This window comes from Streptosporangium oxazolinicum, from assembly GCF_039537505.1.
Classification (GTDB): Bacteria; Actinomycetota; Actinomycetes; order Streptosporangiales; family Streptosporangiaceae; genus Streptosporangium; species Streptosporangium oxazolinicum.
In genome coordinates, this window is the sequence record NZ_BAABAQ010000001.1 from 339,805 (window position 1) to 395,317 (window position 55,513).

The 55,513-nt window shown below is 70.0% G+C and carries 53 protein-coding genes (2 of these 53 running past the window's edge); 28 read left to right on the forward strand and 25 right to left on the reverse strand.

Features of this window, described 5'->3' with window-relative positions:
* Both ABD817_RS01610 and ABD817_RS01615 read right to left on the reverse strand, forming a co-directional pair.
* A protein-coding gene (locus ABD817_RS01610; protein ID WP_344914212.1) for a SigE family RNA polymerase sigma factor crosses the window boundary here: on the reverse strand, nt 1-356 show its 5' portion. 139 nt of this gene lie to the left of the window's left edge; 356 of the gene's 495 nt are visible here — the first part of the coding sequence; it begins with the start codon at nt 354-356; the stop codon falls past the left edge of the window.
* 592 nt (nt 357-948) lie between these two features.
* The gene (locus tag ABD817_RS01615) at nt 949-1,239 is read right to left on the reverse strand and encodes a helix-turn-helix domain-containing protein (protein WP_344914215.1); all 291 of its coding nucleotides are present in this window, start codon (nt 1,237-1,239) and stop codon (nt 949-951) included.
* Between the two features lie 85 nt (nt 1,240-1,324).
* Here ABD817_RS01615 and map point away from each other — a divergent pair, with 85 nt between their 5' ends.
* Both map and ABD817_RS01625 read left to right on the forward strand, forming a co-directional pair.
* Nucleotides 1,325-2,107: a type I methionyl aminopeptidase gene (gene map / locus ABD817_RS01620; protein WP_344914218.1), complete on the forward strand. Its 783-nt coding sequence runs from the start codon at nt 1,325-1,327 to the stop codon at nt 2,105-2,107.
* 183 nt (nt 2,108-2,290) lie between these two features.
* Complete coding sequence (locus ABD817_RS01625) at nt 2,291-2,794, forward strand: nucleotidyltransferase domain-containing protein (RefSeq protein WP_344914221.1); 504 nt, start codon at nt 2,291-2,293, stop codon at nt 2,792-2,794.
* A 114-nt stretch (nt 2,795-2,908) separates the two neighbouring features.
* On the opposite strand, the gene ABD817_RS01630 is transcribed toward ABD817_RS01625, so the two are convergent.
* Nucleotides 2,909-3,550: a dihydrofolate reductase family protein gene (locus ABD817_RS01630; RefSeq protein WP_344914223.1), complete on the reverse strand. Its 642-nt coding sequence runs from the start codon at nt 3,548-3,550 to the stop codon at nt 2,909-2,911.
* Nucleotides 3,551-3,940: 390 nt separating this feature from the next.
* Nucleotides 3,941-4,597 carry a hypothetical protein gene (locus tag ABD817_RS01635; protein WP_344914225.1) on the reverse strand — a complete coding sequence of 219 codons (657 nt, stop codon included), beginning with the start codon at nt 4,595-4,597 and terminating at the stop codon, nt 3,941-3,943.
* A gap of 497 nt (nt 4,598-5,094) precedes the next feature.
* Between ABD817_RS01635 and ABD817_RS01640 the strand changes: the two genes are divergently transcribed.
* Nucleotides 5,095-6,417 carry a hypothetical protein gene (locus ABD817_RS01640; RefSeq protein ID WP_344914227.1) on the forward strand — a complete coding sequence of 441 codons (1,323 nt, stop codon included), beginning with the start codon at nt 5,095-5,097 and terminating at the stop codon, nt 6,415-6,417.
* Between the two features lie 292 nt (nt 6,418-6,709).
* On the opposite strand, the gene ABD817_RS01645 is transcribed toward ABD817_RS01640, so the two are convergent.
* From ABD817_RS01645 to ABD817_RS01655, 3 genes are all read right to left on the reverse strand, one after another.
* The gene (locus ABD817_RS01645; RefSeq protein ID WP_344914229.1) at nt 6,710-7,321 is read right to left on the reverse strand and encodes a phospholipase; all 612 of its coding nucleotides are present in this window, start codon (nt 7,319-7,321) and stop codon (nt 6,710-6,712) included.
* Between the two features lie 548 nt (nt 7,322-7,869).
* Nucleotides 7,870-8,250, reverse strand: a complete 381-nt coding sequence (locus tag ABD817_RS01650; RefSeq protein WP_344914231.1) for a barstar family protein — start codon at nt 8,248-8,250, stop codon at nt 7,870-7,872.
* Nucleotides 8,251-8,258: 8 nt separating this feature from the next.
* Complete coding sequence (locus ABD817_RS01655) at nt 8,259-8,672, reverse strand: ribonuclease domain-containing protein (protein WP_344914233.1); 414 nt, start codon at nt 8,670-8,672, stop codon at nt 8,259-8,261.
* Nucleotides 8,673-9,153: 481 nt separating this feature from the next.
* Between ABD817_RS01655 and ABD817_RS01660 the strand changes: the two genes are divergently transcribed.
* A complete protein-coding gene (locus ABD817_RS01660; protein WP_344914235.1) occupies nt 9,154-10,656 on the forward strand; it encodes a CehA/McbA family metallohydrolase domain-containing protein in 1,503 nt (500 codons plus the stop codon).
* Between the two features lie 377 nt (nt 10,657-11,033).
* Here ABD817_RS01660 and ABD817_RS01665 read toward each other — a convergent pair whose 3' ends face one another.
* A complete protein-coding gene (locus ABD817_RS01665; protein WP_344914237.1) occupies nt 11,034-11,822 on the reverse strand; it encodes an SDR family NAD(P)-dependent oxidoreductase in 789 nt (262 codons plus the stop codon).
* 119 nt (nt 11,823-11,941) lie between these two features.
* On the opposite strand from ABD817_RS01665, the gene ABD817_RS01670 reads away from it, so the two are divergent.
* Nucleotides 11,942-12,490: a TetR/AcrR family transcriptional regulator gene (locus ABD817_RS01670; protein WP_344915572.1), complete on the forward strand. Its 549-nt coding sequence runs from the start codon at nt 11,942-11,944 to the stop codon at nt 12,488-12,490.
* Between the two features lie 125 nt (nt 12,491-12,615).
* Entirely contained in the window at nt 12,616-13,407 is a 792-nt protein-coding gene (locus ABD817_RS01675) for a VOC family protein (protein ID WP_344914239.1), read from the forward strand.
* A gap of 250 nt (nt 13,408-13,657) precedes the next feature.
* On the opposite strand, the gene ABD817_RS01680 is transcribed toward ABD817_RS01675, so the two are convergent.
* The 3 genes from ABD817_RS01680 to ABD817_RS01690 all read right to left on the reverse strand — a co-directional run bounded on the left by ABD817_RS01680 (nt 13,658) and on the right by ABD817_RS01690 (nt 16,290).
* Nucleotides 13,658-14,890, reverse strand: a complete 1,233-nt coding sequence (locus tag ABD817_RS01680) for a Dyp-type peroxidase (RefSeq protein WP_344914241.1) — start codon at nt 14,888-14,890, stop codon at nt 13,658-13,660.
* A 21-nt stretch (nt 14,891-14,911) separates the two neighbouring features.
* On the reverse strand, nt 14,912-15,538 hold the full coding sequence (locus ABD817_RS01685) for a copper chaperone PCu(A)C (protein WP_344914243.1): 627 nt from the start codon (nt 15,536-15,538) through the stop codon (nt 14,912-14,914).
* Nucleotides 15,539-15,732: 194 nt separating this feature from the next.
* Nucleotides 15,733-16,290, reverse strand: a complete 558-nt coding sequence (locus ABD817_RS01690) for an MFS transporter (protein WP_344914245.1) — start codon at nt 16,288-16,290, stop codon at nt 15,733-15,735.
* 359 nt (nt 16,291-16,649) lie between these two features.
* Between ABD817_RS01690 and ABD817_RS01695 the strand changes: the two genes are divergently transcribed.
* The 3 genes from ABD817_RS01695 to ABD817_RS01705 all read left to right on the forward strand — a co-directional run bounded on the left by ABD817_RS01695 (nt 16,650) and on the right by ABD817_RS01705 (nt 19,154).
* Nucleotides 16,650-17,342: a DUF998 domain-containing protein gene (locus tag ABD817_RS01695; protein ID WP_344914247.1), complete on the forward strand. Its 693-nt coding sequence runs from the start codon at nt 16,650-16,652 to the stop codon at nt 17,340-17,342.
* A gap of 50 nt (nt 17,343-17,392) precedes the next feature.
* The gene (locus tag ABD817_RS01700) at nt 17,393-17,767 is read left to right on the forward strand and encodes a YciI family protein (protein ID WP_344914248.1); all 375 of its coding nucleotides are present in this window, start codon (nt 17,393-17,395) and stop codon (nt 17,765-17,767) included.
* Nucleotides 17,768-17,894: 127 nt separating this feature from the next.
* Nucleotides 17,895-19,154 (forward strand): RNA polymerase sigma factor, encoded by a 1,260-nt coding sequence (locus tag ABD817_RS01705; RefSeq protein ID WP_344914250.1) that lies wholly within the window; start codon nt 17,895-17,897, stop codon nt 19,152-19,154.
* Nucleotides 19,155-19,228: 74 nt separating this feature from the next.
* Here the strand turns inward: ABD817_RS01705 and ABD817_RS01710 are convergent, their stop codons facing one another.
* Nucleotides 19,229-19,738 (reverse strand): winged helix-turn-helix transcriptional regulator, encoded by a 510-nt coding sequence (locus tag ABD817_RS01710; protein ID WP_344914252.1) that lies wholly within the window; start codon nt 19,736-19,738, stop codon nt 19,229-19,231.
* A 94-nt stretch (nt 19,739-19,832) separates the two neighbouring features.
* Here ABD817_RS01710 and ABD817_RS01715 point away from each other — a divergent pair, with 94 nt between their 5' ends.
* Nucleotides 19,833-20,372 (forward strand): pyridoxamine 5'-phosphate oxidase family protein, encoded by a 540-nt coding sequence (locus ABD817_RS01715; protein ID WP_344914254.1) that lies wholly within the window; start codon nt 19,833-19,835, stop codon nt 20,370-20,372.
* Between the two features lie 16 nt (nt 20,373-20,388).
* Here ABD817_RS01715 and ABD817_RS01720 read toward each other — a convergent pair whose 3' ends face one another.
* Nucleotides 20,389-21,621, reverse strand: a complete 1,233-nt coding sequence (locus ABD817_RS01720; RefSeq protein ID WP_344914255.1) for an FAD-dependent monooxygenase — start codon at nt 21,619-21,621, stop codon at nt 20,389-20,391.
* Between the two features lie 177 nt (nt 21,622-21,798).
* Here ABD817_RS01720 and ABD817_RS01725 point away from each other — a divergent pair, with 177 nt between their 5' ends.
* The 4 genes from ABD817_RS01725 (at nt 21,799) to ABD817_RS01740 (ending at nt 25,200) form a co-directional block, all read left to right on the forward strand.
* Entirely contained in the window at nt 21,799-22,350 is a 552-nt protein-coding gene (locus ABD817_RS01725; protein ID WP_344914257.1) for a TetR/AcrR family transcriptional regulator, read from the forward strand.
* 1,007 nt (nt 22,351-23,357) lie between these two features.
* The gene (locus tag ABD817_RS01730; RefSeq protein WP_344914259.1) at nt 23,358-23,669 is read left to right on the forward strand and encodes an STAS domain-containing protein; all 312 of its coding nucleotides are present in this window, start codon (nt 23,358-23,360) and stop codon (nt 23,667-23,669) included.
* A 151-nt stretch (nt 23,670-23,820) separates the two neighbouring features.
* Nucleotides 23,821-24,516, forward strand: coding sequence for a hypothetical protein (locus tag ABD817_RS01735; protein ID WP_344914261.1), 696 nt, complete (start codon nt 23,821-23,823; stop codon nt 24,514-24,516).
* Between the two features lie 51 nt (nt 24,517-24,567).
* Entirely contained in the window at nt 24,568-25,200 is a 633-nt protein-coding gene (locus ABD817_RS01740) for a thymidylate synthase family protein (protein WP_344914263.1), read from the forward strand.
* Between the two features lie 115 nt (nt 25,201-25,315).
* On the opposite strand, the gene ABD817_RS01745 is transcribed toward ABD817_RS01740, so the two are convergent.
* Both ABD817_RS01745 and ABD817_RS01750 read right to left on the reverse strand, forming a co-directional pair.
* Entirely contained in the window at nt 25,316-25,582 is a 267-nt protein-coding gene (locus ABD817_RS01745) for a hypothetical protein (RefSeq protein WP_344914265.1), read from the reverse strand.
* Complete coding sequence (locus tag ABD817_RS01750) at nt 25,575-25,928, reverse strand: ATP-binding protein (RefSeq protein WP_344914267.1); 354 nt, start codon at nt 25,926-25,928, stop codon at nt 25,575-25,577. The genes ABD817_RS01745 and ABD817_RS01750 overlap by 8 nt, the downstream gene beginning before the upstream one ends.
* A 218-nt stretch (nt 25,929-26,146) precedes the next feature.
* On the opposite strand from ABD817_RS01750, the gene ABD817_RS01755 reads away from it, so the two are divergent.
* Together ABD817_RS01755 and ABD817_RS01760 are read left to right on the forward strand one after the other, a co-directional pair.
* The gene (locus ABD817_RS01755; protein WP_344914269.1) at nt 26,147-26,956 is read left to right on the forward strand and encodes a helix-turn-helix domain-containing protein; all 810 of its coding nucleotides are present in this window, start codon (nt 26,147-26,149) and stop codon (nt 26,954-26,956) included.
* Between the two features lie 14 nt (nt 26,957-26,970).
* The gene (locus tag ABD817_RS01760) at nt 26,971-27,165 is read left to right on the forward strand and encodes a DUF397 domain-containing protein (RefSeq protein ID WP_344914271.1); all 195 of its coding nucleotides are present in this window, start codon (nt 26,971-26,973) and stop codon (nt 27,163-27,165) included.
* Nucleotides 27,166-27,435: 270 nt separating this feature from the next.
* Here ABD817_RS01760 and ABD817_RS01765 read toward each other — a convergent pair whose 3' ends face one another.
* Both ABD817_RS01765 and ABD817_RS01770 read right to left on the reverse strand, forming a co-directional pair.
* Nucleotides 27,436-29,670, reverse strand: coding sequence for a heavy metal translocating P-type ATPase (locus ABD817_RS01765; RefSeq protein ID WP_344915575.1), 2,235 nt, complete (start codon nt 29,668-29,670; stop codon nt 27,436-27,438).
* A 181-nt stretch (nt 29,671-29,851) separates the two neighbouring features.
* A complete protein-coding gene (locus tag ABD817_RS01770) occupies nt 29,852-30,862 on the reverse strand; it encodes a hypothetical protein (protein ID WP_344914273.1) in 1,011 nt (336 codons plus the stop codon).
* 260 nt (nt 30,863-31,122) lie between these two features.
* Between ABD817_RS01770 and ABD817_RS01775 the strand changes: the two genes are divergently transcribed.
* Nucleotides 31,123-31,641, forward strand: a complete 519-nt coding sequence (locus ABD817_RS01775) for a SigE family RNA polymerase sigma factor (protein WP_344914274.1) — start codon at nt 31,123-31,125, stop codon at nt 31,639-31,641.
* Entirely contained in the window at nt 31,628-32,413 is a 786-nt protein-coding gene (locus tag ABD817_RS01780; protein WP_344914276.1) for a hypothetical protein, read from the forward strand. Before ABD817_RS01775 ends, ABD817_RS01780 begins: the two co-directional genes overlap by 14 nt.
* Nucleotides 32,414-32,535: 122 nt before the next feature.
* On the opposite strand, the gene ABD817_RS01785 is transcribed toward ABD817_RS01780, so the two are convergent.
* Complete coding sequence (locus ABD817_RS01785; protein ID WP_344914278.1) at nt 32,536-35,235, reverse strand: GcvT family protein; 2,700 nt, start codon at nt 35,233-35,235, stop codon at nt 32,536-32,538.
* Nucleotides 35,236-35,310: 75 nt separating this feature from the next.
* Here ABD817_RS01785 and ABD817_RS01790 point away from each other — a divergent pair, with 75 nt between their 5' ends.
* On the forward strand, nt 35,311-36,264 hold the full coding sequence (locus tag ABD817_RS01790) for a choline/ethanolamine kinase family protein (protein ID WP_344914280.1): 954 nt from the start codon (nt 35,311-35,313) through the stop codon (nt 36,262-36,264).
* The gene (locus tag ABD817_RS01795; RefSeq protein WP_344914282.1) at nt 36,261-37,829 is read left to right on the forward strand and encodes an amino acid permease; all 1,569 of its coding nucleotides are present in this window, start codon (nt 36,261-36,263) and stop codon (nt 37,827-37,829) included. Before ABD817_RS01790 ends, ABD817_RS01795 begins: the two co-directional genes overlap by 4 nt.
* Nucleotides 37,830-37,857: 28 nt before the next feature.
* Here the strand turns inward: ABD817_RS01795 and lipB are convergent, their stop codons facing one another.
* Both lipB and ABD817_RS01805 read right to left on the reverse strand, forming a co-directional pair.
* Complete coding sequence (gene lipB / locus ABD817_RS01800; protein ID WP_344914284.1) at nt 37,858-38,496, reverse strand: lipoyl(octanoyl) transferase LipB; 639 nt, start codon at nt 38,494-38,496, stop codon at nt 37,858-37,860.
* 15 nt (nt 38,497-38,511) lie between these two features.
* Nucleotides 38,512-38,697 (reverse strand): PspC domain-containing protein, encoded by a 186-nt coding sequence (locus ABD817_RS01805; RefSeq protein WP_344914286.1) that lies wholly within the window; start codon nt 38,695-38,697, stop codon nt 38,512-38,514.
* A gap of 215 nt (nt 38,698-38,912) precedes the next feature.
* Between ABD817_RS01805 and ABD817_RS01810 the strand changes: the two genes are divergently transcribed.
* Both ABD817_RS01810 and ABD817_RS01815 read left to right on the forward strand, forming a co-directional pair.
* The gene (locus ABD817_RS01810) at nt 38,913-40,475 is read left to right on the forward strand and encodes a M28 family metallopeptidase (RefSeq protein ID WP_344914288.1); all 1,563 of its coding nucleotides are present in this window, start codon (nt 38,913-38,915) and stop codon (nt 40,473-40,475) included.
* 96 nt (nt 40,476-40,571) lie between these two features.
* Nucleotides 40,572-42,077 carry a M28 family peptidase gene (locus ABD817_RS01815; protein WP_344914290.1) on the forward strand — a complete coding sequence of 502 codons (1,506 nt, stop codon included), beginning with the start codon at nt 40,572-40,574 and terminating at the stop codon, nt 42,075-42,077.
* A gap of 202 nt (nt 42,078-42,279) precedes the next feature.
* Here ABD817_RS01815 and ABD817_RS01820 read toward each other — a convergent pair whose 3' ends face one another.
* Complete coding sequence (locus ABD817_RS01820; protein WP_344914292.1) at nt 42,280-42,912, reverse strand: mycothiol-dependent nitroreductase Rv2466c family protein; 633 nt, start codon at nt 42,910-42,912, stop codon at nt 42,280-42,282.
* Nucleotides 42,913-43,065: 153 nt separating this feature from the next.
* Between ABD817_RS01820 and ABD817_RS01825 the strand changes: the two genes are divergently transcribed.
* Together ABD817_RS01825 and ABD817_RS01830 are read left to right on the forward strand one after the other, a co-directional pair.
* Nucleotides 43,066-43,695 carry a TetR family transcriptional regulator gene (locus tag ABD817_RS01825; RefSeq protein ID WP_344914294.1) on the forward strand — a complete coding sequence of 210 codons (630 nt, stop codon included), beginning with the start codon at nt 43,066-43,068 and terminating at the stop codon, nt 43,693-43,695.
* Complete coding sequence (locus ABD817_RS01830; RefSeq protein ID WP_344914296.1) at nt 43,695-44,648, forward strand: glycoside hydrolase family 113 protein; 954 nt, start codon at nt 43,695-43,697, stop codon at nt 44,646-44,648. Before ABD817_RS01825 ends, ABD817_RS01830 begins: the two co-directional genes overlap by 1 nt.
* Before the next feature lie 3 nt (nt 44,649-44,651).
* Here the strand turns inward: ABD817_RS01830 and ABD817_RS01835 are convergent, their stop codons facing one another.
* On the reverse strand, nt 44,652-44,855 hold the full coding sequence (locus tag ABD817_RS01835) for a sigma factor (protein ID WP_344914298.1): 204 nt from the start codon (nt 44,853-44,855) through the stop codon (nt 44,652-44,654).
* A 186-nt stretch (nt 44,856-45,041) separates the two neighbouring features.
* On the opposite strand from ABD817_RS01835, the gene ABD817_RS01840 reads away from it, so the two are divergent.
* Nucleotides 45,042-45,869: an undecaprenyl-diphosphate phosphatase gene (locus ABD817_RS01840; RefSeq protein WP_344914300.1), complete on the forward strand. Its 828-nt coding sequence runs from the start codon at nt 45,042-45,044 to the stop codon at nt 45,867-45,869.
* 179 nt (nt 45,870-46,048) lie between these two features.
* Here ABD817_RS01840 and ABD817_RS01845 read toward each other — a convergent pair whose 3' ends face one another.
* Nucleotides 46,049-47,284 carry an extracellular catalytic domain type 1 short-chain-length polyhydroxyalkanoate depolymerase gene (locus tag ABD817_RS01845; RefSeq protein WP_344914302.1) on the reverse strand — a complete coding sequence of 412 codons (1,236 nt, stop codon included), beginning with the start codon at nt 47,282-47,284 and terminating at the stop codon, nt 46,049-46,051.
* A 665-nt stretch (nt 47,285-47,949) separates the two neighbouring features.
* Here ABD817_RS01845 and ABD817_RS01850 point away from each other — a divergent pair.
* The 3 genes from ABD817_RS01850 (at nt 47,950) to ABD817_RS01860 (ending at nt 52,971) form a co-directional block, all read left to right on the forward strand.
* On the forward strand, nt 47,950-48,387 hold the full coding sequence (locus tag ABD817_RS01850) for an inositol monophosphatase family protein (protein WP_344914304.1): 438 nt from the start codon (nt 47,950-47,952) through the stop codon (nt 48,385-48,387).
* Nucleotides 48,388-48,619: 232 nt separating this feature from the next.
* Nucleotides 48,620-51,418 carry an ATP-dependent RNA helicase gene (locus tag ABD817_RS01855; protein WP_344914306.1) on the forward strand — a complete coding sequence of 933 codons (2,799 nt, stop codon included), beginning with the start codon at nt 48,620-48,622 and terminating at the stop codon, nt 51,416-51,418.
* Between the two features lie 170 nt (nt 51,419-51,588).
* The gene (locus ABD817_RS01860; RefSeq protein ID WP_344914309.1) at nt 51,589-52,971 is read left to right on the forward strand and encodes an amidase; all 1,383 of its coding nucleotides are present in this window, start codon (nt 51,589-51,591) and stop codon (nt 52,969-52,971) included.
* Nucleotides 52,972-53,119: 148 nt separating this feature from the next.
* On the opposite strand, the gene ABD817_RS01865 is transcribed toward ABD817_RS01860, so the two are convergent.
* Nucleotides 53,120-54,088: an aldehyde dehydrogenase family protein gene (locus tag ABD817_RS01865; protein ID WP_344914311.1), complete on the reverse strand. Its 969-nt coding sequence runs from the start codon at nt 54,086-54,088 to the stop codon at nt 53,120-53,122.
* Between the two features lie 182 nt (nt 54,089-54,270).
* Nucleotides 54,271-55,513: the 3' portion of an aldehyde dehydrogenase family protein gene (locus ABD817_RS01870; RefSeq protein WP_344914313.1), read on the reverse strand. Its footprint extends 185 nt past the window's final position; 1,243 of the gene's 1,428 nt are visible here — the last part of the coding sequence; its start codon lies beyond the right edge, outside the window; it ends in the stop codon at nt 54,271-54,273.

Genomic DNA, 55,513 nt, shown 5'->3' on the forward strand with positions numbered 1-55,513 from the left:
TAGTGCAGAACGATCACCGCGCGTTGGCGTGGGGAAAGTGTGCCGATCGCGCTCCACAGCACGGCCTGATCGTCTACCTCGGCGGCCGTGTCGCGTGGATCGACCGTCTCGGGGATACTCGCGGCCGGCACCTCCCCGCGCCAGTGCCTTCGCCACCATGAGGCATGGGTGTTCACGATGATCCGATAGACGTACGGGTCGGGGTTGCCCTCGATCCGCCGCCAGGCAAGCCATGCCTTCGACAGTGCGGTCTGCACTAAATCCTCGGCTGTGCCCCAATCCTGGGTGAGGAGATATGCCATCCGGCACAGCCGTAGGCGCCGGTGCGCCACGTACTCGGCGAACCCGTCGTCCATCCGTCATCTCCGTTTCGTTGTCTCCGGCGATGATTACCGTCTGGGAGGCGCATTCGGATGACAGGTGTCCTACACCAAGATGGCTCATCGGGCGGAAAGGGTAGACGAGAAGCGCGAACCCGGACACCGGCTGTGGAGACGGAGGCGAAAACCGTCTTGCCCCTCTGTCTCAGGCTGTCGAACCTCCGGGACGGGACGAGGAAGACGAACACCTCATCGTCGTGCGCGCGAAGCTCGGAGACCACCGGCGCGTGCAGTGCGACCGTACGCGCGCCGGTGACGAACCTCGGCCGCGTTCCGCGTCGGCGCTGTCGACGCGAAACTCTGGTGTCCGGGAGAAGGAAGATCACTTCTTACCCGTACGCCCCGGGAAGGTCACATACCTTCTTCGTCTGACCGGCGCGCTTCTTGCCCGCGCTCAAGCCGTTGCCGATGTCGGTTTAGGTGATCGGGCTGTTCCCGCATCTCGACGCCACAGCCAAATCGCGCCGACCGGGGACATCGGCTGAGAGCCGTACCCAGGACATCGGCTAAAAGCCGTGCCACGCGTCCTCTCTCGCCGGCGCTTCCACCGCGGCTGTGAGACTGAGACCTACGAGGCCAGCCGCTCATGGGAGCCGGTTGGTTCGACACCGCGTTCGGCCTGGTTGATCTCGGCCCACACCGTATCGAGGGAGATGCCGAGGACACCGGCGATCGCCGCGACGGTCGAGAAGGCGGGGGTCGCCACGCGGCCCGACTCGATCTTCCGGAGGGTCTCCGGTGAGACGCACGCGTCGAGCGCGATCGAGAGCATCGAGCGCTCTCCCCTGGCGTGACGCAACAGGGCGCCGAGGCGCTGTCCGCGCTCGACCTCCGCGGGTGTGAGCGGCAACCTGACCATGGCGCCGATTCTATACCGGAGCTCCGATTCTAATACCGGGATAATATGGCCGGGATAGTTATTGGATGCATGAGAAGAGCGCCGCATGATCGAGATCCTGAACCCCGCCCAACTGACCCGAGCGAAGGACACCGGCGCCCTGGTCGCCGACATCCTGCGGACGCTGAAGAGTCGTAGCACGGTCGGTACGAACCTCCTGGACATCGACCGGTGGGCCCAGGCCATGATCGTCGAGGCCGGAGCACTGTCCTGCTACGTCGACTACGAACCGTCGTTCGGACGCGGGCCGTTCGGCCACTACATCTGCACGGCCGTCAACGACGCCGTACTCCACGGGCTGCCACACGACTACACGCTCGCCGACGGCGACCTGCTGACACTCGACCTCGCCGTCTCCAAGGGCGGAGTCGCCGCGGACTCCGCCATCAGCTTCATCGTGGGCGACTCCAGGCCCTCGGAGAGCGTCGCGATGATCAGCGCGACCGAACGCGCGTTGAGCGCGGGGATAGCCGCCGCCGGACCCGGGGCTCGCATCGGCGACATCTCCCACGCCATCGGCTCGGTCCTCAGCGAGGCGGGGTACCCGATCAACACCGAGTTCGGAGGTCACGGCATCGGATCGACGATGCACCAGGACCCGCACGTCTCGAACACCGGACGGCCCGGCCGTGGATACACACTGCGCCCCGGGCTGCTGCTCGCACTGGAGCCGTGGGTGATGGCCGACACCGCCGAACTCGTCACCGACGCCGACGGGTGGACGCTCCGAAGCGCGACAGGCTGCCGGACGGCACACAGCGAACACACGATCGCCATCACCGACGACGGAGCCGAAATCCTCACCCTGCCGACGCGGACCCGACCGTGAGGTCGAAGCCCACGCCGAGGTTCCCCCTACGCGATCCGCGCCTCCCACGAGACCGGACAGGATCTCGCGGCCCTGACCTGGAGCCCCCGCTCTTCGACGGCCATGCGAAGGGAAAGGTAGGACTCCAGGTGGCCTCCCGGAAAGACGACCGGGAAGAGGTGGAGATTTGGCGAAGGGGTATCGGTGCTGCCGATCGGAGAGATGCTGCGGGTGCTGGACGTGCTGGACGCCGCCGGGTGTGAAGTCTGGGTGGCCGGCGGCTGGGGAATCGACGTCCTGGTGGGGCGGGTCACCAGGGAGCACCACGACCTCGACCTGCTCCACCGTGCGGAGCGGGAACCAGAGGTGATCACTACGCTGGAGTCGCTCGGGTACGCCAAGCGGCCCGGTGCGGTGCCGGGGCGGCCCGCCAGGTTCGTCATGGCCGACGGCCGAGGGCACGAGCTCGACCTGCACCCCCTGCACTTCGCGGAGGACGGCTCGGCCATGCAGCACCTGGACGACCGCGGAGGTGCGTTCTCCTACCCGGCCGCGTCCTTCGTCACGGGCACGATCGAGGGCGTGCGGGTGCGCTGCCTGTCCGCCGACCGCCAGATCGCCTTCCACCAGGGCTACGAGCCCAGGGAGCGCGACCTGCGGGACATGGCGCACCTGCGCGAGGCGTTCGGTGTCACCACGCACTTCTAGTCGCAGAACGCGCGCCCTCGCGTCGCACTTCTAGTCGCAGAACGCGCGCCCCCGCATCCCTCCGATGCGGTGCGGGTACGAGTGTGGCGTGGTCGCCGCCAATGCGGTCACCGTTCAGCTCGAACCGACGCCGCGGTCCTCGCGCCGCATGTCCCCGCCGCCGGGAATGCCCGCGCCGAGGCCGTAACGCAGGAGCACCGCGCCCTTGGACGAGGTGACAGGCGGTTCGAGGAGCTCCAGGTTGGCAGGCACCGCGCCGCCGTCGAACACCTTCTTGCCGACGCCGAGTACGATGGGGAAGAGCCACAGGTCGAGCCGGTCGAAGAGGCGCTCGCGCAGGAGGGTCTGCACCAGGTTCAGGCTTCCGATCACGTGGACGTGCTCGTGCTTGTCACGCAGCTCGCGCACGGCGCCCACCAGGTCGGGTCCCAGCCGCGTCGAGCCCGCCCAGTCCAGGTCCGGGTTGCCTCGCGAGGCGACGTACTTCGGGATGCTGTTGAACAGCGTGGCGATCCCGCCGTCGACGCTGTCGACCTGGTTCGGCCAGAACGCGGCGAAGATGTCGTAGGTCCTGCGGCCCAGGAGCAGGGCGTCCATGCCCTCCATCCCGGCACCGACCTGCCGGCCGACCGTCTCGTCGAACAAAGGCGCCTGCCATCCCCCGAACGGAAAACCCTCAGGGTCCTCCTCCGGATCACCCGGCGCCTGGCCAACCAGGTCGAGCGTCGCGAACAGGTCGATATGGATCATGCCCATGATGTCCTCCTCGTGTTCCGGCTTGTGTTCCGGCACGGACTCAGAGCGGCGTACGACACGAGCTCGTCGAACGATCACCGAGGATCTGACCGGGCGATCGACACGCACCTGACGCATGAGCTCGTCGGCTGTCCTGTGCCAACCCATTGAGACCGAGCATGCGGCTACCCGGGGTCGAGCCCCGTACCCACGCGTCGCTGGGCGCATCCGTGTACGTGCCGAAACATCTCACCCATCAGGACGAGTCTGCCATAACACGGTATGCGCGCCGTGAGAAGTGTGGTTTCCGGATTCCCCTGACGACAACGAAGCGGTAACGACCACGAACGTCACCACACGCACTCCACCGTCGGCGGGGTCAGCTGTTGGCGAGTTGCCGCGACGGCCAGATCACCGCTCGGCGGATGACCGCCCTACCGCGTTCCGCGCGTCGACGGTCGCGAGCACCGAATCGACCAGCGCCGCGACGGACCGTCCGTCACCCGCGTCGATACGATCCAGGCCCAACCTGTCGATGACATCGATCATGAGGGTCTGGTAGCGCTTCGTGCGGGCCAGGAACTTGTCCACCAGGTGCCGTTCTTCGTCCCCCGCCGCCTCGTAGTGACCGGCCGCGTGCACCCGGGCGCGTATCACCGCCTCGTCCGCCGTAAGCCACACAGCGGCCGTACGCGGGACCCCCAACCTCGCGACGCGGACGGGCAGAAGCGCCGATCCCTCCAGGACCAGGCCCGTCCTGACACCGCCCTCGGCCGCGCGGGTTGTGATCAGCTCCTCGACGCGGGGCCACAGCCGTTCGTAGTGGCCGAGAACGGACGTGATCAGCTCGTCAACCGTGAGTGACCCGTAATGCTTGACGACGTGCGCCGGCACCTCCCGCTCCGGGACTCTCCAGGGCCGCCCGGGATGCCGTGCAAGCCCGTCCGTCGACAACCACTCGAACCCGAGCTTCTCCGCCACTGCTTGGGCGACGGTCGACTTCCCGACGTTCGACGTCCCGCCGATCAGTACCACCCGCACATTCCGCACGCCGATGACCCTTTGCATATTCGGTCTCCTGGACGAATCCAAAACCAGGTGCGGGGATATGGCACTCCTGGCCGGTCTTTCGCTGTTCAGTATGCGCTCTGGCCTTGATCCCGGTGATTTCCCGGGTGACGGTTCGGGACACGACGGATCGGTTCGCCGTCGGTGTGGATGGCGGTGTGGATGTCGTCGCCGGTCACGCCGAGAATCCTGCGGACGCGTCGTACCCGGCTCTCTGCCGCACGCCGTCCGGGTGGGCGGCGTGGGCGCCGCTCCGGCGCGCCCGGCCGTCGGCGGCTCACCCTTCTCGATGCACAGCGTCACCCCGAATTTAGTATTCAGAACTTCTCCGTATGACATCGCTTGATAATGCATATTATTTCTCGATGATTACAGTGATGTCGGTTATTCTTGTGGCGCTTTTACTCAGCTGTGTTGGGTTCGCGGCGCGATCAGCCCCCAACGGCCGCCACGCACCCGTACGCCGACGTCACCTGGCCTGGGGAGCGGCTCTGTCGATGGCCGGCACCGCGGTGATGGCGCTCACCGCGTGGTCCACGCACGAAGACCAGCACTATGACGACTTCGGATCGGCCATGACCACCCTGGCGGCCACGATGGGTGGTGCACTGCTCCTCTACGGCCTGAGCCCGTTCGTCCCGTGGTCGCTGGGAATCCTCGGGCGATACGCCGTGCGACTGCCGCCGCCGATCCGGCTCGCGGCTCGTGACGTGACCGGCCATCGTGTCTGGACGGCCCCCGCGATCGCGATGACGATGAGCGCGACAGCCCTCGCGATCACAGTAACGATCATCGCGGTCGCCACGACGGCACAGAGCAGGGCGGAATACTACCCACAGGTCCGGCCTGGCGCCCTTCTGGTGCACGGCTTCTGGGCGGAGGGGGCGGCGACCGTACGCGCGGCCATCCAGCATGAGGTGCCCGGCGTACCCATCACGCAGAGCGAGCGTCAGCCCGAGGGTGAAGGATACTTCGGACTGGATGTCGACAACGTGCGCCTGCCGGACCTGGAGAGCGTCGCTCCGGCCGGTCTCATCGGTGACCACGCGCTGCTCCGCTATCTCACGGGAGACCTGACGACGCCCTACGACGAGGGCAGGGCCGTAGTGGTCACGGCCAAGGAGGGCGACGTCAGTACGGTGACGATCCACTACGACCACGACTACTCCAGGAACGACGAATCGCTGTTGACCAAGACCATTCCCGCGGTCGCCGTCAAGCCCACCGACCCTCTCGTGGAGGAGATCTTCCTCCCGGCGAAGGTCGTGCGAGATCTCGGCTACCGCCTGGAGCCGGAGAAACTGATCATCGACCCCTCCGTCCATCGAACCTCGGCGATCGAGCAGGAGCGGCTCGCCGTCCGGCTGGGTGACAGTGCGATCACGTACGTCGAGCGGGGATTCCAGATTCCGACCGAATGGATGATCTTCGTCGCGGTGGCGGTCTCCGTCGCCCTCGGCGGCGCGTTGGCCGTGACCGGCCGGGCCGTCTGCCCCCGGTCGAGACGCGTACTGCTACGGGTCGGCGGCGGCTCGACCGCGACCCTGCGACTGTTCGCCGCGTCCCGTGCGGGACTCGGCGCGGCCTGCGGCACGACCATGGGCGCGGCCGCCGGGTGTGTCCTCGGCCTGCTCCTGGTGTGGCCGATGACGGCCTCGATCGAATGGGAACCGATGCCACGGGTGGCCTTCGACACCCCGTGGTCATCGATAGCCGCCCTGGTCATCGGCCTGCCCATTCTCGCCGCGGCTGTCGCCGGTCTCGCCCCGCCCGGCATGACCGTCCGGTCGGCGCCGCCGGACAGACCACGGGCGCGGTAGGACACGCACGCCTACCGCACCGACGGAAACCTCCCAAGCCGGCAGCGCGGGTCCGATTCCGGCACCCTCTTCACGGCCAAAGATCACTCGGCGAGCGCGTTCTCACCTGTGCCACTCGAGAAGAACCGGCCATGTTCAGAGTTGTGATCCGTGTCAAGTTCGACGGGCTGAGCGCCACCGTCCTCGCGGCGGGCGGCGCCGCGGTCATCGCGGTGTGGCGGGCCGGTGCGAAACCGGCCCGCCACGAGTCAGCGAGGAGGAGCAATCCCGCACCTGCGGGGAGCGGGATGGGTCACTCCGCGGCCGGGACGGCCTGCTCAGCGGTCGGAGCGGCCTGTTCGGTGGTCGGGACGGCCTGCTCCGCCGTCGGGGCGGCCTGCTCCGTGGTCGGAGTGGTCTGCTCCGCCGTCAGGGCGGCCTGGCGGATCCGCTCGATCTGCGCCTGGGTGACGTTGAGGGTGCCGAATTCCTTGACCGCCTGGTAGTAGGTCCAGGCGAGGCCGTTACAGGTACCCCTGGGGATGGTGGAATATCCCGCGCAGACCTGCTTCATGTCGAAGTAGAACGCGTCGTCGATACGCGGCTTGTTCGCCGGGAACTGGCTTACCGCCTTGTAGTTGCGGTAGCCGAAGTCGTGACGGCGGCACGGCATTCTGAAGTCGAAACCGAGTGGCTGGTCGGGGCTGGTCGAACACAGGTCGGTCGACCAGTCGAAGTTGTAGTCCGCCCAGCTCCCCTGGTTCTGCCAGGCGGAAACCCAGCTGGCGGCGCTGGCTGCTGTAGGCTGGCTGAAACTGGAAAGTGCAGCGAGTTTTTGCTGAAGTGTCACCGCGTAGGCGGGCAGGGTTAATCCGAGTAATGCGACGAGGGAGAGGGCGACCGTTGCGAGGGTACGCTTCACCATGGACTCTGCCTTTGGCTGGGGGGTGTCTCTCACGGCAGGAATCTGCCACGGCCTAACAATGAAACGAAATAACCTGGAACACCGGAACAGATCTTCGTGAAGATCGGTGTGGATATTCGTTAACGAAAGCTCTTTACAACATTTACGGCGTCAGGTAATGGCGAGTCTCGATAGGTCGGGTCATGGGTGGGTGTGGGCGCTCCACTCGCGGTGCCTCCGGATGGTCGGCTCGGCGCCAGGATGGGGCTGTCGCGATCGCCGACGTCTCGCGGGCGCCGATCGGCGTGACGCCGGGCCACACACCGACCAGCCGGACCCACACGGACCGATCGGGCCCATGCCGATCAATCAGACCCACGTCGGCCAATTGGGCCCACGACGACCAGCCGGGCCCACGCCGATCAGCCGGTCAACACGCGACGCCAGTACCGGGTCCCGTTGGAACCGTGGACGGCCGGAGTCTCCGTGTGGTCCACGGCCGTCGGCGTGCCATGGGGCCGGAGCGAGGGCGCCTCCCGGCGACTCCCCGCGTACATGGTCTACATGGTCTATTGGGTCAGAGCGGTGGCGACCCGTCGGCGGAGTGGGGTCTCGTGGCCGGGGTCGGTGCGCAGCGTCACGGTCAGCCCGGTGCCGGCGGCGTCGGCCAGGACGGAGAGCAGGGTGGCGAGCTGTTCGAGGGGCTCGGCACCGAGTAGTTCCTCGGCGTGCTCCACGACCAGGGTGACGTTCCCGATGCGGGTCGCGTCGCGCAGGGAGTCGGCGAGCGCGTCCCAGTTGCGGCCGAAGTAATCGGGGAACCGCAGGACCCGCGCCACCTCCTCGAAGAAGGCGGCGCGGGTCCGACACGCGCGTCCGTCGACGACCGCGGGCGCCGGGCCGGTGGACACCGTCAGCCATGGCGGCAGCGGACGTACGGCGGATGTCATGGAAAGTCCTAGAGCCTGTAGAAGTCGGTGTAGTGGTTCGGCGAGAACCAGGTCACGCCGGTGCTGCGGTTGACGACGATCCGGTAGGCGTCACGGGCGGCACCCCGCGCCCGGGGGTAGACGTCGTACTCGTAGTAGGTGGCACCGCTGGGGAGCTGGCCCTCCCGGTTGTAGAAGCGTCCGCCTGTGTAGTTGTACTTACCACCCGACCAGGTGTACCAGCCGCTGCTGGTGGGGTAGCCCTTGGAGGCCCAGGTCGCGTCGGCCGAGCGCGCGTCGGCGCACCGGGAGATGGTGCAGGAGTTGAAGACCGACGCGCCGGCGGGGGTGATGCCGACCACGCCGGTCAGGGACACGATGGCGGCGAGGATGACGGCGAGCTGTGCCAGCCGGAAGGGCCGGGGGCGCTGGGAGGTGTGCACAAGGTCTCCTTGCGAGTCGCGAAGGGGTGCGGGGGTGACGAACACCCGTCAGGATCACTGCCCGGCGGCTGTCAGGTAAAGGCAAAGATCGCCAAAGGTACGGTGAACTCTTGGCGGATCCGGCGACGGAGACCTTCGGCGGGATCGGAGAGGGCGCTCGTCATCCGGTCAGGCGGCGGGCGTGAGCCGCTCGGTGCTGTGCGGCGAGGCCCTCCCCCCGCACGGGCGAAGCCGCACAGGCGGAGCGCCGTACAGGCAGAGCGCCATACGAACGGAGCGCCTTACGGGCAGAGTCGTACAGGTCGTCGTAGACACCCCTCCGGGACGCGGTCGGCGCGCTGGCGGGTGCCGCACAGAGGCGATTTCTAACCTCCTGAGCTCGTTGTTCTTGGTTGCCCCGTTCCCCGTTCACATTGCGTTCAGCGCGGCCTTCGAGACTCCCAGGTTGGGACCAAGCTGCAGATGACCGAAAGGTTTTATTGTGAAGGACCAGAACATCGAAGACCCCGAGGGCTCGGCGATCTCGCGGCGCCGGTTGGTCAAGTACGCCGGCCTCGGGGCGACGCTGGTCGCCGCGAGCCCGCTGGCGACCGGCAACGCGGCCTGGGCGGAGGGTGACCCCGAGCGCTGGAGCGAGAACCGCGGTGACTCCCGCAACCGGGTGTGGCGCGCCGGTGACCACCACGTGCACTCGGAGTACAGCGGCGAGTTCGACACCTCGACGAACCCGCCGAAGTTCAGCAAGGGCGCCGACGCCGTGTACCCGATCGTCACCAACGCGATCATGGCGAAGTACTTCGGTCTCAGCTGGGCGATGTGCACCGACCACGGCGGGCCGACGCACTCGAAGGTGAACCTTGAGCAGGCGTACCCCGACCTTCTGCGCTCGCGCGTGCTCGTGCCCGAGGTCCTCCAGTTCTGGGGGATGGAGTTCGACGCCCCGGCGCTGGACCACCACACGCTGATGATCCCCCACCACGCCGACGAGGCGCGGCAGCTGTTCGAGCTGGAGAGCCGCTTCGCCAAGCACGACGCGTTCCCCGCCGACCCCGGTCGCGACACCGAGGCCAAGATGGTGGAGTTCCTCAAGACCGCGAAGGGCATGCGGCAGAAGCCGCTGGTGATCGCCCACCACGCCGCGCGGTCGGCGACCGGTCTCGGCGTCTACGGGCAGGACACCCCCCGGGAGTTCCGCAACGGCAACAACGCCGCGCCGGAGATCTACGTCGGCTTCGAGGGCGCTCCCGGCCACCAGGCGGGCCCGCTCAACGGTGGCGCACGCGGTGGGTACGGCAACCACCCGACCTACGGCGGCTTCGACCAGATGACGGCGCGCGTCGGCGGCCTCTGGGACTCGCTGCTCGGCGAGGGCCGGCGCTGGTGGATCACGGCGACCTCGGACTCGCACGTGCACTGGACGCGCGGCGGCTCCGACTTCTGGCCGGGCGAGTACAGCAAGACCCACGTGCTGGCCAGGCAGGACTACGCCGACATCATGGACGGCCTCCGCAACGGGCGGATCTGGGTCGGCACCGGCGACCTGATCACCAGCCTCGACGTCACGGCGAGCACCCAGGGCCGCTCGGCCACCACGGGTGAGACGCTCACCGTGAGCCGCCGCAACCGCACCGATGTCGACATCGAGATCAGGTTCCGGCCGCTGGAGGGCAAGAACGCCAACGGCGACCACCCGGAGGTCCGGCGCGTCGACCTGATCACCGGCCAGGTCACCGGCCCGAGCAGCAACCTCGACGCCGACACCAACCCCACCACGAAGGTCGTGGCCCGGTTCGGCCCGCGCGACTGGCGCAGGTCGGGACGCGAGTACGTCATCCGCCACACCCTGCGCAACGTGGAAGGCGACTTCTACGCCCGCGTACGTGGCACGAGCACCGACGAGGCCGAGCCGCTCGCCGACGGCAAGGAGAGCCCGTGGGAAGACCTGTGGTTCTACTCGAACCCGGTCTTCGTCCAGTACCGCTAGTTCCCCGACGGCGGCCTCCCCGGTGCGTCATCGCATGTGACCGGATCGAGTCCGGTGGATCCGCCCCTCGCCCCTCCCGCGGAGCAGACCTGACGGGAGGGACGGGGGTCCCGCGCCGTCACCGCCCCCTCGGATCTCGCGAGGCCCGGAAGACAGGGATCACCCGCTCCCGGTGATACACCGGGGCTTGCGCGTGAGACAGCCGGCCGCACCGTCGATCAACCGTCCGGCCCGTCCCGGGCCAACCGCAGCCGACAGCTCCGGACAGAAGCATCGAGATCCGTGCGGTCCTCGCCGGTACGGCTTCTGAGCGGGTTGGGTCAGGCGTCGATGCGGTACGGCCGGTTGTGGCTTGCGAGTCGGCCGTCGCCGGACGGTCAGATTGTCTTGATCGCGCCGCCGTCGATCAGGTGGTCGGACCCGGCGACACTGCCCGCGAGTGGCGAGGACAGGTAGGCGACCAGCGCGGCCACCTCGGCGGGTTCGACGAACCGGCCGGTCGTCATGCCCATCTGCTCGGGCAGCAGCCGGAGCAGATCCTCGTGCGGCACCCCTATCGACCTGGCGAGCTCCGCCCCGTACCCCGCCGGGTCCTCCCACAGCGAGGTTCGCACCGGTCCCGGTGAGATCGTGTTGACCCGCACGCCCCGAGGGCCGAACTCCTCGTTCAACGCCTTCCCGAACGCCGTCAGCGCCGCCTTCGCGGTCGTGTAGGTGACCGGTCCCGCGCTTGGCTGCCGGGCGCCGTTGGAGGAGATGTTCACGATCGCGCCACCTCGCTCGACCAGGCTGGGAAGCGCGGCCCGGGTGACGCGCACCGCGCTGAGGAAGTTCAGGTCGTAGGCCGCCAGCCACTGCTCGTCGCCGAAGCCGAGGAATCCGCCGGTCTGTCCCTCTCCCCCGTCGCCACCGCCGACGTTGTTGACCAGTACGTCGACGCCGCCCAGCTCGGCGAGCGCCCGCCCGACCAGCGCGGCGGTCCCCTGGGCGGTGGCCAGGTCGGCGGTCACGACGAGCGCGCCCGTCTCCTTCAGCTCGGCGGTGAGCGTGCGGGCTCCGGCGACCACCCGCACCTTCTCCTCCGTCAGCGCCCGTACGACCGCCAGGCCGATTCCCCTGCTGGCCCCGGTCACCACCGCGGTCTTGCCGTCCAGTCCCAGATTCATGGCCGAACCCTCCCGTTCAGTCGCAACACTTGCGATGCATTGACGCTATAAGTTGCAACACTCATGTTGCAAGTCCTTCTCGAAAAGGGACACTGGTGTAACCTTCAACGGTGAACAAGATGCGCTCGGACACGGAACGGACCGTGCGGACGATCCTGGAGGCGGCCGAACGCGTCCTCAGCCGGAACCCGGCCGCCAGCATGGAACAGGTCGCCGAGGCCGCCGGGGTCGCCCGCACGACCGTGCACCGCCGCTTCGCCTCACGCGAAGCGCTCGTCGACGCCATGACCGCCTGGGCCACGCGCCGGTTCGCCGAGGCCGTCGAGTCGGCCTACACGACCACCGCCCCGCCCCTGGTCACGCTCCACCAAGTGACGGCGAACGTACTCCGCGTCAAGATCGACTGGGGGTACGCGATGAGCCGGACCGCATCGGCCACCCCCGAGGTCGCGCGCGTACACGCCGAGGTCCGGGACCGGTGTGACGAGATGTTCCGCAGGGCGCGCGACGCGGGCCTGCTCCGCGCGGACGCCGACCTCGGCTGGGCCCGCCGTGTCTACTACGCCCTCATCCACGAGGCGGCGACGGAACAGGACGGAGAACAGGACGCCGACATCCTGGCCACCCGCCTCGTCGACACCCTGCTGCACGGCTTCGGCAAGCGATAGCCGCCCGTACGCGGTCCTGACGAATTCCGCGAATCGGGCGCGTTGTTCGGTAGCGTCCGGGTGGTCGTCTCAGTCCGCGCGTGAGCCGCCGGGCGAGCGCGGCACACGGAGGAAGGGAATCGGCCATGCCGGGAAGAACCTCGTACGAGCCGGGGACGTTCTGCTGGGCGGACCTCAACGCGCCCGATCCGGACGCCGCCACGGCCTTCTACACCGGCCTGTTCGGCTGGCACGCGCACATCGACCCCGATCCGCTGGTCGCGGGCCACATCACGCTGACCCTGGACGGTGACCTGAGCCGTCCGGTGGCCGCGCTGATGCCGATGATCGCCGGAGCGCCGCCCGGGACACCGGCCTTCTGGACGAGCTACGTCAGCGTCGCCGACGTCGACACCGTCGCCGAGATCGCGCGGGGCGCGGGCGGCCGGGTGTTCATGGGACCGGCGGACACCGGGGAACTCGGCCGCTTCGCGCTGCTGTTCGACCCGCAGGGCGCGATCGTCGGGCTCTGGCAGGCCAGGGACTTCCACGGCGCCGGTGTCGTCGGCGAGCCGGGCGCGTACTGCTGGAGCGAGCTGGCCGTACGCGACGTCGAGGGCGCCGGGGCGTTCTACGGAACGATGCTCGGCTGGGAGGGTGACACCCACACGTCCGGCCCCGCCACCTACACCGAGTGGCGCACACCGGGCGGCACGCCCGTCGGCTGGATGACCCAGCTGGACGAGCGATGGGCCGCCGAGATCCCGCCCCGCTGGACGGTCACCTTCACGGTGTCCGACTGCGACGCCACCGCCGCGCGTGCCACCGAGCTGGGCGGCACGGTGACGGCGGCGCCCCGTGACATCCCGGCCGGGCGGGTCGCCCTGCTGAACGACCCCCAGGGCGGGCGCTTCTCGGTCATCCACCCGAACCGCTGACCGGATACCGGCCGAACGGCTGGCCCGATCCCGGCCGTTCGTCGGGGACCGGGTCCGGTGGTCGAGGACCAAGGCCCGGTGGTGGAGGACCGGAGCCCGCCGATCGAGAATCGGCCCCTGGCGGCCCGGGACCTGACCTCACGATCGATCGAGGGGCGGGCCCGCCGGGCTCGAGGAGGTCGGCGATCCTCGGGAAGGCTGCCGTACGCCCGTGGCGAGCATGGTCGTCACGGGCGTACGGCGGCTCCTGTCAGGTGAGGAGGCCGTCCCCGATCCAGCCGTTGGGTGAGCAGCCCGGCGGGATGGCGAAGACGGCCGAACCGATCGGGGTCGTCCACTCGTTCAGCAGGTCGGCCTCGGCCAGCCTGCGCTGGATCGGGACGAACTGCCGGGAGACGTCGGCCTGGTAGGAGGCGAACAGTATCCCGGAGTCGGCGTGCCCCTCCGGGGTGAGCCCCTCGTCGTAGTTGTAGACCCTGCGCAGGATTCGCAGGTTCGGGTCGGTGACATGGGCCCGGCGGATGTGGGCCTGTTCGGAGATGACGGGGAAGCCGATCGCGTTGAGCTTCTCGAAATCGGCACCGTCATGCTCGTCGCGTCCGGTGAGCGGGGCGCCGTTGTCCAGGCGCCGGCCCACGGTGAACTCCTTGGCGACCCGGTCGACGGCGTCCCAGGTCTCCATCTCCGCCCGGATGCGCCGTAGCACCAGCGTGGTGCCACCGCGCAACCACTCCGGGCCGTCGCTCACCCACACGGCCCGGTCGAAGTCAGGGGAACCGGGTGCGGGGTTGACGGTCCCGTCGAGCTGGCCCATGACGTTGCGCTGGGTCAGCCCGGCGGGGTGGGTGCCCGCGCCGCGCCGGAAGCCCCGCTGGGTCCAGCGGACCCTCGCGAAGGAGCGGGCGTCCTTGACGACCATGCGAAGGGCGTGGGCCAGGGTGAGGGCGTCGTCGGCGCAGATCTGCAGCAGCAGGTCCCCGCCGCTCCACTCCTTCCTGAGCCTGTCGATCCCGAAGGCGGGCAGCGGCGCCGCCGCCTCCGGACGGCGGCCGGTCAGCCCGGCCGCCGTGAAGAAGCCGGGACCGAAGCCGAAGGTCACGGTCAGCCGGGCGGGCAGGACGGCCAGTTCCGGCTCGGTGTCGGCCAGGGCGGGCCTGCCCTGGGTCAACCGTCTGGCGTCGTCGGTGAGCAGCCGCATCATCCGGACCAGCGCCTCGCGGTCGGTGTCCGGCAGCAGGTCCAGGCCGACGAACACCCCGTACGTCTGGGGCGCCGTCGCGATACCCGCTTGATGGATGCCATCAAAGGGCTCCGTTGCGGACCCGCCGGAACCACTGGGTCCTCCGGCTGGAGCGGTCCGGGAATCCGCCCGGGGGGCGACTGAGGGGACAGCCTGGTCGGGGGCGCACGCGACGAGGGCTCCGGCCGCGGTGGCGGCGCCTCCGGCGAGCAGTCCCCTGCGGCTGAGTCGGGGTTCCCGCATGGGTTCTTCTCCGTTTCCCGCTCAGCCGTCGCTCTCGCCCGGGTCGCCGTGGCCGTCTCCCGTGTCCATACCGGGCTGGTAGTCCTCCTTGCCTCCGGCGAAGTCCTTGCCGACCGCGGTGAACTCCACGGTCTTGCCGTCCTTGAGGGTGAGGGTGAAGGGGATCTGCGCGCCGGGCTTCACCGCTTCGGTGACGCCCATCAGCATGATGTGGTCACCGCCGGGCTGGAGCCGGTGGGTGCCCCCCGCGGGAATCACGATCCCGCCCTCCTTGGGCCGCATGATCATTTTTCCCTTGGAGTCGACGACCTCGTGCAACTCGACCTTGGGTGACAGCGGCGAGGCGCCGGAGACGACCGTCACCTCGGCGCCGGTGTTGTTGACCAGGATGCCGAAGGCGGCGCTCATCCCCTTCTTCGCGGTCTTCACCCACGGATCGGTGATCGTCAATGCCGAGGCGACGGCGGCGGTGGAGGGGGTCGCGGCGGGTGCGGCGGTACTCGGGGCGGCGGCCGGTGCCGTGGTGCCCTGGGAGCCACATCCGCCCAGGACCACCACGGCCGCGATCAGGATTCCGGCCCGGGTGTTTCCGGTACGGAGGATTCCGGCGCGGGTGTTTCCGGCATGGGTGATAGGACGAGCAGACACGTTGAAGCCTTTCTTCTGGCCGGACCGGCAGGGCCGCGGACGAACGCCGCCTCGATATCGCCATGCCGGACACGCGGCCGGGATTGTCACGCTGTTTTTGTCCGCCGAGCAGCCGGAAGGCCACATCGGCGCGGGCTCGCGCGTACGTACGCGCGGGCGCGGAAACAGGTCGGACCCCCGGGTGACCTGGGCGGTCAGCCGGAGGTGACGGTGACGATCCGGGGAGGGCCGCGCCTGCTGACGACGTGGCGCAGCACGGCGGAGCGAAGGGCTCCAGGCTCGATCGCGCCCGCGGTGAGGAAGGACGTGTACGCCGGGATCACGACCACGACGAGCACGCGACACAGCCGGACACCGAGCCGTCGCAGCAGCGCCCACAGCACCGCCTCGCCGCGCGCCAGCCACAGCGCGGTCAGCCCGACGGCCCAGCCGTGCGCCGCCAGCATGCCCAGACCGGGCAGCAGCCCCGAGTGGACATGCCCGATCATCTCGGCGGGGGAGGCGGCGTGCGCGAGGGAGAACAGCACGTGCGACCCGGCCTGCACGCTCGCCAGCAGCGGCAGGATCACCACCAGCGTCCGTTCGCGCCCCGACACGGCGAGGGCCGCGACGAAGGCGAGGACCAGGGCGACGGTCGCGGTCGGCACGGAGACCGAGCCTCCCGCGAGGACGTGTGCCATCACGCTCAGCCCCAGGCAGACCGCGGCGAAGGCGGCCGCGCGGGCGAGGCGGAAGGGCAACGTCGCGGGCATGATGGGAAAATCATCCCACGCCACCCCGGCGATGCGAAGTTCGAGGTCCGCGGGGCGATTCGCGCCCTCACCGCCACCGCGCGCCGGGGTCGTCCCACCCGCCGCGGCTCGCGACCGGCTCGGCCCGCCCCGGCTCGGACCTCAGTTCGAAGCGGTTCAGAGCGGTTCAGAGCGGCTCGGAGTGGCGGGAAGCCCCGGAAGCAGCGAGGCGGTCCCGGTCCCGGTCCCGGAAAAATCTTGAAAGAAATCCCGCCGCCGTGTCGAATCGGCCCGTTCCCGTTCGAAGCCTGTTCAGAGGGCCGGGAGGAACACGGAAACACGGAACACGGAAACCGGCCGGGACACGTGAGGAGAGGGCCATGGCCCAGCAGATGACGAGAACCGCGAACACGGCGACCCGCGATCCTCGGGCGCGCGTCACCAGGTCGCTCCTGGGCTACGGCGTCGTCGCCGGGCCGGTGTACGTCGCGGTGTCCCTCGCTCAGGCGCTGACCCGGGAGGGCTTCGACCTCAGCCGCCACGCGTGGAGCATGCTCGCCAACGGCGGCCCCGGCTGGATCCAGATCGCCAACCTCGTCGTCGCCGGGCTGGCGAGCGTCGCCTGCGCGGTCGGTCTGCGCCGGTCCCTGGCCCCGGGGAACGGCGCGACCTGGGCTCCCCGGCTCGTCGGCGCGTACGGGGTGAGCCTGGTCGGTGCGGGGATCTTCCGGGCGGACCCGGGGATGGGCTTCCCCGCCGGGACGCCCGAGGGGCCGGGACCGGTCAGCTGGCACGGGGTGCTCCACTTCGCCTGCGGCGCCGTCGGCTTCCTGTGCGTGATCGTCGCCTGTTTCGTCGTCGGCCGCCGGTTCGCCGGGGAAGGCCGTACGGGATGGGCCGTCTTCTCACGGCTCACCGGCGCGCTGTTCCTGGTGACCTTCGCCGCCATGGCGAGCGGCGGGGGCGCCGTCTGGGCCAACCTGGCCTTCGTCGCCGGAATCGTGATCATCTGGGCCTGGCTCTCGGCCCTGTCGCTCCACCTCTATCGGCGCACCGCGCCCTGGCGCGCCTGACCCGGCCCGCGACCAGACCGTTCAAAAAAACAAGATCAAGGAGAGATCCGATGCGATACATGGTCACCCTCAAGGTCATAAACCAGCCCGCCACCCCGCCTCCCGCCGAGCTGATGGACGCGATCACCAAGCTCGGCGAGGAGGCCACCGGGGCGGGCGCGCTGCTCGACAACGGCGGGCTGGCCCCGAGCGCCCAGGGCGCGCGGATCACGCTCACCGGGGGCAGGCTGAGCGTCACGGACGGCCCGTTCGCCGAGGCGAAGGAGCTGATCAGCTATGCCGTCTACCAGGTCCGGTCCAAGGAGGAGGTCATGGAGTGGACCTCCCGCTTCATGAAGCTCCACCGCGACCACTGGGAGGGGTGGGAGGGCGAGGCCGACATCCACCGCGTCTTCGGCCCCGAGGACTTCGCCGCACCCGAGTGAAACCGAGTGAAACCGCCGCCGTCGCCCCGGCCGAACCCCCGCGAGGACACCGGCCGGGGCCCCGCGTTGTCCTGGCGGAGGACACCGCGTCGTCCTGGCGGGGGACGAGGTGGTTGGATCGGGGGGCATGACGGTTGGGGATCCTCGCCGGGTCGTCGAGGCGGTCTGGCGGATCGAGTCCGCGAGGGTGATCGCGGGGCTCGCCCGGATGGTGCACGACGTCGGCCTGGCCGAGGAGCTGGCGCAGGACTCCCTGGTCATCGCGCTGGAGCAGTGGCCCAGGACCGGCGTACCGGACAACCCGGGCGCCTGGCTCATGCTCACCGCCAAGCATCGGGCGATCGACCTGCTGCGCCGCAGGAACCGGTACGAACGAAAGCTCGAAGAGGTCGGCCGGGACATGGAGATCCGCCGGGAGGCGGTCGAGGCCGAACTGGACGACACCCTCGACGATCACATCGGCGACGACGTGCTACGCCTCCTCTTCACGGCCTGCCACCCCGTACTGTCCACGGAAGGGCGCCTGGCGCTCACCCTCCGGCTGCTCGGCGGCCTGACGACGGAGGAGATCGCGCGCGCCTTCCTGGTGCCCGAGCCGACCGTCGGGCAGCGGATCTTCCGGGCCAAGCGCACCCTCACCGAGAAACGGGTCCGGATCGAGATGCCCACCCCGGCCGAGCTGGGTGAGCGGCTCTCGTCGGTCCTGGAGGTCGTCTACCTCGTCTTCAACGAGGGCTACTCCGCGACCGCCGGTGACGACTGGATGCGCCCCTCCCTCTGCGAGGAGGCGCTGCGCCTGGGCCGGATCCTGGCGGGTCTCATGCCGGGGGAGTCCGAGGTGCACGGCCTCGTCGCCCTGATGGAGATCCAGGCGTCCCGCACACGCGCCAGGACGGGACCCGGCGGCGAGCCCGTCCTGCTCCTCGACCAGGACCGGGGTCTGTGGGATCGGCTGCTCGTCCGTCGCGGGCTGGAGTCGCTCGCCCGCGCCGAGGCGCTCGGCACGCTGGGCCCGTACGGCCTGCAGGCCGCGATCGCCGCCTGCCACGCCCGCGCGCCGTCCGCCGGCGACACGGACTGGGAGCGGATTGCCGCCCTCTACCGGGTGCTCGCCCACGTCGCCCCCTCGCCCGTGGTGGAGCTGAACCGCGCGGTCGCGGTGGGCATGGCGTACGGCCCGGAGCGTGGCCTGGAGATCGTGGACGGGCTGGTGACGGAGCGCGCGCTCAGGAACTATCCGCTGCTGGCCGCCGTACGGGGTGATCTGCTCGTGAAGCTGGGCCGCCTCGACGAGGCGCGCGAGGAGTTCGAACGGGCCGCCGGGCTCACCCGCAACGAACGCGAGCGGACCCTCTTCCTCGCCCGCGCGACCACGGCGGGCGGCTGACGGACGTGGGCGACCGCCGCCCTCACCGGTCATCGCCGCCCCGCCGACCGGCGCGCGTTTCAGGGCACGGCGTTTCAGGGCGCGGCGTGCTCGTACCGGTCCGTGCGGGCCTGGCCGGGTGAGGTGGCCGGGGCCTCGGCCCCGGGGCCGGGCAGCACGTCGACGTCGGTGGCGCGCATCGGCCGGTCGCACACCGCGCAGCGCAGTTCGACGTGGCTGATCTCGCCGCAGGCGTGGTGGCGGTAGAGCACCGGCGGACCGGCCTCGCCCGCGGTCCACCGGTCGCCCCAGCGCACCATCACCAGGAGCAGGTCACACAGCTCCAGGCCCTTGGCGGTGAGTGTGTACTCGTGGCGGGGCGGGCGGCTCGAATACTCCTGCCGCTCCAGTACGCCGTTCTCGACCAGCCACTTGAGCCGCTCGGTGAGCACCTTGCGGGAGATGTCCAGGTTCTGCTGGATCTGGTCGAAGCGGCTGATCCCGACGTAGACGTTCCGCAGGATCAGTGGCGACCACGGCTCGCCGATGACATCCAGCGTGCGGGCGATCGAGCAGGCCATGTCGCCGAATCGGGTTCGCTGCATGAGGGCAGTCTAGCGAGAGGGTTCCCTTAGGGAACGGTCGCCTGCTAGCGTCTCCCCGTCAGTTCCTTGAAGGAACCAACAGGAGATGAGCCCCATGACGAGAGGTCCCGCGATGACCGAGACGACGCCCGTCGCCGAACTCCTGTTCAGCAAGGACGACGCGACACCGATCAGCACGGACGAGGCGACGCTCAAAGAGTGGGACGAGGCGCGGGCGTGCCTGGAGTCCACGCCGAAAGCCTGGATCTCGACGGTGTGGCCCGACGGCCGTGCGCACAGCATGCCCGTGTTGCTGGTGTGGGCCGAAGGCACCCCCTGGATCACCACCCGCCCGGGGTCCCGGAAGGCCAAGAACCTCGCCGCCAACCCCCACTGCGTCATCACCGTCGGCGGCGAGAGCCTCGACCTCGTGGTGGAGGGCAACGCCACCCGGGCGCGGGACGAGGACGAGCTCCGGCGGGTGGCCGCCGCCTTCAAGGCGAAGTACCGGTGGGAGCTCGCGGTGCGCGGCGGCTCCGTCTACGAGGACAAACTTCCCGGCTCACCCGAGTACGGCTTCTACCAGGTCACCCCCACGCGCGCCTTCGGCTACGGCCTGGACGGCCTGACGGCGACGCGCTGGCGGTTCGGGTGACCGGGGCCGACCGGCGTCACGCCCGTTCGCGCCCGACCGGCTCCCCGCCGGAGTAGTCCTTGAGCTCGATCGCGTCGTGCGGGCGCGCGTCCGTGCGCCTGAGCCCGGCCAGGGCGCGGATCACGCCGCAGGGAAGGCGCGCGAGCAGCCGGGTACCCCACAGGGTGGCCCACAGCTGGAACCGGCTGTCCGGCACGAGGGTCTTCGCCATACTTCGGCCCAGCCTCCAGCTGTGTCTCACGTACTCGCCCAGTTCGCTCTCGTACGCGCGGAAGGCCCGCTCGTGGTCGCCACCGGCCGCCGCCAGCTCTCCGGCGAGGATGTAGGCGCCGACCACCGCGAGGCTGGTGCCACCCCCGACCGCCGCGCCCGGCGAGTAACCCGCGTCGCCGACCAGGCTGATCCGGCCGCGCGACCAGGAGTCCATCCGGATCTGGGTGATCGAGTCGAAGTAGAAGGCGGAGCTCGCGTCCATCTCGTCGAGCAGCCTCGGCACCTCCCAGCCCGCCCCGGAGAACGCCTCCCGCAGCAGCCGCTTCTGGCGCGGGACGTCGCGGTGGTGGTAGTCCAGCTCCTCGCCGCGGAACAGGAGGATCGCCCGCGCCTCGTCCAGGTGCGCCGCGCTGTAGAACGCGGCCATCCTGCCCACGTCGCCGTACGCGAGCATCTCGGCGTCGAGGTCGCGGTAGTCGGGCAGGGAGAAGACCCCGAGGTAGGCGCCGACGAACTCGGCGAACCTCGGCTCCTCCCCGAAGGCCAGGCCGCGCACGTTGGAGTGGACGCCGTCGGCACCGATCACCAGGTCGAACCTGCGGGGCGCGCCCGTCTCGAAGGTGACGTCGATCCCTCCGGCGTCCTCCCGGAGGGACACGATCGAGTCGCCGAACACGTACTCCACACGATCGCGGGCCGCCCTGTGGAAGATCTCGCTCAGGTCGTCGCGCATCACCTCGACATGCCGATCGGAGAACGCGACGGCCAGGCGGTCGACGTCCACGCGCACGGGCCGCCCGCTCCCCGCGCCGACGAGGGTGAGGAGCCGGGTGCCCGTCCTCCTCTCCTCGATCGCGGGGAGCAGGCCCATCCGCTCCACGATCTTCACGGCCGGTCTGAACAGATCGACCGCGTGCCCGCCCGTCTTGCGCAGCGCCGGCGCCCGCTCGACCACGGTGACCTCGAAGCCGTGGTGGTCCAGCCAGTACGCCAGGACCGGCCCGGCGACGCTGGCCCCGGAGACGAGGATTCGCATGACTCTCCCTCCCTCTCAACCGTTTTACTTAACGGAAGGTAAGTCCTTTTGAACGCTACACACAAGTACTTACCTATCGTTAAGTCAGTCACCTTCGCCGTGCCGGTACCCTTGATCCGAAGCACGAGAACGCCCGCGCGTGCGGGAGTCCGGCGCGAGGACAGGAGAGAACAACAGGTGGCGAGGCCGTCCGACACCAAGGCACGCATCCAGGCGGTCGCGAGGGAACTGTTCGCCGAGAGGGGCGTGCAGCAGACGAGCCTGCGCGACATCGCCGACCGGCTCGGGATCACCAAACCCGCGCTCTACTACCACTTCACCTCGCGGGAGGACCTGCTCCGCAGCATCGTCCAGCCACTGATCGACGACGTCGACGCCTTCCTGGCCGACACCGAGGCGAACGCCCCGCAGAGCCCTCGCGATCTCCTCCAGGGCTACTTCGACATCACCTTCCGGCATCGGGAGGTGACGGTGATGGTGGTACGCGACCTGTCCACCCTGGCCCACCTCGACCTGGGGCCCCGCATGGGCCACTGGCGACGGCGGCTCATCACCCTGCTGCTCGGCCCGGATCCGGACCTGGCCGCCCGCGCTCGCGCGGTCGTGGCCATCGGCGGGCTCTCGGACTGCACCGTGGAGTTCGCCGACGTACCGGCCACGACGCTCGGCCCTCCGGCGGTGGCCGCCGCGCTGGCGGCGCTCGGCGCCGACCTGCCTGCGGCAGGGTGAGCCGCGCGGCAGGCGAACCCGCCGACGTGAGGGGGTGGCCTCTCCATCAGACGAACCTCGGCGAGGAGATCGGGGCCGCGACCGACATCCGAACGCGGCACGCGCCCGCGTCCCACACCGAGGACACCGGGAGCGGTGGAGGTCCCGGAGGGGCGGCACACTCCCGTACGGAACCTCACGTCTTCTCACGTCTCCGCCCGCGGCGGCGATCCGGGGCACGTGGGGCGGCCGGTTCGCACCCCGCCACCCGCCAGATGGGACGAAAACTCGCAAGTACACTGTAATTCCCCCGCCGAGGCGACCAGAGCTCCATAACTGGTAAGACGGGGGGAACGCCCGCCCTGTGAACTGCGGGTCTAAGGAGTCTTTCCATGCCACCCGAAGGTGTGAACACGCTCTCGATATCGGCCGACGTGCGCGGAAGCGCCATCGTGGTCCGGGTTGTCGGCGAGCTCGACTACGACTGCGCACCGATCTTCCGGAGGGAGCTCTCCCGGGCCTGGGACATGGGCACCGGCGCCCCGTCCGCCGAGCTTCCAGCGCCTTCCTCGCCCGGCTCTCCCCCCGGACTTCCGGCGCCCCCCTCGCTCGACTCGCCCCCCGAGTTCCCGGCGCCCCCCTCGCTCGGCCCATCACTCGATTTCCCGGTGTCCCCTGCGCTCGACTCGCCACCCGCGCTTCCGGGACTTTCCGCACCGCTACTCTCCGGCCCGTCACCGCTTCTCCCGGAGACGCCGTTTCTCTCGGACGTCTCGATGATCTCGGGAAACCCGTTGACCTCGGACATCCTGCCGACCTCGAGAAGCCCGCTCCCCCCGGGGCCGCCGTCGCCGCTGTCCCCCGAGCCCCCTTCGCCGTTCTTTCCCGGCAGCCCGCCTCCCCCCGCCCCGGGAAGTCCGCCGCCGCTCTTCCCCGATGGCCCCTCCCCTCTCTCCCCGGATAGACCGCCACCGGACAGGCCTACATCGGACGGAGCAGCATCGGACGGGCAGGCACCGATCTCCACGATGACTTCTCCGTCGCCCCGGACCCCCTCCCCCCCTGACGCGTCCCCGGCCGAGGCCGCACCCTGGCTCATCCTCGACCTGGAGGGGCTCACCTTCTGCGACTCCACCGGGCTCGCGGAGTTGCTGTGGATCCTGCGCAGGAGCCAGGAGACGCGAACCCGCCTGGTGGTGGCCGGAGCGAGCCGGACGTTGCGCCACATGATGGCCACCACCGGGCTCCTGGCCTACTTCGCGATGGCCGCCTCCGTGGAGGCCGCCCTTGTGGGGGAAACCCCCGCGGAGAAGAAGTTCAGGACGGTGGAAGGGCACTGACGCGCGGATGGACGACGGCCCCGCGAGACAGACTTCCGTAGAAGTCTGAGACGTATGTCGTTAAAACGCACTCATTCACCTGACAAGTGGGTCAATATCTTCTTACGGGAAAATCCACTATCCGGCGAAAGTGGGGGTCCCGATGCGGAGGATGTCGCCGCGGACGGCCGCGGAAGCACTACCCGAGAACCTTGACGGGCTGCCGGTCAAACCCGGGGAATTCCTCGCCCTCGTGTCCGTGGACTTCACCGGGACGTACCAGGTCTACCTGGCGGCCAAGGACGAGCGCATCAAGATGACCCGGCTGTCCATGAGCCTGCTCGCCGCCCCGTTCGCCGCCGCGGTCGCGCTGGCCAGCGCGAAGGTGGTCAGCCCGCAGATGCTGACCACCTGGCACAGCGTGCCCTGGCACCTGTTCGCGATGGTCGCCGCGTTCGGGCTGCTCAGCGTGCTGCCCTTCCTCCGGCTGATCGAGGCGGTCAACGCGCACATGAGGACCGCGCGGGCGCTCAACAATTTCCGCCTGCTCTACGCGGTCCATCTCAAGGACCAGTTCGCGGCCCTCGGCTGGACTCCCAACCTGCCGGTGGATCCCCGCTATCCGGAGACGTACGCGCCGATGGCCTGGCCGGGGATCAACGTGATGATGCTGGCCCTGGTCAACAGTTCCTACATCGCGGTCGGCGTGCTCGGGATGATCGGGGCGGCACCGGCCGTGGCCCTGCTCCTGGTGGTCATCGGCCTGCTCGCACTGGTCCACTATTTCGTCTACTACGTCCGCGCCAATGTCTCCCGGCAACGCCGGCTCCCACACAATCCCTTCCATTTCCCCAACGTGGAGACCTGAATGTCCGACCTCCTCAGATTCGCGTCTTGTGGGGAGACGTGGATCTGGCTGATGCGACACGTGACACACAACGGCGGGCCCGCCCTGGACGACCGCGGCCCGATCATCGAGGCACCGGCGGTGCTGTTCGAGGTCACCGGCCTGGCCTGGGACGATCCGGTCCTGAAATGCTACGGCGACGCCGGGAAGATCCCGCTGTACTCCAGCAAGTTCAGCGAGCGGTCGATCGTCCCGCCGTTCAAGTACAGCTACGGAGGGCGGCTCCGTCAGTTTCTCGGCGTCGACCAGCTCGGCTGGGTCGCCGACGTGCTGCGCGCTAAGCCGTACACCAAGAGCGGCTGGATCTCGCTGACCGCTCCCGGTGAGCCTCCCGACGCGGTGCCCTGCCTGACCAGCCTCGCCTTCAGGCTCCGTGCCGGGCGGCTGGTCATGACCGCCGCCTTCCGATCGCAGAACGTGTTCACGTCCTATCTGAACTACGTACCGCTGCGCGGCATCCAGAGCGAGGTGGCGGACGACCTCATGGTGGGCTGCGGATCGATGAGGATCTTCGTCGACGTACCGCACATCTACACCGCGGACGAGGCGACGGTCGGAGAGATCCTCCAGCTGTCGGAGCGCGACGGGCCCGGCGAGGGAGAGGCGGTACCGGGCCCCGATCATCGGATCTGCCCCATCCCCTGACCGTCCCCGGCGAGCCTCCCGACGCGGTGCCCTGCCTGACCAGCCTCGCCTTCAGGCTCCGCGCCGGGCGGCTGGTCATGACCGCCGCCTTCCGATCGCAGAACGTGTTCTGCTCTTACTGGGACTGAAGGATTCGGCGCATGTCCGCCATGAACCCCGCCGCGAGTTCTTCGGCTCGCTCCTGGGCGGACTCTCGGGCTTTGAAGCCCCGCTCTACCCCGAGCAGGCCCCGAGGGCCGGGGAGGAGGAACGTCAGCTCCCACTCCCGCATGGTCGCAACGGTCGAGCCGGGGGCGACGGTGGCAACGCGCCGACCGGCGAGGAAGCCGAACCGCATGTCACCGGCGATCTGGGACCTGTCCCAGGTAAGCAAGCTAGTCACCCTTCCCCCTCTCGATCATGGCCCAGACGGCCCGCCCGCCGGTATAGAGCTTGCGTACCCCCCACATGACCGAGAGTCGGTCTACCAGGAAGAGTCCGCGACCGGAGTCGGCGTCCTCGGAGGGCTGGCGAGGCATCGGGACCGTAGGAGCACCGGCGTCTATCACCTCGACCCGGACCATCGGCCCGGCGTCCGAGATCATGAGGATTACGGTTCCGTTGGGGTGCCCGCTGGCGGTGTGTCGGACGGCGTTCGTTACAAGTTCGCTGATGATCAGCACGCAATCGTCAACCGGGACGCCTTCGGACTCCAGAACGGCCGCCGCGCACTGACGGGCGATCGTCACACTCCGGTCCTGGCCTCGCAGGGTGATCGTTCCTAGCAGCTCCACGGTTTGGCCTGCCTGTTCTCGGAAGATGTAACAGACTGTACTCACCACATAATGCATCCGAGAGTATGTGAACGCAATCTATTGCGAATGTTTCCTTCGGCGCCCGCCGCGCTACGCTTGCTGTCATGACTCCGCGGAGACCGGCCCCAACGATCCGACTTCGTCGGCTCGCCATGGAGGTAGAGCAGCTCAGGAAGCGTAAGGGGCTATCAAGGGACCAGGTCGAGCAGGCGACCGGGATCAACAAGGCGACCTTGTACCGCATCGAAACGGCCCAAGCCCGCCCGCAGATGCGAACGTTCGTCGCACTGCTTGACGCGTACGACGTCACCGGGGAGCATCGAGAGGGCTTGATCAACACCCTGAAGGCCACAAGGGTGACCGGGGAGGAGGGCTGGCTACAGGTCCAAGAGAACTTGCCAGGACAGTACGCCACGTATATCGGGTTCGAATCCGAAGCAATTCGGATCTGCGATTACGAATCCTCTTTTGTTCCCGGCCTGCTTCAAACGGAAGCGTACGCGCGAACCGTCATATCCGCCGGACGGCTGGAGCTGTCAGCGTCGGAGGTGGAAGATCGCGTATCGGCTCGCATGGCTCGCCAACGATCAAGACCAAGTCATCAGCTAGTCAGTGCAGTGATCGACGAAGCGGTTCTGTGTCGCCGCGTTGGTCCTCCAGAGATCATGCAGGAGCAGCTTCAGCGCTTGCTAGACGAGAGTGAAAAGCCAAGCGTCAGCTTACAAGTGATCCCTTTTGATGTCGGCGTGCATCCGGGGATGCAAGGGGCGTTTGCAATCCTTCAGTTCGATCCTACCGTCTCGGATATTGTCTACATCGAAGCCATCACCGCCGATCTTTTCCTTGACGGAGAATCGGAAGTGAGGCGTTACAATGAAATATTTGATCGGCTTCAAGGTCTCGCGGTCAGCCCAGAGGCGACTCGCGACAGGCTAGCTCAAGCCCTCACGGACCTGAAGTAACGGAAGGAATCGGGATGTACGATCTTGATCGCGCCGAGTGGCGCACGAGTAGCCTGAGCGGCCAAAACGGTCAGTGCGTCGAGGTTGCAACCAACCTGCCAGGTGTGGTTGCGGTCAGGGACAGCAAGGACCGTGCCGGAGGTACTCTGATGTTCGCTCCCGAAGTGTGGGCCGACTTTACCGGCGCCATCCGCAACGGGGACATCTAGCAGGATCCAAGAAGCCCGCCACCCTTTAGGGGGTGGCGGGTTTTCTTGTTGAGGCCGCAGGCTCCACCAGCACCCAAGCGACGGTCCGGGTATCGGTGATATTTCCAGTCAGGCCGTTGACGCTAGAGACGTGAAAAGAAATTCAAATTCCTTGTTGGTATTCGCCGCGAGACTTGCCCGCGAGGGACTTCTGGCCAACGCCCATACCGAAGGGCCCGGCGCCCCCGCTGGTCCACCCGGCCACCCCGGGCACGGCCGTGATCCCGGACCTCACCTGAAACGGCGCAACCGCAGGCTGTTGCTGACCACGAACACCGAGGAGAGCGCCATCGCGCCCCCGGCGATCATCGGGGTGAGCAGCCCGAACGCGGCCAGCGGGATGGCGGCGACGTTGTAGGCGAAGGCCCAGAACAGGTTGCCCCTGATGACGCTCAACGTACGGCGGGACAGCCTGATCGCGTCGGCGGCGACCCGCAGGTCACCCCGGACCAGGGTGAGGTCGGAGGCCTCGATCGCGACGTCGGTGCCGGTGCCCATCGCCATGCCGAGATCGGCCTGGGCGAGCGCGGCGGCGTCGTTGACCCCATCGCCGATCATGGCCACGGTACGGCCCTCGGACTGGAGCCGCTTGACGACCTCCACCTTGTCGGCGGGCAGCACGTCGGCGACCACGTCCTCGATGCCGACGGCCTCGGCGACCGTACGGGCCACCGTCTCGTTGTCGCCGGTCAGCAGGATCGGGCGCAGGCCGAGCGCGCGCAGCGCGGCGACCGCGTCGGCAGAGGTGGGCTTGATCGCGTCGGCGACGGTGAGCACCGCGCGGGCCTTCCCGTCCCAGCCGACCGCGACGGCCGTCTCCCCGCGCGCCCGCGCCCGTTCCAGCTCCTCCTCCAGCTCGGACGGCAGGTGCTGCGACCAGTCGGCGAGCAGCCGGGGCCGCCCGACGAGGACGGCGTGCCCGTCGACGACGCCCTGGACGCCGAGACCCTCGACGTTCGCGAAGTCCTCGACCTCGGCGGTGGAGTTCGCCGCGCGGGCCACGGCGCGAGCCACGGGGTGCTCGGAGGCGGACTCCAGCGCCCCGGCCAGCCGGAGCACCTCCTCGCGCTCCTCACCGGCGGCGGGGAAGACGTCCTTGAGGGTCATCGTGCCCGACGTCACGGTGCCGGTCTTGTCCAGGATCACGGTGTCGATGCCGTGGGTCGACTCCAGCGCCTCCGGGCCCTTGATCAGGATTCCCAGCTGGGCGCCCCGGCCGGTGCCGACCAGCAGCGCGGTCGGCGTGGCGAGCCCCAGGGCGCAGGGGCAGGCGATGATCAGTACCGCCACGGCGGCGGTGAAGGCCGCGGCGACACCGGAACCGGTACCGAGCCAGAAGCCGAGGGTGGCCACGGACAGCGCGATCACGATCGGCACGAACACCGCGGAGATCCGGTCGGCCAGCCGCTGCACGGCGGCCTTGCCGTTCTGCGCGTCCTCCACCAGCCTGGCCATCTGGGCGAGCTGGGTGTCCGAGCCGACCCGGGTGGCCCTGACCACGAGCCGTCCCCCGGCGTTCACGGTGGCGCCGACCACCGCGTCCCCCGGCCGCACCTCGACGGGAACCGACTCGCCGGTCAGCATGGACGCGTCCACGGCCGAGGAGCCCTCCTCGACCACGCCGTCCGTCGCGATCTTCTCCCCCGGCCGTACGAGGAAGAGGTCACCCGTCTTGAGCCGGTCGACCGGGACGAGTTCCCCGGAGGCCAGCGTGACCTCCTTGGCGCCCATCGACAGCAGCGCGCGGAGCGCGGCACCGGCGCGGCGCTTGGAGCGGGCCTCGAAGTAGCGGCCCGCGAGGATGAAGGTGATCACCCCTGCGGCGGCCTCGAAGTAGATGTTTCCCGAGCCGTCGCTCCTGGACAGGGTGAACTCGAAGCCGTGCCGCATGCCCGGCATGCCCGCCGTGCCGAAGAACAGGGCCCAGAACGACCAGGCGAAGGCGGCGATCGTCCCCAGCGAGACCAGCGTGTCCATGGTCGCGGCGCCGTGCCGCAGGTTGGTCCAGGCCGCCCGGTGGAAGGGCCACCCACCGTAGAGCACGACGGGACCGGCCAGGGCCAGGGAGAGCCACTGCCAGTTGTCGAACTGCAGCGCCGGGATCATCGCCATCGCGACGACCGGCACCGACAGCACGGCGGAGATGGCCAGGCGCTGCCTGAGCGGGGCGAGCCCGTCAGGCTCTCCCTCCTCCCCGTCCCCGGCCGTCCCCTCCGTCCCTGCGGACGCCGGTGGCGCGGGCAGTTCGGCGGTGTATCCGGCCTTCTCCACCTCCGCGACCAGGTCGTCGGGGGTGACCTCGGCGGGGTAGGCGACCTTCGCCTTCTCGGTGGCGTAGTTGACGGTCGCGATCACGCCGTCCAGCTTGTTGAGCTTGCGTTCGATGCGGGCCGCGCAGGAGGCGCAGGTCATGCCGCCGATGGCGAGTTCGATCTCGCCGTGGGCGGGCGCTTCGCCGGTGGTCATGGACGTCACGGCCTCTCCTCGTACCTTGCCTCGTATCTTGTCCGTCGTCGTGCGCGGCCCGGTGCCGCCGCCTGGGAGTGAACCCGGCTCCCGGTCCGGCACGAGATGGCGTCGCCGCGGCAGGTGTGCCCAGGCATGTGTCTCTCCTCGTTATGAGAACGCATAACCCCTACGGGGTATTTCACGGCTGGTGGCTGTGCCCGTGGCCGTCCCCGGACGGCGCCGTGGCCCCGCCCCCCTCGGGATCCGGGCTCGTGGCGGCGGTGAACACGGCGGTACGCACGGTCCCGGCGTGCTTGAAGTCCAGGTAGAGGCCGTAGGTCCCCGCGCTCGGCACCTCGGCGTAGAAGGTGATGTCCGGACCGGGCACGGTGCGCCCGTCACCGGGCGCGCCGTCGGGGTGCACGTGCAGGTAGGCCAGGTCGCCGTCACGCAACGCGACCAGATGCCCGTACGCGGCCAGGTAGGGCTGGAGATCGGTGACCGGCTCGCCGTCCTTGGCGACCGAGAGGGTGAGCATGCTCGTACGGCCCGGGATGAGGTCTCCCTTCAGGGAGACGGTGTAGTCGCCCACCTTCGCGGTCTCGGCCGGGACGGCGGGTGGCTCGGGCCGGTAGTCGCCCGCCACCGACAGGTCCATGCCGAGTGTCAGGGGGCCCGCCCCCTCGGGGGCGAAGTCGGCGAACGCGCGGTACTCCCCCGCGGCGGGAAGCGTGAGCGGGACCGACCACACCCCGCCTCCCAGCTGGGTGGGATGCAGGTGCTGGAAGCCCGTCAGGTCGCGGCGCACCACGATGAGGTGCAGCTTCTTGTCGTGCTGCGTGGTGAACCCGGTGACGGGAGAGCCGCCGGGGCCGATCACCGTGAAGCGGAAGTCGGTCCGCTCGCCCACCTTGACCTCGTCGGTCTCCGGCATGAGCATGTATCCGCCCTGGGAGACCTGGAGCCCCGCGGGAACGGCCGGCGCCTTCGCGGCCGTCGCCTCCTGCCCGGCGCCCTGATGGGCGCCATGCCCCGCGCCATGCTCCGCGTCCTGCCCGGCGTCCTGGCCCGCGCCGCCCCCCTGAGGGCTCTCGGCCGCGGCGCCTCCGACCGGCCCTGCCACCCGGCCCGCCCCCAGAGCGCCGCCGAACACCACGGCCAGCACCAGCGCGTACGCACCCACCTTGATCGCGCCGTTCATCGTGATCATCCTCTCCTTATACCCTTAGGGGGTATCTTCTCGCTCCACCACAGTGCCACATCACCACCCTTTTCGGCAACCCCCTGGGGGTATACCTGACGCCGGTCTCCAGGTCACAGGATGGCCGATGCGCGGGAGGATGACGGGACTTACCGGAATTCCGAGGATCCCGGGAAGCCTGGGGATCCCGGGGATTCCCGGGATGCCGGGGCGGGCAACCCTTCCCCTCGCCCAGGCGTATGAGGGTGTATGAGATCGGATGAACTGAGGTGAGCGGCCGGGACGACGCCGGATTCTCGGCTTTCGTCGCCGCACGCGGCACCAGCCTGCTGAGGATCGCCCATCTCGCCTGTGACGCCGCCGAGGACGCCGAGGACCTGCTGCAGACGTCACTGGAGCGGGCGTACCGCAACTGGAGCCGGGTGCGCGACGACAACGATCCCGAACCCTATGTCCGCCGCATCATCGTCAACACGGCCATCAGCCGCGCCCGTCGCCGGGCGATCCTGCGGATCGTCCCGATGAGCGCCCCGCCGGAGCAGCCGTCGAGAGAAGCCGACATCCCGCTCCGCCACGCGCTCATGGACGCGCTGCGCGACCTGCCGCCCCGGCAGCGCGCGGTGGTCGTCCTGCGCTACTGGGAGGACCTCAGCGAGGCGCAGACCGCGGAGATCCTCGGCTGCTCGACGGGAACGGTCAAAAGTCAGGCGTTCAAGGCACTCGCCAAACTGCGGCCGGTGATCGGCGGGGAGTCCCCGGAGAAGGTGATCAGAAATGCCCATGCTTGAGCGGGAGATACACCGGATCATGGCGGAGGAGACCGCGAGGCTGCGCGCGGCCCCCGACCTGGCCGAGCGGGTGATCCAGGCCTCCCGGCGCAGGAACACCAGGCGGCTCGGGATCGCCCTCGTGGCCACCGCGGCGGCCGTCGTGGGGATCACGGTCCCCGCCTACCTGGTCCTCGGCACGGCCCCGGCACGACCGGGCCCGGTCGCGACCTCGGGAACGACGGGGCCGGACACCGCCGACCAGGGCGCACCGCAGCCCCTTTTCACCGACACCCCACCCCCCGCGCCGACGCCCACCGCCACCCCGCGCGTCTCCCGGCCGCCCATCGACATCGGCAGCGGCAACACGGTGGGACGGGTCCACGTGGGCTACATGCCCGAGGGCCTGGTACGGAACAGGTGGGCGGTGAACCACGGCGACCAGTACTCCACCTCGTGGAGCTACCCGGATGACGGCGAGGGCGGCTACCGCATCCAGATCTTCGTCTTCGAGGGCCTGTCCGTCGCGGCCGCCGACGAGCGGTGGCGGGAATACCGGGACAAGGGTGAGGCGAAGCGGGTGTCCCTCGGCGCCGACCGGATCGGCCACATCTCCACCCAGTGGGTCGGCGAGGACGGCGGCAAGGGAACCCCGACCGCCTTCGTACGGGTGGGCGAGGAAAGGGTGGTCGAGGTGCTGATGAGTCCCGCCTACGCGAAGGACCTCCGCGGCGAGAGGGCGATCGATCGTGAGCTGACCAGGGTCGCGGCGGGCCTGACCGCCGACGACTGAACCAGCGGCGACTGAACCGGCGAGGCGGGGACGCGCCCGGCACACCTCCCCGCCGATCCGGTACGCCTCCTCGGGATCGGTACGCCCCCTTGGGATCCGGTGGAGTGCGCGTTTGGGGGCGGTCAGGACGGCAGGCGCCGGACGCGTTCCAAGGACGGGTCGTAGAGGGGTTCCGCGGTGACGGCGGCGCCCACCCAGGTGCCGGTGACACCGACCTCGACGCGATCGCCGGGGGCGGTGCCCTCGGGCAGGTAGGCGTAGGCGATCGAACGGTCGACACGGTGGCCGTACCCGCCGCTGGTCACCCGCGAGGCGGGCAGCCCACCCGCGCGGACCGGCTCCCCGCCGAGGCAGACCTGGCGAGGGTCGTCCAGGACCAGGCAGAACAGACGCCGCGCGGGACGGTCAACGGTAGGACGGTCGTCACCCGGACCACCGGCGGCGGGGCGGTCGTCAGCCGGGCGGTCGTCGGTGAAACGGCCGTCGGCCGGACGACTGACGGCGGGGCGGTCATCGGCTGAACGGCCGGCGGCCTCCAGGGCCGCGCGGCCGAGGAAGTCCTTGTCGCGGGCGACCGCGAACCCCAGGCCCGCCTCGTGGGGGGTGGTCTCCGGGGTGATGTCCATGCCCCAGACGCGGTAGCCCTTCTCCAGGCGCATCGAGTCGATCGCGCGGTACCCGGCCGGGCGCATGCCGTACGGTGTCCCCGCCTCCATGAGCGTGTCCCACAGCGTCAGCCCGTACTCCGACGGGCAGTACAGCTCCCAGCCGAACTCGCCCACGAACGTCACCCGCTGGGCCAGCACCGGGACGTTCCCGACGCTGATCTCCCTGGCCCTCATGTAGCCGAAGGTCAGGTCGTCGCCGGAGACGGAACCGAGGATGTCGAGCGCCCTCGGACCCCACAGGCAGTAGCAGGCGTGGGCCGAGGTGACGTCGCGGACGTCGAGGCCCTGACCCCGGAGCCAGGCGGCGTCGTGAACACCGAAGGCGGTGCCGGTGACCAGGCGGAAGCGGTCGTCCGCCAGGCGGGTGACGGTGATGTCGGCCTCGATGCCGCCGCGCTCGTTGAGGAGCTGGGTGTAGACGATCGAGCCCACGGGCCTGTCGAGCTGTCCGGCGCACGCCCGCTGCAGCCCCTCCAGGGCCCCCGGCCCCGACACCTCCAGCTTGGAGAACGAGGTCTGGTCGAAGAGTCCCGCGGCGTCGCGGGTGGCCAGGCACTCCTCGCGTACGGCGGACGACCAGATCCGGCCCGCCCAGCCGTCCGGACGGGGGCTCCGGCCATCCGGAAGGACGTCCAGGACGTCTGAAGGGACGTCTCGGACGTCCCGGGGGACGCCCTGGTCGTCCGCGGGAAGGTCACCGGACTCCGTGGCCGGGTGGTCCGGGCTGGCCGGGCTGACCGGGCTGACCGGGCTGACCAGGCGATCCGAGCGGGCCGGGCGCTCGCCGGGTTCGTACCAGTTGACCCGTTCCCAGCCGGACTTCTCGCCGAACACCGCCCCCAGCTCCACGTGCCGTACCCAGGCGGGAGAGCGGCGGAGCGGCCGGGCGGCGGTGCGCTCCTCACCGGGGTAGACGATGTCGTAGTACTTCGAGTACGAGTCCAGGGCCTTGGCGCGGGTCCACGACGCGGAACGGGCGTGGGTCCCGAAACGCCGCAGATCCATGCCGAACACGTCGTACTCGGGTGAGCCATCCACGATCCACTCGGCCATCACCTTGCCCACCCCTCCGGCCGCCGCGAGGCCGTGCACGCAGAATCCGGCCGCCGCCCACAACCCGCGGACCGGGGTCTCGCCGAGGAGGAACTCGCCGTCGGGAGTGAACGCCTCGGGGCCGTGGACGACCTTCGTGATGTTGGTACGAGCCAGGTCGGGGACCCGTCGCACCGCCGACTCCCACGATTCCTGAAATTTCGGCATATCCGGAGGGAAAAGCGTCCGAGCCTCCTCCAGTGGCGCGACCGTCTCCCAAATCTCCGGATTTCGGATATACCCGCCTACCAAAATCCCCGCGTTCTCCTCCCGGAAATAGACAATGTTATCCGGATCCCGCACCGTGGGCATGGACGACGGAACCCCGAATGATTCGGTGACTACATATTGGTGTTTTATCGGCACAACCGGAATGTCCACCCCGGCCAGCCGCCCGACCCGGCCGCTCGCCGCGCCCGCCGCGACGACCACGGTCTCCGCCAGGACCGTCCACTCCTCGACGTCCGCGGAACCCTCGGCCCCCGACGCGAGCCGGACCCCGGTGATCGCGCCGTTCTCCACGTCGAGGCCCGTCACGCGGGTCCCGGTGTGGATCCGCACGCCCAGCTTCCGCGCCCCGGCCGCCAGTGCCCTGGCCAGCAGCGCCGGGTCCAGCCAGCCGTCCCCGGGCAGCCAGAGCGCGGCCCGCACGTCGTCGGCGCGCAGCAGCGGGAGCATCTCCTTCGCCTCGGCACCGGAGATCACCTCCAGGCCCAGCCCGTAGGTCTCCCCGGCCCCGGCCAGCCGCAGCGACTCCTCCACCCGCTCGGGCGTGGTCGCCAGGCGGAGGCCGCCCACCCCGCGCCACCCCGGGTCCAGCCCGGTGAGCTCGGCCAGTTCGGGATAGAGACCGGCCGAATACATGATCATCTTTGTCTGGGTGACGGTGGAGCGGAGCTGGCCCACGAACCCGGCCGAGTGCCAGGTGGTCCCCTCGGTGAGTTCGTGTCGCTCGACGAGGATCACCTCGGTCCAGCCGAGCCTTGCCAGGTGGTAGGCCACACTGCAACCGGCCACCCCTCCGCCGATCACGACGGCTCGCGCGGAGCCGGGAAGTTTCAAGGCGCGCAACCCCTCTGTAACAACTAGTCCACAGAATCGGATCAATGGTATGAAGGTAGGCCAAAGGAGGGCGGCATGCCAGATCCTCTAGAGGACGTCCGTAAATGGGCTGACCAGCCCGTGACCGAGACCCCGATCAAGGGTGGCCTCAGCCACCGGATCTCCCGGCTCGTCACGGCCGACGGGCAGCGATGGCTGCTGCGCGTGCTGGATCCCCGGGTCTCGGAGGCCGGCCTGGGCATACCGCTCGACCAGGAGATCGCCAACACGGTCCACGCGGCGGACGCGGGGGTCGGCCCCAGGGTGCTGCACCGGCTGCCGGGCGCGCTGGTGCTGGAGTATCTCGACGGCGTCACCCTGGACGCCCACGCCGTACGGACGATTCCCGGCCCCGTCGCGGCGGCCTGCCGCCGGCTGCACGCCGGGCCCCGGTTCGTCAACGACTTCTCCGTCTTCCGCAAGCTCGACGAGTTCCTCGCCCTCTGCCGTACCCACGAACTGGGCACACCCGACGGCTACGAGGACCGTCTTCCCGCGGCGGCGGAGATCGAACGGGCACTCGCCGCCGATCCGCTGCCCACGGTGCCGTGCCACAACGACCTGCTGCCGGAGAACTTCATCCGCTGCGGCGCCGAGGTGCGGATCGTCGACTACCAGCTCTCGGGGAACAACGACCCGGCCTTCGAGCTGGGCGACATCGCCGCCGAGGCCGACTACGACCCGGACCTGACCGCCCGGCTGGCCCGCGCCTACTTCGGCACCGACGACCGGCGGCTCACCTCCAGGGTGAGGCTCAACCTGATCATGTCCAACCTGACCTGGACGCTCTGGTTCGCCGTGCACCACGGGCTACTCAGGGAGCAGGCGGCCGACGCCGACTTCGACTACGAGGCCGAGGCGGCCGACAAGTTCTCACAAGCCGTACGGGACCTGGACGACCCGGGGTTCGGACGGCTCGTCGATGACGTCCGGGGCGCGAGCACCGGATTTCCGCACCCCCCGCACCACCACGCAAGGAGGCTTGAGTGACCAAGCCAATACCGGTCGACGAGGACGCGCAACGCCTCGCCGAACTCGGTTACAAGCAGGAGCTCTCCAGAACCTGGAGCGGCTTCTCCAACTTCGCCATCTCCTTCTCGATCATCTCCATCCTGGCCGGCTGCTTCACCACGTTCGGCCAGGCCTGGAACAACGGTGGGCCCGTCGCCATCTCGTGGGGGTGGCCGCTGATCTCGATCTTCATCCTGATCATCGGGCTGTGCATGTCGGAACTGGTCTCGGCCTATCCGACCGCCGGTGGCATCTACTGGTGGGCCGCCAAGATGGGCAGGCCGATCCACGGCTGGTTCACCGGCTGGTTCAACCTCATCGGCCTGATCGCCGTGACGGCCTCGGTCGACTACGGCTGCGCGACCTTCCTGAACATCACCCTCAGCCGGTTCCTCTCCGGCTGGGACCCCAGCCTGACCAACGCGTTCATCCTGTTCGCGGTGATCCTCGTCCTGCACGCCCTGATCAACATCTTCAGTCACCGGCTGATCTCCACGCTGCAGAACGTCTCGGTGTGGTGGCACGTGTTCGGCGCGGCGGTGGTCGTGCTGATCCTGGTCTTCGGCCCCGACTCGCACCAGTCGATGTCCTTCGTCTTCACCGAGACGATCAACAACTCCGGCTTCTCCGACTCCTCGTACTGGTTCTACGTGCTGCCGCTCGGCTTCCTGCTGACCCAGTACACGATCACCGGGTTCGACGCGTGCGCGCACGTGTCGGAGGAGACCCAGGGCGCCTCCACCGCCGCCGCCAGGGGACTGTGGCAGTCGATCTTCTACTCGGCGATCGGCGGCTGGATCCTGCTGCTGGCCTTCCTGTTCGCGGCCACCGACGTGGACGCGGTCAACGAGGCGGGCGGCTTCGTCGGCGCCATCTTCGACAGCGCGCTCCCCGGCAACCTGGCCACCGCGATCTTCGCGATCTCCACCATCGGCCAGTTCTTCTGCGGGATGAGCTGCGTGACCTCGATGTCCCGGATGACCTACGCCTTCTCCCGCGACGGCGCCATCCCCGGCTGGCGCCTGTGGTCGAGGGTGGACGCCAACCGGACCCCCGTCAACGCGATCGTCTTCGGCTGCACGGCCGCGCTGATCCTCACCCTGCCCGCGTTGTACGAGGCCCCCGGCGGTCTGCCGCTGGCCTTCTACGCGGTCGTGTCGGTGGCGGTCATCGGCCTCTACATCGCCTTCGCGATCCCGATCTGGCTCCGGCTGCGGATGGGCGACCGGTTCCAGCCGGGACCCTGGACGCTGGGGTCGAAGTACAAGGTCATGTGCTGGATCGCCATCGTCGAGATCGTCGTCGTCTCGATCTACTTCATCATGCCGCTGGTCCCGGCCGCCGTGCCGTTCAGCGACGACTTCACCTGGACCGCGGTCAACTACTCACCGATCGTGGTCGGCGTGATGGTGCTGGCCGTGGGCCTGTGGTGGGTGCTGTCGGCCAGGCACTGGTTCACCGGCCCGCGCCGTACGGTCGACATGGCCGAGGCGTTCGACCCGACCGGCACGACCAGTACGACCGGCAAGGAGCCGATCGGCTGAAAGATCACCGAGAGGGCCGGGGAACCGGTCAGCTCGCCTCGAAGGCCTCCGCCACCGCGGCACGGACCCGGTCCATCGCCGCGGCGGCGGGGGCCTCCCTGCCCATGGACGTCATGTCGACGTCGGGCATGCCGCAGGCCACCGCCCAGCCCCACGGGGTGAGGTCGCCGTCGACGTTGAGGGCGAACCCGTGGCTGGTGACGCCCCGGCTCTGCCGCATGCCGATCGAGACGATCTTTCGTCCCGTCTCGGTCGTCCACACGCCGGTGAGCAGCTCCGAGCCCGGCGGGGTGTCGCGGCGCTCGGCCGGGACACCCAGCGCGGCGAGCGCGGCGACGAGCCTCAGCTCGACCTCGCGGACGTAGTCGACGATCCCCTCGTCTTCGCCGAGCTTGACGACCAGGTATCCGACCAGCTGGCCGGGGCCGTGGTAGGTGAGCTGCCCGCCGCGCCCCGTGCTCACGACCGGGATGCCGTGAGCGGGGTCGGGCAGGTGCTGCTCGGGGGTTCGCCTGCCCACGGTGTACACCTGCGGGTGGCTGAGCAACCAGAGCGTGTCGGAGCGCTCGTCACGCTGCCGCTGACCGACCAGGTCGGTCATCCGCTCCATCGCCTTCTCGTAGTCGACCAGGTCGTCCTGGACCAGGGACAGTGGACGTCGCCTCATGCCCCCAGCCTATTTTCAGTAGCGGACTGCGGGCGCCTTGGGGATGAAGATCCACATGAGCACGTAGGCGACCCACAGGGGCCCCGGAATGAGCGACAGCAGCAGCCAGAACACCCGGACAAGGGTGGGCGGCATGTTGAGGCTCTCCGCGATCCCGCCGCAGACTCCGGCGACTATCTTGTGGTTTCTCGAACGGTGCACGTTACCTCTCCCCGAATCGGTGTTCTTCATCTCTTCAAACGAACGACCGGAACCGGCCCGTTCCCGAGACACCCCTGAGAAAACCCTGTCAGGGTCGGCTTGATAACTTTTCTTGCACCTGAGCGTCGGCACATCTAGGCGAAACCAGCTGATCACGGTACGTTCCGCCATGTACGTAATAGGGGATCCCCCTCCGTTCCACCCCGAGGAGCGCTATGCGCCTGAGGTTACGACGCAGCATGGTCCAGGCCGCCACCCTGGTCACGGCCATCGCCCTCCCTCTCGCTTTCACCGTCCCGGCGAGCGCGACCATCGCGACCACCACGTCCCCCGGCGTCACCGACGTCCTCGCCAACGTGTTCGCGACACAGATCAAGGGCAGTAACGTCAAGAAGCACCTGGACAAGTTCCAGCAGATCGCGACCGCCAACGGCGGCAACCGCGCCGCGGGTACGCCCGGTTACGACGCCTCCCTGGCCTACGTGCAGGACAAGCTGCGCAAGGCCGGGTACAAGACCTCCACGACCGACGTCGAGTTCCCGCTGGGCTGGGAGGAGGCGAGCCCCTCCGTCCTGCAGCAGACGGCCCCCGAGGCGAAGACGTACGCCAACCCGGCCGACTTCGTGACCGTCATCTCCTCCGGCGGAGGCGACGTCACCGCGCAGGTGCAGGTCGTCGACGCCGTCATTCCGACCCCGCCGACCCCGAACACCTCGACGGCGGGTTGTGAGACCTCCGACTTCGCCGGGTTCGTCCCCGGCCGGATCGCGCTGATCCAGCGCGGCACCTGCCCGTTCGTCGACAAGGCCACCAACGCCAAGGCGGCCGGCGCGGCCGGTGTGATCTTCTTCAACGAGGGCCAGCCGGGCCGTACCGACCCGCTCGTCTTCGACATCGTCGAGTGGCGCTTCGGCTTCCCCATCGTGATGGCGAGCACGGCCGTCGGCCTGGACCTGGCTGACAGCCCGAACACCACCGTCCGTCTCAAGGTCGACGCCGAGACCGAGGTCGGCCGTACCAAGAACCTGATCGCCGACTCCCGCTGGGGCAAGTCCGGCGAGATCGTCGCGGTCGGCGCCCACCTGGACGGCGTGCACGAGGGCGCCGGCATCAACGACAACGGCTCCGGCAGCGCCGCCGTCCTGGAGACCGCGCTGAAGCTGGCCTACGTACCGACCAAGTACAAGGTGCGCTTCGCCTGGTGGGGCGCCGAGGAGCTGGGCCTGCTCGGCTCCGACCAGTACGTCGCGGGCCTGTCCCAGGCCGAGAAGGACAAGATCCGGCTCTACCTGAACTTCGACATGATCGCCTCGCCGAACGACGGGACCTTCCTGTACGACGGTGACGACTCCGACGCCGAGGGCGCCCCCGCGGGCCCGGCCGGATCGCCGGAGATCGAGAAGCGCCTCGAGGCGTTCTACGCCAAGCGCAACCTGCCCTTCGAGGGCACCGACTTCACCGGCCGCTCCGACTACGGCGCGTTCATCGCCAACGGCATCCCGGCCGGCGGCATCTTCACCGGCGCCGAAGGCATCAAGACCCCCGAGCAGGCCGCCAAGTTCGGCGGGACCGCGGGCGTCGCCTACGACCCCTGCTACCACTCCGCCTGCGACGGCATCGACAACATCAACGCCGCCGCGCTCGACCGCAACTCCAAGGCCGTGGGCTACGCCACCGCGTTCTTCGCCTACGACCTGACCGGCATTCCCGACCGCAACGCGGCACTCGCCAAGTCCGCGGCGAAGTCCGCGGCGGCACCCGAGGGCGCCGCCCGCTAGGGACCGCTCCGCAAGCGCACCACCACGCTGTACGGCGCGCACCCGCCACGGGTGCGCGCCGCTCGGGGGACCCACACACCCTCAGACCCGAGGAGCATGATGCGCAGTCTGTGGACCATGGGCATGGCGGCGATCCTCGCCATCCCGTTGGCGTTCACCGCACCATCGGCGTCGGCAGCCGCCCCACCGGACATCTCGCTGACCGCCGTGAAGGCACACCTCACCCAGCTCCAGTCCATCGCGACCGCCAACGGCGGCAACCGCGCCCACGGCCGCCCCGGCTACCTGGCCTCGGCCAACTACGTCAAGGGCCTGCTGGACGGCGCGGGATTCACCACCTCCCTGCAGTCGTTCACCTACAACGGCGCGACCGGCTACAACGTCATCGCCGACTGGCCGGGCGGCGACCCGAACGACATCCTCATGGTCGGCGCCCACCTCGACAGCGTGACCGCCGGGCCCGGCATCAACGACAACGGCTCCGGCAGCGCCGCCATCCTGGAGACCGCCCTGGAGGTCTCCCGCCAGTCGCTGGCACCCACCAAGCACCTCCGCTTCGCCTGGTGGGGCGCCGAGGAACTGGGTCTGCGCGGCTCCCAGTACTACGTGAACAACCTCCCGGCCGCCGAGCGGGCCAAGGTCAAGGGCTACTACAACTTCGACATGGTCGGCTCGCCCAACGCCGGTTACTTCGTCTACGACGGCGACAACTCCGACGGCGTCGGCTCGGGCCCCGGCCCCGCCGGTTCGGCGCAGCTGGAGTCGACGCTCCAGGCGTACTTCACCTCGATCGGCGTGTCCACCCGGGGCACCGACTTCGACGGCCGCTCCGACTACGGGCCGTTCATCGCCGTCGGCATCCCCGCGGGCGGCACCTTCACCGGTGCCGAGGGCGTCAAGTCCAGCGCCCAGGCCACCCTCTGGGGCGGTACGGCGGGGCAGGCGTTCGACCCCTGCTACCACCGGGCGTGCGACACCACGTCCAACATCAGCGACACCGCGCTGAACCGCAACGCCGACGCCATCGCCTACGCGGTGTGGACGACCGCGACCGCCGTACCTCCGACAGTCGTCTGGCAGGACACCTTCGAGACCGCGACCGGCTGGACGGTCAACCCCTCGGGGACCGACACCGCGACCTCCGGCCTGTGGGAGCGCGGCGACCCCGAGGCCACCACCTCCAGCGGCGCCAAGCAGCTCGGCACCACCGTGAGCGGCAGCAACGACCTGGTCACCGGCAGGCTCGCGGGCGCCGCGGCGGGCGACTACGACATCGACGGCGGCATCACCAGCGTCCGGTCACCGGCCGTCACCCTGCCGTCGACGGGAACGCTCAAGCTCGCGTTCTCCTGGTATCTCGCGCACGGCTCCAACGCCTCCAACGCCGACTTCCTGCGGGTGAAGGTCGTCGGCTCCACCACCACCCAGGTGTTCCAGCAGCTCGGCGCGGCCTCCAACCGCAACGGCGCCTGGGGTACGGCCAACGTCGACGTCTCCGCCTTCGCGGGGCAGAGCGTCCGGATCCTGATCGAGGCCGGTGACGCCTCCGGCGCCTCCCTGGTCGAGGCCGGGGTGGACGACGTCAAGCTGACCCGCCAGTGAGCGGGACGGTGACCCGGCAGTAGACGAGACCGGGTGCGGCCCGCGCCTTCCCCCTCCACGGGCCGTCCGGACCTCCTCCGGACGGCCCGCCACGCGGGTCGCACCCCTCTCGGGAAGATCCCACTCGTCTCGGGAGGGCTCCCTTCGGAAAGTCTCTTCGGAAGGACCCCCTCGGAAAGGCCGTTCTCGGACGCGCGGCCCGTCAGCTCGGCTCGTCGAGCCGGGGCTTCTCGTACGAGGTCCCCTTGAGCTCGTGGAAGCCCGGGGTCGCGGCCACCAGCAGCGTCCCGTCCCACAGGCGGCCCGCCCGCTCCCCCTCGGGGATCCGGGAGATCACCGGACCGAAGAACACCACGCGCTCGCCACCGGTGTCCGGGCCGATGGCGGCGACCACCGGGGTGCCCACGTGTCCGCCGATCAGGCCGACGCCCTCCGCGTGCGAGGCGCGGATCGCCTCGTCGTAGGCCGTCGACGTCCCGGCCTCGGCCAGTTCCGGCGGCAGGTCCGCGGCGACCAGCGAGTCGTGGAGGGCACCGGCCCAGTCCTCACCGCGGGCGCGCCCGACGGTCCACATCGCCGTGTACAGCCTGTCAAGCGCCTCCTGCCCGTACTCCTGCAGCGCGGCCATGCAGACGCGTACCGGCACCCAGAGGTATCCCTCCGTGTCACCCTCGGGATCCTCGTCGCGGCCCTCGTTGAGCACCGACAGGCTCATCAGGTGCCGGCGCACCTCGACCGGCCGCACCCTCTCCACCTCCACCAGCCACCGGGAGGTGATCCAGGTGTACGGGCAGGAGGGGTCGAACCAGAAGTCCGCGATCGTCTTGATCGTCATCCCCAGCTCTCCGATCGTCGTCCTCGGGCAGCGCCCGAGCACTGTGCCACCTTCTCCGAACCGCGCGCCGGAACCAACCCCGACTCGCCCCTCCCCTCGTAAAAATATGAACCGGGTTTGCTTTTGAACCCGGTTCATATTTATGATCCTCGCATGGCAGGACTGCGGGAGCGGAAGAAGGAACAGACCCAACGGCGGATCGCCGCGGTGGCGCTGCGGCTGTTCGACGAGCGGGGTTTCGACGCGGTGACCGTGAACGAGATCGCCGAGGCCGCCGAGGTGGCGAAGGTGACGCTGTTCAAATACTTCCCGACCAAGGAGTCACTCGTCCTGCGCGGCGTGGGCCAGGAGGACCTGGCGGGGATCGTCGCCGCGCGACCGGCCGGGCGGTCACCGCTGGAGGCGCTGCGGGAGTACTACCGAGGGTTCGCCACCGGGCCCACCGAGCCGGCGGAGGCCGTGGACAGGGACACCCTGATCATCCAGATGCGGGTGATCTTCGCCAGCCCCACGCTCAGCAGCGGCGCGAACGACCTGCTCCACGGTCAGCGCGAGGCGCTGGCGCGGGTGCTCGCCGAAGAACGCGACGAGCTGACGGCCGCCCTGATGGCCGCCCAGATCACCGCCTCCGTGCTCACCCTCCAGGAGCGGTTCTTCCGCCACCTGGTCTCCGGCGCCTCGCTGGAGGAGGCGGGCCGCCGCCTCTGCGGGGACGTCGAGCTCGCCTTCGATCTGCTGGAAAACGGCCTGCTGGAAAACGGTCTCGACCAACCGGGAGAGTAATGCGTGCGAAAGGGATTAACTACGACACCGGGTTCCTCCCCGGTGAGGACACGACCCGCAAGGCGTTCGACCCCGACGCCGTCCGGCGCGACATGGACGTCATCGCCAACGAGCTGCACTGCGACGCCGTACGGATCTCCGGTGGCGATCCCGCGCGGCTGAGCGTCGCCGCCGGGCACGCCGCGGCGGCGGGGCTTGAGATCTGGTTCGCCCCCTTCCCCGTCGACCTCCCGCCGGAGGCGATGCTCTCGACCTTCGCCGACTGCGCGGAGCGGGCCGAGGCCGTACGACGCGGCGGGGCCGAGGTGGTGTTCGTGACCGGGTGCGAGATCAGCGCGTTCGGCACCGGGTTCATCCCCGGCGCCACGTACCACGACCGCATGATGGCGATGGCGAGCGCCGACATCGAGTGGTGGCAGTCGCTCGGCCCCGTCCTGGAACGGCTCAACGGCTTCCTCGCCGAGAGCGCGGGCGTCGTCAGGACCCGCTTCGGCGGCCCGATCACCTACGCGTCGGCCCCCTGGGAGTCGTCGGTCGACTGGACCCCGTTCGACATCGTCGGCGTCGACGCCTACCGGGCCGCGTACAACGCCGACACCTTCCAGGAGGAGCTGCGCGGCCACTTCGGACACGGCAAGCCGGTCGCGGTGACCGAGTTCGGCACCTGCGCCTACCGGGGCGCGGGCGAGCGTGGCGGCATGGCCTGGCAGCCGCCCGAGGACGCCGTACGTGACGAGGGCGAGCAGGTGCGCTACTTCACCGAGCTGCTGGACGTCTTCGAGAAGGAGGGCGTGGACACCGCGCTCTGGTTCACCTTCGCGGGCTTCAGCCACGTCGGGGACGGGGACATCGCCTCCTACGGCGTGGTCAGGATGCTCGGCCGGGAGCGCTGGGAGCCGAAGGAGGTCTTCCACACGATGGCGGCCAGGTACGCCCGCGACCGAACCGCCTGACGGTCACTTCAGGGACCTCAAGGGCTTCGAAGTCGTGCCGACAATGACCCGATGGACGTACGGGCCGGGATCGCCGTCGATCCGCCGTCGGGCGAGCCAGGCCCCAGTCGGCGCGGTCCGCACCAGGTCCTCGGCGGTCGCCCGGTCCCCGGTGAGGAGATCCGCCGCTCTTCGCAGCCGCTCGACATACTCCGCGAACCCGGTCATCGTGCCTCCGCCTCGGTGCTCCGACGATGACCACCGCCCGGGGGCCGGGTCCGGTTTACAGCCGATCAGGAACCGATCGGGGAGGAGCCCGGCGGATCTCGGCCGAACGGCCGAGTCACGGTTACCTCTCCGCTCCGCTAGCCTCGCGTAGGTTACGCACGCGCTGGTACGGAAGGTGCTCATGTGATGGGCTGGTTCGAAGCGGTGGTCCTCGGACTGATTCAGGGATTGACGGAGTTCCTGCCGATCTCCTCCAGTGCCCACGTCAGGGTCGTGTCGGCGTTCTTCGGCTGGCAGGACCCGGGGGCCGCGTTCACCGCGGTCATCCAGCTCGGCACCGAGGCCGCGGTGGTGATCTACTTCCGCAAGGAGATCTGGGAGATCATCTCCACCTGGACGCGGTCCCTGTGGACCCCCGACCTGCGCGCCCACTACGCCGCCCGGATGGGCTGGTACGTCATCGTGGGAACCATCCCGATCGTGGTGCTCGGCCTGCTCTTCGAGGACTCCATCGACAGCGCCTTCCGCGACCTGCGCCTGATCGGCACGACGCTGATCGTCTTCGGCCTGGTCCTGTGGTTCGCCGACCATACCGCGCGCAACAGGCTCACCCTGGAGCGGCACCTCAGCTTCACCCACGCCCTGATCTATGGCTTCGCCCAGTCGCTCGCCCTGATCCCCGGCGTGTCCCGCTCCGGCGGCACCATCAGCGCCGGGCTACTGCTGGACTACCGCCGCGAGGAGGCCGCCAAGTACTCCTTCCTGCTCGCCATCCCGGCCGTGCTGGGCGCGGGCTTCCTGCAGCTGTTCAAGATCGGCGAGGGTAAGGCTCCGGAGTGGGGACCCACGATCCTGGCCACCGTGATCTCGTTCATCGTGGGCTACCTGGCGGTGTCGTGGTTCCTGAAGTACATCAGCACCCACCGCTTCACCGGCTTCGTGATCTACCGGATCGCCCTCGGGATCGTCATCATCGCCCTGGTGAGCTTCGGGGTCCTCGACCCCTCGGCCTAGTGCGACGTTCCTCAAAGCAGGTCACGAACGGGCGGTCAAGAACTCAAGGTCGCCGGGGTGATCCTTCCCGGCTACAACCTCCTGGGCCGGTGGGATCTGTACTTCCGGTGAGGAACGCAGCACTGGGAACCCGATGCTCACGGACGACGGGCACCTTCAGGTGCCCGTCGTCCGGCCTCCTAACACTGGCTGTCGGCGAGGACCCAGTGGTTGGGACCGGTCTGCTTGAGACCGTGCGTGATCATCATGTTCCACAGGCCCATCGCGTCGTTGGACCCGTTGGCGTAGGTGTAGCCGCCGGACTGGTAGGCCCGTCCGGCGGTGGTGTGGGCGTAGTTGCTCGCCCGCACACAGGTCTGCGGCACCGTGGGAGTGGGGGTGGGGGTCGGCGTGCCGGTCGGGGGCGGGGTCGTCCCACCGGTCAGGCCGAAGAACTGCGCGTCGTGGTATGCCGAGCAGATGGTGTCGAGGAAGTACGCCGCCGCGCTGCCGCACTGGTCGGCGGCACCGCCGGGATCGATCGGCAGACCGTGTCCCATGCCGGTGATCTCGTACAACCGCACCGCGTCGCTCCCGTACACCTTCAGTGAGGTGCCGCCGGTGAGGCTCCGCGTGGAGGTGGGGCTCTGCGAAACGCCCCGCACGTTCGTCCACTGGTCGCGCAGCTGGGCCGCGTTGGCCGGGACGACGGTGTAGTCGGACAGTCCCTGCCAGATCGCGACGCGCGGGTACGGCCCCGAGTAGCCGGAGTAGGCGCCCCGCACCAGGTCACCCCACTGCTGCGGGGTCTTGCTGACCGGGCCGTACTGGCAGGTGGAGGCCTGAAGCAGGCTGGCGGCGCACCGGTACGCGAGCCCCGCCCCGATCGAGCCGCCCGCGAAGACGTCCGGGTACGTGGCGAGCATGACCGCCGACATCGCGCCGCCCGCCGACAGCCCGCTGACGTAGACGCGCGCCGGGTCGGTCCCGTAGGTGGAGACCGCGTAGGCGACCATGGCGCGGATCGAGGCGGCCTCGCCCTGGCCCCGGGTGGTGTCGCCGGTCTCGAACCAGTTGAAGCAGCTCGACGAGTTGTTCGCGCTGCCGGTCTGCGGCAGTACGAGGGTGAATCCCGACTGGTCGGCGTACTTGCGCCATCCCGAGTTGGCGAAGTAGCCGCTCGCGTTCTGCGTGCAGCCGTGCAGCAGCACCACCAGCGGGCGCCCGGCGGTCGACCCGTCGGGGCGGTAGCTGAACATGGTGAGGTTGCCGGGATTGCTGCCGAACGAGCCGACCTGGACGAGCGACGCGGCCCGCGCGGGAGCCGTCGTCGCGGTCGCCACGCCGAGTGATCCGAGCAGCCCGAGCGACAGGGTGAGGAGGATGCGGAGAGTGCGGAGGGTGCGGAGAAGACCCGCTGGGGGGGAAACGGCCATGACGTGCTCCTTCGTGGCCCTGTGACCTGTATCACCGGCCCTTACCAGCGCACGTTAAAACCGCCGTAACCCCTTTGACATGTTCACGAGACACACTCTTCGCCTCCGTGTTATGGATCACACGGGCGCGTGGTCATAAATCACACGGGCGCGGGCGGGGCTCCCCCTCCCCGGATTCCACGGACCTTCCGTGCCTTCCATGCCTTCCGAGCTCCACGAATTCCACGAACTCCACGGGTAGCACGGGTCGCACGAGCTTCGCGGACGCTCTTGGCGGGCGACTGCGCGGGCCCTCTCGGTGACTGCCGCGCGGTATCACTCCCAGGAGCGAATCCGGCTTCGAACCCGGCTCCCCCTTCCGGTCCGGTCCCGGCTCCAATTCCGGTCGCGGTGGGGGATGGCCGGTCGTCCGCCCGCGGCCGGGCGGCGTGTTGGTAGGCGGTCACGGTGGCGACAAACATAGCGGTCAGACCGATCACGAAAGGATCATTCCCCCACCCGGCACGACGCACACCACGCACGACGAACGCCACCGCGGACACGAACCCCCGGCCGTGTCCCCGGCCGCGTCCTGGACAACGGATTCGCTCATCGCCCCTGTTCACCCTCACCTACCGGCCGATAAGGTGCCGGCCGCGTGTTGGCCGAGTCCCCGTCTGACCGGCATGGTGACGCCACGGAGCACCAGCGCGCTGAACTCGTCGCAGGCGGCCTTCCTGATGAAGCCCGACCGCTTCCAGGCACTGGCCCAGCAGAACCGCCTGATCGAGGAACTGAACCGGCCTGCCGACAATGGGAACAGTCGTGGCCGTATCGGTGTGGACTTCGGCTCCATCAGTTTGTGCCATGTCGCCGCCGGCTTCACGGACGCGACGATCGAGTTCTCGAAGGGCTTCGCGATATGGGACCTGGCCCCAGGCCACTACATCCTCAGCGCGGCCGGCGGGACCGTCATCGACCTCCAGGGCAAGCCCATCTCACTGAACTACCGGCTCGATACCTTGAGCGATATCGCCGAGGCGATGGACCGGCGCCAGACGTTCATCGCGGCCACCAACCCAACGCTTGCCGACGAGATTGCCGATGTCCTGACAGAGGAATGAATCGGCGCGACACCATGCGCGTCACCACCGGAGCCGCCGCGGTTGAACGCGACCACGTTGTGATCACCGTCCGCCGTGTGGGTGCGCGGAGAGAGGTCCACGACGTCGGGAACCTCTTGGAGGATCATGCCCCGGTTGGCGACGCGCCGGACGAGGCCCTTGCCCACTTGGCGGGACGAGGTCCGGATCGGGCCGCGTCTCACCCGGTGCCGGGCTCGGGGACACTGGACGGGTGCGTTCCGACTGGTCCGGCCTGCCCGTACGACACGTCCTGCCCGAGTTGCTCGCGGCGCTGGACGGGCGGGGTGTCGCCGTGCTCACCGCCCCTCCGGGTACCGGCAAGACCACGCTCGTCCCGCTCGCGCTGGCCGGGCTCCTCGACGGTTCGGCGCCGAAGCGGGTGATCGTGGCCGAGCCGAGGCGGATGGCGGTACGGGCGGCGGCGAGGCGGATGGCGTGGCTGCTGGAGTCCGAGGTGGGCGCGGAGGTCGGGTTCTCGGTACGCGGTGAGCGCAGGGCCGGTCCGAGGACGGTCGTCGAGGTCGTCACCACGGGAGTCCTCCTGCAACGGCTGCAGCGCGACCCCGAACTCGAAGGCGTGGACACGGTCCTGATCGACGAGTGCCACGAGCGCCACCTGGACGCCGACACCGCCCTCGCCTTCCTGCTGGACGTCCGTGCCGCGCTCCGTCCCGACCTGCGGATCGTCGCCACCTCCGCCACCGCCGACGCCGCCCCCTGGGCCCGCCTCCTCGGTTCCCCTACCGCTCCCCCGCCACCGTCCGGCGAATCCTCCCCATCCGGTGCCCCCGGCCCCCTCGACGCCTCCGGCGACCCTGGCGACCCCGCACCGATCGTGCACGCCTCCGGCACCATGCACCCGGTCACGCCCGTCTGGGCACCGCCCCCCGGGGCCGTCGCACCGCCCCACGGCATGCGGGTCGATCCGGCGTTCCTGACCCACGTCGCCGGTGTCGTACGGCGTGCGCTGGCCGAGTACGAAGGGGACGTGCTCTGCTTCCTGCCGGGCGTCGGCGAGATCGGCCGGGTGGCCGCGATGCTCCCCGGCGTCGACGTCCTCCAGGTGCACGGCCAGGCCCCGGCCCGTGTCCAGGACGCGGTCCTGTCCCCGGGCGACGGGAGAAGGGTGGTGCTCGCCACCTCGGTCGCCGAGTCGAGCCTGACCGTCCCGGGCGTACGGATCGTGGTCGACTCCGGCCTGGCCAGGGAGCCCCGCACCGACCACGCCCGCGGTCTCGGCTCGCTCACCACCGTCCGCGCGTCCAGGGCCTCGGCCACCCAGCGGGCGGGGCGGGCGGGCCGCGAGGCCCCGGGGGTGGTCTATCGGTGCTGGTCGCGGGCCGAGCACGACCGGCTGCCCGAGCACGCGCGGCCAGAGATCGCGCTCGCCGATCTGACCGGCTTCGCCCTCCAGGTCGCCTGCTGGGGCGATCCCGCCGCCACCGGTCTGGCCCTGCTCGACGCGCCGCCACCCGCCGCGATGGACGCCGCCCGCCGCACCCTGTACGCCCTGGGCGCCCTGGACTCCCCCGGCACCCCGCGACCACCGGGCTCTCCGGGCACGCCGGAGCACCCGGCGGACCTTCCCCCGGGCCGGGTGACCGACCGGGGACGGCGGATGGCCGGGGCCGGGGTCCATCCGCGTCTGGCGCGTGCTCTGATCGACGCGGGCACGGACACCGGAGTGGACGGGATCGGTACCGGACCTCGGGTCGCCGAGGTCGTGGCGCTGCTGTCGGAGCAGTTGCCCCGGGACGCGGGCGACGACCTGGTGGCGGTCTGGCGCTCCGCGCGTCAGGGCGGTGACGGCTTCTCCGCCCGGTGGCGCCAGGAGGCGGGGCGCCTGGCGCGGGCCGTACCCGCCGCAGGTCGGCGCCGGGGAAGGAAGCCCGCCGACACCGGCACCGCCCTGCCGGGGCAGAGCGACGCCGGAGGAAAGCCCACAAAACCCACCGGGCAGAGCGACGCCGGAGGGAGACACGCCCGGGACGACGACGCCGGAGGGAGACCCACCGGGCAGGGCGGCGCCGGAGGGAGACCCGCCGGGAACGATGACGCGGTGGCCGGGATGGTCGTGGCGCTGGCCTACCCGGAGCGGGTCGCGCGGCGGCGCGGCGGGGCGTACCTGATGGCCTCGGGAACGGCCGCGGAGCTGCCGCGCGGGTCGCGGCTGGGTACGGCGGAGTGGCTGGCCGTCGCGGTCGCGGACCGGCCCGCCGGAGCGGCGTCCGCCAGGATCAGGCAGGCGGTGGTGATCGACGAGGAGATCGCCAGGCTCGCCGCGGCCTCCCTGTACGGCTCCGCCGAGGAGATCACCTGGCATGTGCCGCCGGGAGAGCGGCGCGGCGACGTGTCGGCGCGCCGGGTGGAGCGGCTGGGCGCGATCGAACTGTCCAGCCGCGCGCTCCGCGACGCCGACGTGCGGCCCGCCGTCCTGGAGGGCCTGCGTTCCGAGGGCCTGTCGATCCTGCGCTGGACGCCCGAGGCCGTCGCCCTGCGCGAGCGGCTCGCCTTCTGCCGCCGTACGCTCGGCGACCCGTGGCCCGCGACGGACGACGAGGCGCTGATCGGCGCGGCCGACCGCTGGCTGGAGCCCGAGCTGTCGCGAGCCCGCCGCCGGTCCGACCTGGAGCGCCTCGACGTGGTCTCCGCGCTGCACCGCCTGGTCCCGTGGAACGCCCGGCTGGCGGAGACGGCCCCGGAGCGGGTCGAGGTGCCGAGCGGGTCGCGGATCAGGATCGACTACTCGGGGGAGCGGCCGGTGCTCGCGGCCAAGCTGCAGGAACTGTTCGGCTGGGCCGAGGCCCCGCGCGTCGCGGGGGTCCCGCTGGTGATCCACCTGCTCTCCCCGGCGGGCCGTCCGGCCGCCGTCACCGCCGACCTGGCCTCGTTCTGGCGCGAGGGCTACCGCGCGGTCCGCGCCGAGCTGCGCGGGCGCTACCCCAGGCATCCCTGGCCAGACGATCCCCTGTCGGCCACCGCCACCCGCCGTACCAACCCCCGGCGCTGACCCCGGCGCGCCGAGAGCCCGGACGGGACAGGCGGGCCGGACGGAGTACGGGATTGGGTGCGGGATAACGCCACCGAGCCGGACAAGTCATCTGATTGAGACGTGGGACGCTTCCCCTTACGCATTCGCCGGACCACACTCGGTGCATGTCGTGGGTGGGAAGTTCCGCAGTGGAGATCGCGGATGCCGTGCGACGGGGGAAGGTCACGGCACCCGTGGTGGTCGCCGAGCACCTCGACGCCATCGCCGAGCGTGATGGACGTGTCGGGGCGTTCCGTGTGGTCCTCGCCGAACGGGCGCTGGCCGAGGCACGGGTTCTGCAGGAGCGAGAGGACCTGTCCGAGCTGCCGCTCGCCGGGGTACCGATCGCGATCAAGGACAATGTCGCCGTCCGGGGTGAGGCGTCGCGCAACGGTTCGGCGGTGACGCCCGACGTGCCCGCGGACGAGGATCACCCCGTGGTCGCCAGGCTCAGGGCGGCGGGCGCGGTGGTCGTCGGCATCACCAACGTGCCGGAGCTGTGCCTGGTCGGCTTCTCCGACAGCGTGTACGGCGTCACGCGCAACCCGTGGGATCCGAGCCGCACCTCCGGCGGCTCCTCCGGTGGAAGCGCGGCGGCCGTGGCCGCCGGGATGGTCCCGCTGGCCCACGGCGCCGACGGGCTGGGCTCGCTGCGCATCCCCGCGGCCTGCTGCGGCCTGGTCTCGATCAAGCCGGGGCAGGGGCTGGTCCCGCCGCCCGAGCGCGACTGGTACCGGATGTCGGAGAACGGGCCGCTGGCCACGACCGTCGCCGACCTCGCCCTCGCCCTCGCCGTCATGGCGGGTGACATGTCGCTGGCGACGCCCGGCGAGAGCGAGGCCCTCGGCGTGGGCAGCGCCATCGACGACTACCCGGGCGGGCTGACCCTGTCGGAGCCGCTGAGGCTGCGGATCGCGGTCGCGCCGATGCCGTTGCCGCCGGGGTTCTCGGTGGACGCCGAGTTCCAGCGGGCGGTGAGGGGGGCGGCGGAGGTCCTGGGCGCGGCGGGGCACACCGTGGTGGACCACACCGGGCGGATGTCCCCCCGGATCGGCGCCGCCGCCGTGGCCACCTGGTTCGCGTGCGCCAGGGGCAACGTCGAGGGCCTCGACCCGCGCGGGCTGGAGCGGCGCACCAGGTCCCTGGCCAGGGCGGGCCGGCTGCTCGCCAGGTTCGGGGCGGACGGCGCGACGGGCCGCGACCGCTGGCGCGCGTACGGCGCCGACCAGTGGTTCGGCAACGCCGATGTGCTCGTCACCCCGACGCTCGCCGCCGTGCCGCCGCCCGCCGAGCGCTGGGGCCGCCGGGGGCTCCTGGCCAACGTCCGCGTCAACCTGACGTACGCGCCCGCCACCGCGGCGTGGAACATGGCGGGCTGGCCCGCCATGAACGTCCCGTACGGCAGGCACTCCAACGGCACGCCGATCGGCGTGCAGCTCGTCGCGGCCCCTGGCGGCGAGGCGCAGCTCCTGGCCCTGGCCGGACAGCTGGAGGCCGCCCGCCCCTGGACCCGCCACGCCCCGCTCGCCTGACAGCCGCTCGCCCACACGGTCCACCGGCGCGCGGAACGAGGGCGAGGCCGCGCGGGCGAGCCGGGCCGGACAGACGGACCGGGCCAGACCGAATAGACCGGACGAACCAGGCCGGGCGGACCGGCCCGGACGCGTCGGGCCCGATAGGTCAGACGCCGGTGGGGTGCCAGACCGTCTTGGTCTCCAGGAAGGCGGTCAGGCGCCTGGTTCCGGGGTCGGCGGACCAGTCGGTCGCGGCGGGGCGGAAGACGCGCTTGAGGTTCTCCGCCGCCGCCTCCTCGCACGCGACCGCCAGACCCTCGTCGGCGACCCCGGTGAGGTCGAGGGCGTTGACGTCCATGTGCGCGGCCAGCCAGGGGGCGATCTCGGCGGCCGAGCCGGTGAGGATGTTCACCACCCCTCCGGGCAGGTCCGAGGTGGCGAGCACCTCGGCCAGGGTGATCGAGGGCAGCGGGGCGCGCTCGCTCGCGACCACGACGCAGGTGTTGCCCGTGACGATCACCGGGGCGATCACCGAGACGAGCCCCAGCAGCGGCTCGTCGGGGGCGACCACCGCGACCACGCCGGTCGGCTCCGGCGTGGAGATGTTGAAGTAGGGCCCGGCGACCGGGTTGGTGGACCCGGCGACGGCGGCGATCTTGTCGGACCACCCCGCGTACCAGACCAGCCGGTCGACGGCCGCGTCCACGACCTCCCCGGCCCTCTTCGTCCCCGCCTCCGCCAGCTCGGCGGTGAACTGGGCCCGGCGGCCCTCCAGCATCTCGGCGACGCGGTAGAGGATCTGCCCCCGGTTGTACGCGGTGGCGCCCGACCAGCCGCCGAAGGCCTTGCGCGCGGCCGTCACCGCGTCGCGGGCGTCCTTGCGGGAGGCCCGCGACGCGTTGGCGAGGAAGTCGCCCCTGGAGGAGGCCACGGCGTAGGACCTTCCGCTCTCGGAGCGCGGGAACGCCCCGCCGATGTACAGCTTGTACGTCTTGCGCACGGCGAGCCGCGCGGACCCGCGGCCCGCCCCGTCCTCGGCGGTACGGTTCCCGGCGCCCTCGCCCGTACCGTCTCCCTCGGGAGAACCCGCCTGCTTGCCCGCCCGTGCCCGGCTCGGCCGCTCCGCCTTACTCATTTCCCAGCCCTCTCCACGAGCTCTCCTGCTGCGCCAGCCGGGCCGGCACGAAGATCTGACCGCAGCGGCTCACGCCGCACCGGTGGGCGAACCAGCCCCGCGGCGCCGGTCGTCCGGCGCGGGCGAAGCCGTGGCCCCGGGTGCTCTGGGCACGGCGGGGGCGGCGTCCGGCCCTGTGATGCTCACACATCGAGATACGCCTCCAGGCCGTGCCGTCCGCCCTCGCGCCCGTACCCGGACTCCTTGTAGCCGCCGAACGGCGAGGTGGGGTCGAACCGGTTGAAGGTGTTGGCCCAGACGACTCCGGCGCGGAGCCTGTCCGCCATCCACAGGATGCGCGAGCCCTTCTCCGTCCACACGCCCGCCGACAGGCCGAACGGGGTGTTGTTGGCCTTCTCCACCGCCTCGGCCGGGGTGCGGAAGGTCAGCACGGACAGGACGGGGCCGAAGACCTCCTCGCGGGCGATCCGGTGCGACTGGGCGACGCCGGTGAAGATGGTCGGCGGGAACCAGAAGCCCTTGTCGGGCAGCGAGCAGGCCGGGGACCAGCGCTCGGCGCCCTCCGCCTCCCCCAGGTCGGACAGCTCGCGGATCTTGGCGAGCTGGGCCGCGGAGTTGATCGCGCCGATGTCGGTGTTCTTGTCGAGCGGGTCGCCCAGCCGGAGGGTGCCGAGCCGCCGCTTCAGCGCGTCGAGCAGCTCCGTCTCGATCGACTCCTGCACCAGCAGCCGGGAGCCCGCGCAGCAGACGTGGCCCTGGTTGAAGAAGATCCCGTTGACGATGCCCTCGACGGCCTGGTCGAGCGCGGCGTCCTCGAACACGATGTTCGCGGCCTTGCCGCCGAGTTCCAGGGTGACCTTCTTGCCGGTGCCCGCGACCGACCTGGCGATCTGGCGGCCGACCTCGGTGGAGCCGGTGAAGGCCACCTTGTCGACGTCGGGATGGTTCACCAGGGCGGCGCCGGTCTCGCCCGCGCCGGTCACGATGTTGACCACGCCGGGCGGCAGGTCGGCCTGCGCGCAGATCTCCGCGAACAGCAACGCGGTCAGCGGGGTGGTCTCCGCGGGCTTGAGGACGACCGTGTTGCCGCAGGCCAGCGCGGGTGCGATCTTCCACGCGAGCATGAGCAGCGGGAAGTTCCACGGGATGACCTGGCCGGCCACGCCGAGCGGGCGCGGGCCGGGGCCGTACCCCGCGTAGCCGAGCTTGTCGGCCCAGCCCGCGTAGTAGAAGAAGTGGGCCGCCACCAGGGGCAGGTCCACGTCGCGGGACTCACGGATCGGCTTGCCGTTGTCCAGGGACTCCAGCACGGCCAGCTCGCGCGAGCGCTCCTGGATGATGCGCGCGATCCGGAACAGGTACTTGGCCCGCTCCGAGCCGGGCAGCGCCGACCAGACGCCGAACGCCTTGCGGGCGGCCTGGACC

Excerpts from the sequence above, each read along its gene's own strand:
- ABD817_RS01615 (WP_344914215.1), bottom strand. The coding sequence starts at position 1,239 with ATGGTCAGGTTGCCGCTCACACCCGCGGAGGTCGAGCGCGGACAGCGC.
- map (WP_344914218.1), top strand. The coding sequence starts at position 1,325 with ATGATCGAGATCCTGAACCCCGCCCAACTGACCCGAGCGAAGGACACC.
- ABD817_RS01630 (WP_344914223.1), bottom strand. The coding sequence starts at position 3,550 with ATGGGCATGATCCATATCGACCTGTTCGCGACGCTCGACCTGGTTGGC.
- ABD817_RS01635 (WP_344914225.1), bottom strand. The coding sequence starts at position 4,597 with ATGCAAAGGGTCATCGGCGTGCGGAATGTGCGGGTGGTACTGATCGGC.
- ABD817_RS01640 (WP_344914227.1), top strand. The coding sequence starts at position 5,095 with ATGGCCGGCACCGCGGTGATGGCGCTCACCGCGTGGTCCACGCACGAA.
- ABD817_RS01645 (WP_344914229.1), bottom strand. The coding sequence starts at position 7,321 with ATGGTGAAGCGTACCCTCGCAACGGTCGCCCTCTCCCTCGTCGCATTA.
- ABD817_RS01650 (WP_344914231.1), bottom strand. The coding sequence starts at position 8,250 with ATGACATCCGCCGTACGTCCGCTGCCGCCATGGCTGACGGTGTCCACC.
- ABD817_RS01665 (WP_344914237.1), bottom strand. The coding sequence starts at position 11,822 with ATGAATCTGGGACTGGACGGCAAGACCGCGGTGGTGACCGGGGCCAGC.
- ABD817_RS01670 (WP_344915572.1), top strand. The coding sequence starts at position 11,942 with ATGCGCTCGGACACGGAACGGACCGTGCGGACGATCCTGGAGGCGGCC.
- ABD817_RS01675 (WP_344914239.1), top strand. The coding sequence starts at position 12,616 with ATGCCGGGAAGAACCTCGTACGAGCCGGGGACGTTCTGCTGGGCGGAC.
- ABD817_RS01680 (WP_344914241.1), bottom strand. The coding sequence starts at position 14,890 with ATGCGGGAACCCCGACTCAGCCGCAGGGGACTGCTCGCCGGAGGCGCC.
- ABD817_RS01690 (WP_344914245.1), bottom strand. The coding sequence starts at position 16,290 with ATGCCCGCGACGTTGCCCTTCCGCCTCGCCCGCGCGGCCGCCTTCGCC.
- ABD817_RS01695 (WP_344914247.1), top strand. The coding sequence starts at position 16,650 with ATGGCCCAGCAGATGACGAGAACCGCGAACACGGCGACCCGCGATCCT.
- ABD817_RS01700 (WP_344914248.1), top strand. The coding sequence starts at position 17,393 with ATGCGATACATGGTCACCCTCAAGGTCATAAACCAGCCCGCCACCCCG.
- ABD817_RS01705 (WP_344914250.1), top strand. The coding sequence starts at position 17,895 with ATGACGGTTGGGGATCCTCGCCGGGTCGTCGAGGCGGTCTGGCGGATC.
- ABD817_RS01710 (WP_344914252.1), bottom strand. The coding sequence starts at position 19,738 with ATGCAGCGAACCCGATTCGGCGACATGGCCTGCTCGATCGCCCGCACG.
- ABD817_RS01715 (WP_344914254.1), top strand. The coding sequence starts at position 19,833 with ATGACGAGAGGTCCCGCGATGACCGAGACGACGCCCGTCGCCGAACTC.
- ABD817_RS01720 (WP_344914255.1), bottom strand. The coding sequence starts at position 21,621 with ATGCGAATCCTCGTCTCCGGGGCCAGCGTCGCCGGGCCGGTCCTGGCG.
- ABD817_RS01730 (WP_344914259.1), top strand. The coding sequence starts at position 23,358 with ATGACTTCTCCGTCGCCCCGGACCCCCTCCCCCCCTGACGCGTCCCCG.
- ABD817_RS01735 (WP_344914261.1), top strand. The coding sequence starts at position 23,821 with ATGTCGCCGCGGACGGCCGCGGAAGCACTACCCGAGAACCTTGACGGG.
- ABD817_RS01740 (WP_344914263.1), top strand. The coding sequence starts at position 24,568 with ATGCGACACGTGACACACAACGGCGGGCCCGCCCTGGACGACCGCGGC.
- ABD817_RS01755 (WP_344914269.1), top strand. The coding sequence starts at position 26,147 with ATGGAGGTAGAGCAGCTCAGGAAGCGTAAGGGGCTATCAAGGGACCAG.
- ABD817_RS01760 (WP_344914271.1), top strand. The coding sequence starts at position 26,971 with ATGTACGATCTTGATCGCGCCGAGTGGCGCACGAGTAGCCTGAGCGGC.
- ABD817_RS01765 (WP_344915575.1), bottom strand. The coding sequence starts at position 29,670 with ATGACCACCGGCGAAGCGCCCGCCCACGGCGAGATCGAACTCGCCATC.
- ABD817_RS01770 (WP_344914273.1), bottom strand. The coding sequence starts at position 30,862 with ATGATCACGATGAACGGCGCGATCAAGGTGGGTGCGTACGCGCTGGTG.
- ABD817_RS01780 (WP_344914276.1), top strand. The coding sequence starts at position 31,628 with ATGCCCATGCTTGAGCGGGAGATACACCGGATCATGGCGGAGGAGACC.
- ABD817_RS01790 (WP_344914280.1), top strand. The coding sequence starts at position 35,311 with ATGCCAGATCCTCTAGAGGACGTCCGTAAATGGGCTGACCAGCCCGTG.
- lipB (WP_344914284.1), bottom strand. The coding sequence starts at position 38,496 with ATGAGGCGACGTCCACTGTCCCTGGTCCAGGACGACCTGGTCGACTAC.
- ABD817_RS01810 (WP_344914288.1), top strand. The coding sequence starts at position 38,913 with ATGCGCCTGAGGTTACGACGCAGCATGGTCCAGGCCGCCACCCTGGTC.
- ABD817_RS01815 (WP_344914290.1), top strand. The coding sequence starts at position 40,572 with ATGATGCGCAGTCTGTGGACCATGGGCATGGCGGCGATCCTCGCCATC.
- ABD817_RS01820 (WP_344914292.1), bottom strand. The coding sequence starts at position 42,912 with ATGACGATCAAGACGATCGCGGACTTCTGGTTCGACCCCTCCTGCCCG.
- ABD817_RS01825 (WP_344914294.1), top strand. The coding sequence starts at position 43,066 with ATGGCAGGACTGCGGGAGCGGAAGAAGGAACAGACCCAACGGCGGATC.
- ABD817_RS01830 (WP_344914296.1), top strand. The coding sequence starts at position 43,695 with ATGCGTGCGAAAGGGATTAACTACGACACCGGGTTCCTCCCCGGTGAG.
- ABD817_RS01835 (WP_344914298.1), bottom strand. The coding sequence starts at position 44,855 with ATGACCGGGTTCGCGGAGTATGTCGAGCGGCTGCGAAGAGCGGCGGAT.
- ABD817_RS01840 (WP_344914300.1), top strand. The coding sequence starts at position 45,042 with ATGGGCTGGTTCGAAGCGGTGGTCCTCGGACTGATTCAGGGATTGACG.
- ABD817_RS01845 (WP_344914302.1), bottom strand. The coding sequence starts at position 47,284 with ATGGCCGTTTCCCCCCCAGCGGGTCTTCTCCGCACCCTCCGCACTCTC.
- ABD817_RS01850 (WP_344914304.1), top strand. The coding sequence starts at position 47,950 with ATGGTGACGCCACGGAGCACCAGCGCGCTGAACTCGTCGCAGGCGGCC.
- ABD817_RS01865 (WP_344914311.1), bottom strand. The coding sequence starts at position 54,088 with ATGAGTAAGGCGGAGCGGCCGAGCCGGGCACGGGCGGGCAAGCAGGCG.